Annotated in this window: 51 protein-coding genes (2 of these 51 only partly in view); 30 read left to right on the top strand and 21 right to left on the bottom strand. The window is 68.1% G+C overall.

Features of this window, described 5'->3' with window-relative positions:
* A protein-coding gene (glmU, locus tag HJG44_RS06535) for a bifunctional UDP-N-acetylglucosamine diphosphorylase/glucosamine-1-phosphate N-acetyltransferase GlmU (protein ID WP_171217553.1) crosses the window boundary here: on the bottom strand, positions 1-766 show its 5' portion. The gene continues 599 nt to the left of window position 1, outside the view; the window shows 766 of its 1,365 coding nt (coding positions 1-766); its start codon is at positions 764-766; its stop codon lies beyond the left edge, outside the window.
* Between the two features lie 102 nt (positions 767-868).
* On the opposite strand from glmU, the gene HJG44_RS06530 reads away from it, so the two are divergent.
* From HJG44_RS06530 to HJG44_RS06520, 3 genes are all read left to right on the top strand, one after another.
* Positions 869-2,440 (top strand): OpgD/OpgG family glucan biosynthesis protein, encoded by a 1,572-nt coding sequence (locus HJG44_RS06530; protein WP_171217552.1) that lies wholly within the window; start codon positions 869-871, stop codon positions 2,438-2,440.
* The gene (gene mdoH / locus HJG44_RS06525; RefSeq protein ID WP_171217551.1) at positions 2,416-4,584 is read left to right on the top strand and encodes a glucans biosynthesis glucosyltransferase MdoH; all 2,169 of its coding nucleotides are present in this window, start codon (positions 2,416-2,418) and stop codon (positions 4,582-4,584) included. The genes HJG44_RS06530 and mdoH overlap by 25 nt, the downstream gene beginning before the upstream one ends.
* A gap of 126 nt (positions 4,585-4,710) precedes the next feature.
* Complete coding sequence (locus HJG44_RS06520) at positions 4,711-5,802, top strand: TRAP transporter substrate-binding protein (protein ID WP_171217550.1); 1,092 nt, start codon at positions 4,711-4,713, stop codon at positions 5,800-5,802.
* A 52-nt stretch (positions 5,803-5,854) separates the two neighbouring features.
* Here HJG44_RS06520 and HJG44_RS06515 read toward each other — a convergent pair whose 3' ends face one another.
* A complete protein-coding gene (locus HJG44_RS06515) occupies positions 5,855-6,763 on the bottom strand; it encodes a LysR family transcriptional regulator (RefSeq protein ID WP_171218179.1) in 909 nt (302 codons plus the stop codon).
* Here HJG44_RS06515 and HJG44_RS06510 point away from each other — a divergent pair.
* Both HJG44_RS06510 and HJG44_RS06505 read left to right on the top strand, forming a co-directional pair.
* A complete protein-coding gene (locus HJG44_RS06510; RefSeq protein WP_171217549.1) occupies positions 6,753-7,364 on the top strand; it encodes a GNAT family N-acetyltransferase in 612 nt (203 codons plus the stop codon). The two genes, HJG44_RS06515 and HJG44_RS06510, sit on opposite strands and share 11 nt — an antisense overlap.
* On the top strand, positions 7,364-8,545 hold the full coding sequence (locus tag HJG44_RS06505; RefSeq protein WP_171217548.1) for an MFS transporter: 1,182 nt from the start codon (positions 7,364-7,366) through the stop codon (positions 8,543-8,545). The genes HJG44_RS06510 and HJG44_RS06505 overlap by 1 nt, the downstream gene beginning before the upstream one ends.
* A 3-nt stretch (positions 8,546-8,548) precedes the next feature.
* On the opposite strand, the gene thrS is transcribed toward HJG44_RS06505, so the two are convergent.
* Positions 8,549-10,501, bottom strand: a complete 1,953-nt coding sequence (gene thrS, locus HJG44_RS06500) for a threonine--tRNA ligase (RefSeq protein ID WP_171217547.1) — start codon at positions 10,499-10,501, stop codon at positions 8,549-8,551.
* Positions 10,502-10,708: 207 nt separating this feature from the next.
* On the opposite strand from thrS, the gene HJG44_RS06495 reads away from it, so the two are divergent.
* The 4 genes from HJG44_RS06495 to HJG44_RS06480 are packed head-to-tail and all read left to right on the top strand — an operon-like array spanning position 10,709 to position 15,432.
* Positions 10,709-12,253 carry an AMP-binding protein gene (locus HJG44_RS06495; RefSeq protein WP_171217546.1) on the top strand — a complete coding sequence of 515 codons (1,545 nt, stop codon included), beginning with the start codon at positions 10,709-10,711 and terminating at the stop codon, positions 12,251-12,253.
* A gap of 11 nt (positions 12,254-12,264) precedes the next feature.
* Entirely contained in the window at positions 12,265-13,422 is a 1,158-nt protein-coding gene (locus tag HJG44_RS06490; protein WP_171217545.1) for an acyl-CoA dehydrogenase family protein, read from the top strand.
* Between the two features lie 10 nt (positions 13,423-13,432).
* Positions 13,433-14,287 carry an HTD2 family dehydratase gene (locus HJG44_RS06485; RefSeq protein ID WP_171217544.1) on the top strand — a complete coding sequence of 285 codons (855 nt, stop codon included), beginning with the start codon at positions 13,433-13,435 and terminating at the stop codon, positions 14,285-14,287.
* 8 nt (positions 14,288-14,295) lie between these two features.
* Positions 14,296-15,432 (top strand): CaiB/BaiF CoA transferase family protein, encoded by a 1,137-nt coding sequence (locus tag HJG44_RS06480; RefSeq protein WP_171217543.1) that lies wholly within the window; start codon positions 14,296-14,298, stop codon positions 15,430-15,432.
* Positions 15,433-15,438: 6 nt separating this feature from the next.
* On the opposite strand, the gene HJG44_RS06475 is transcribed toward HJG44_RS06480, so the two are convergent.
* Positions 15,439-16,788 carry a sensor histidine kinase gene (locus HJG44_RS06475; RefSeq protein WP_210260979.1) on the bottom strand — a complete coding sequence of 450 codons (1,350 nt, stop codon included), beginning with the start codon at positions 16,786-16,788 and terminating at the stop codon, positions 15,439-15,441.
* Positions 16,789-17,038: 250 nt separating this feature from the next.
* Between HJG44_RS06475 and HJG44_RS06470 the strand changes: the two genes are divergently transcribed.
* On the top strand, positions 17,039-18,340 hold the full coding sequence (locus HJG44_RS06470; RefSeq protein WP_210260978.1) for an O-antigen ligase family protein: 1,302 nt from the start codon (positions 17,039-17,041) through the stop codon (positions 18,338-18,340).
* Between the two features lie 3 nt (positions 18,341-18,343).
* On the opposite strand, the gene HJG44_RS06465 is transcribed toward HJG44_RS06470, so the two are convergent.
* The 3 genes from HJG44_RS06465 to secG all read right to left on the bottom strand — a co-directional run bounded on the left by HJG44_RS06465 (position 18,344) and on the right by secG (position 20,967).
* Positions 18,344-18,742: a DUF350 domain-containing protein gene (locus tag HJG44_RS06465; RefSeq protein ID WP_171217541.1), complete on the bottom strand. Its 399-nt coding sequence runs from the start codon at positions 18,740-18,742 to the stop codon at positions 18,344-18,346.
* A 61-nt stretch (positions 18,743-18,803) separates the two neighbouring features.
* On the bottom strand, positions 18,804-20,432 hold the full coding sequence (gene pyrG / locus HJG44_RS06460; protein WP_171217540.1) for a CTP synthase: 1,629 nt from the start codon (positions 20,430-20,432) through the stop codon (positions 18,804-18,806).
* A gap of 130 nt (positions 20,433-20,562) precedes the next feature.
* Positions 20,563-20,967 carry a preprotein translocase subunit SecG gene (gene secG, locus HJG44_RS06455; RefSeq protein ID WP_171217539.1) on the bottom strand — a complete coding sequence of 135 codons (405 nt, stop codon included), beginning with the start codon at positions 20,965-20,967 and terminating at the stop codon, positions 20,563-20,565.
* A gap of 200 nt (positions 20,968-21,167) precedes the next feature.
* Here secG and HJG44_RS06450 point away from each other — a divergent pair, with 200 nt between their 5' ends.
* Positions 21,168-22,826 carry an alpha-amylase family glycosyl hydrolase gene (locus HJG44_RS06450; RefSeq protein WP_171218177.1) on the top strand — a complete coding sequence of 553 codons (1,659 nt, stop codon included), beginning with the start codon at positions 21,168-21,170 and terminating at the stop codon, positions 22,824-22,826.
* 88 nt (positions 22,827-22,914) lie between these two features.
* Here the strand turns inward: HJG44_RS06450 and HJG44_RS06445 are convergent, their stop codons facing one another.
* Positions 22,915-23,289 (bottom strand): gamma-butyrobetaine hydroxylase-like domain-containing protein, encoded by a 375-nt coding sequence (locus HJG44_RS06445; protein WP_171217538.1) that lies wholly within the window; start codon positions 23,287-23,289, stop codon positions 22,915-22,917.
* A gap of 131 nt (positions 23,290-23,420) precedes the next feature.
* On the opposite strand from HJG44_RS06445, the gene moaA reads away from it, so the two are divergent.
* The 5 genes from moaA to HJG44_RS06420 all read left to right on the top strand — a co-directional run bounded on the left by moaA (position 23,421) and on the right by HJG44_RS06420 (position 28,867).
* Complete coding sequence (gene moaA, locus HJG44_RS06440; protein ID WP_171217537.1) at positions 23,421-24,458, top strand: GTP 3',8-cyclase MoaA; 1,038 nt, start codon at positions 23,421-23,423, stop codon at positions 24,456-24,458.
* 148 nt (positions 24,459-24,606) lie between these two features.
* On the top strand, positions 24,607-25,221 hold the full coding sequence (locus HJG44_RS06435) for a TRAP transporter small permease subunit (protein ID WP_171217536.1): 615 nt from the start codon (positions 24,607-24,609) through the stop codon (positions 25,219-25,221).
* Between the two features lie 75 nt (positions 25,222-25,296).
* Positions 25,297-27,159, top strand: coding sequence for a TRAP transporter large permease (locus tag HJG44_RS06430; protein WP_171218176.1), 1,863 nt, complete (start codon positions 25,297-25,299; stop codon positions 27,157-27,159).
* Entirely contained in the window at positions 27,156-27,926 is a 771-nt protein-coding gene (locus HJG44_RS06425; RefSeq protein ID WP_171217535.1) for a transporter substrate-binding domain-containing protein, read from the top strand. Before HJG44_RS06430 ends, HJG44_RS06425 begins: the two co-directional genes overlap by 4 nt.
* Before the next feature lie 59 nt (positions 27,927-27,985).
* Entirely contained in the window at positions 27,986-28,867 is an 882-nt protein-coding gene (locus tag HJG44_RS06420) for an NAD(P)-dependent oxidoreductase (protein ID WP_171217534.1), read from the top strand.
* A 115-nt stretch (positions 28,868-28,982) separates the two neighbouring features.
* Here HJG44_RS06420 and HJG44_RS06415 read toward each other — a convergent pair whose 3' ends face one another.
* From HJG44_RS06415 to HJG44_RS06400, 4 genes are all read right to left on the bottom strand, one after another.
* Positions 28,983-29,870, bottom strand: a complete 888-nt coding sequence (locus tag HJG44_RS06415) for a class I SAM-dependent methyltransferase (RefSeq protein ID WP_171217533.1) — start codon at positions 29,868-29,870, stop codon at positions 28,983-28,985.
* 218 nt (positions 29,871-30,088) lie between these two features.
* Positions 30,089-30,730: a uracil-DNA glycosylase family protein gene (locus HJG44_RS06410; protein WP_171218175.1), complete on the bottom strand. Its 642-nt coding sequence runs from the start codon at positions 30,728-30,730 to the stop codon at positions 30,089-30,091.
* A 51-nt stretch (positions 30,731-30,781) separates the two neighbouring features.
* Positions 30,782-31,393 carry a glutathione S-transferase family protein gene (locus tag HJG44_RS06405; RefSeq protein ID WP_171217532.1) on the bottom strand — a complete coding sequence of 204 codons (612 nt, stop codon included), beginning with the start codon at positions 31,391-31,393 and terminating at the stop codon, positions 30,782-30,784.
* Between the two features lie 75 nt (positions 31,394-31,468).
* A complete protein-coding gene (locus HJG44_RS06400; protein WP_171217531.1) occupies positions 31,469-31,951 on the bottom strand; it encodes a thermonuclease family protein in 483 nt (160 codons plus the stop codon).
* A gap of 121 nt (positions 31,952-32,072) precedes the next feature.
* Between HJG44_RS06400 and HJG44_RS06395 the strand changes: the two genes are divergently transcribed.
* The 7 genes from HJG44_RS06395 (at position 32,073) to HJG44_RS06365 (ending at position 37,249) form a co-directional block, all read left to right on the top strand.
* Entirely contained in the window at positions 32,073-33,596 is a 1,524-nt protein-coding gene (locus HJG44_RS06395; protein WP_171217530.1) for a sensor histidine kinase, read from the top strand.
* 51 nt (positions 33,597-33,647) lie between these two features.
* Positions 33,648-33,848: a DUF1289 domain-containing protein gene (locus HJG44_RS06390; RefSeq protein ID WP_171217529.1), complete on the top strand. Its 201-nt coding sequence runs from the start codon at positions 33,648-33,650 to the stop codon at positions 33,846-33,848.
* Entirely contained in the window at positions 33,848-34,549 is a 702-nt protein-coding gene (locus tag HJG44_RS06385) for a retropepsin-like aspartic protease family protein (RefSeq protein ID WP_246736096.1), read from the top strand. Before HJG44_RS06390 ends, HJG44_RS06385 begins: the two co-directional genes overlap by 1 nt.
* A 50-nt stretch (positions 34,550-34,599) precedes the next feature.
* A complete protein-coding gene (locus HJG44_RS06380; protein ID WP_171218173.1) occupies positions 34,600-35,592 on the top strand; it encodes an NAD(P)H-quinone oxidoreductase in 993 nt (330 codons plus the stop codon).
* Entirely contained in the window at positions 35,589-35,954 is a 366-nt protein-coding gene (locus tag HJG44_RS06375) for a hypothetical protein (RefSeq protein WP_171217528.1), read from the top strand. The genes HJG44_RS06380 and HJG44_RS06375 overlap by 4 nt, the downstream gene beginning before the upstream one ends.
* Positions 35,955-36,050: 96 nt before the next feature.
* Complete coding sequence (locus HJG44_RS06370) at positions 36,051-36,755, top strand: GntR family transcriptional regulator (RefSeq protein ID WP_346767110.1); 705 nt, start codon at positions 36,051-36,053, stop codon at positions 36,753-36,755.
* Positions 36,756-36,928: 173 nt separating this feature from the next.
* Complete coding sequence (locus tag HJG44_RS06365; protein WP_171217527.1) at positions 36,929-37,249, top strand: hypothetical protein; 321 nt, start codon at positions 36,929-36,931, stop codon at positions 37,247-37,249.
* Between the two features lie 5 nt (positions 37,250-37,254).
* Here HJG44_RS06365 and HJG44_RS06360 read toward each other — a convergent pair whose 3' ends face one another.
* The 3 genes from HJG44_RS06360 to oxc form a co-directional block, all read right to left on the bottom strand.
* Entirely contained in the window at positions 37,255-37,599 is a 345-nt protein-coding gene (locus tag HJG44_RS06360) for an antibiotic biosynthesis monooxygenase family protein (protein WP_171217526.1), read from the bottom strand.
* 128 nt (positions 37,600-37,727) lie between these two features.
* Positions 37,728-39,008 (bottom strand): formyl-CoA transferase, encoded by a 1,281-nt coding sequence (gene frc, locus HJG44_RS06355; RefSeq protein WP_171217525.1) that lies wholly within the window; start codon positions 39,006-39,008, stop codon positions 37,728-37,730.
* A 99-nt stretch (positions 39,009-39,107) separates the two neighbouring features.
* Entirely contained in the window at positions 39,108-40,895 is a 1,788-nt protein-coding gene (gene oxc / locus HJG44_RS06350; RefSeq protein WP_171217524.1) for an oxalyl-CoA decarboxylase, read from the bottom strand.
* Between the two features lie 500 nt (positions 40,896-41,395).
* On the opposite strand from oxc, the gene HJG44_RS06345 reads away from it, so the two are divergent.
* From HJG44_RS06345 to HJG44_RS06330, 4 genes are all read left to right on the top strand, one after another.
* Positions 41,396-43,564 (top strand): acetate--CoA ligase family protein, encoded by a 2,169-nt coding sequence (locus tag HJG44_RS06345; RefSeq protein WP_171217523.1) that lies wholly within the window; start codon positions 41,396-41,398, stop codon positions 43,562-43,564.
* 42 nt (positions 43,565-43,606) lie between these two features.
* Entirely contained in the window at positions 43,607-45,385 is a 1,779-nt protein-coding gene (locus HJG44_RS06340) for an NADH-ubiquinone oxidoreductase-F iron-sulfur binding region domain-containing protein (protein WP_246736095.1), read from the top strand.
* A 171-nt stretch (positions 45,386-45,556) separates the two neighbouring features.
* On the top strand, positions 45,557-48,352 hold the full coding sequence (gene fdhF / locus HJG44_RS06335; protein ID WP_171217522.1) for a formate dehydrogenase subunit alpha: 2,796 nt from the start codon (positions 45,557-45,559) through the stop codon (positions 48,350-48,352).
* 166 nt (positions 48,353-48,518) lie between these two features.
* Positions 48,519-49,532 carry a 2-dehydropantoate 2-reductase gene (locus HJG44_RS06330; protein WP_171217521.1) on the top strand — a complete coding sequence of 338 codons (1,014 nt, stop codon included), beginning with the start codon at positions 48,519-48,521 and terminating at the stop codon, positions 49,530-49,532.
* A gap of 47 nt (positions 49,533-49,579) precedes the next feature.
* Here HJG44_RS06330 and HJG44_RS06325 read toward each other — a convergent pair whose 3' ends face one another.
* Complete coding sequence (locus HJG44_RS06325; protein WP_171217520.1) at positions 49,580-49,879, bottom strand: hypothetical protein; 300 nt, start codon at positions 49,877-49,879, stop codon at positions 49,580-49,582.
* A gap of 106 nt (positions 49,880-49,985) precedes the next feature.
* Positions 49,986-51,002: a tRNA dihydrouridine(20/20a) synthase DusA gene (dusA, locus tag HJG44_RS06320; protein ID WP_171217519.1), complete on the bottom strand. Its 1,017-nt coding sequence runs from the start codon at positions 51,000-51,002 to the stop codon at positions 49,986-49,988.
* A 238-nt stretch (positions 51,003-51,240) separates the two neighbouring features.
* On the opposite strand from dusA, the gene HJG44_RS23580 reads away from it, so the two are divergent.
* The 3 genes from HJG44_RS23580 to HJG44_RS06305 are packed head-to-tail and all read left to right on the top strand — an operon-like array spanning position 51,241 to position 53,016.
* Positions 51,241-51,555, top strand: coding sequence for a hydantoinase B/oxoprolinase family protein (locus HJG44_RS23580; RefSeq protein ID WP_246736094.1), 315 nt, complete (start codon positions 51,241-51,243; stop codon positions 51,553-51,555).
* On the top strand, positions 51,552-52,715 hold the full coding sequence (locus tag HJG44_RS06310) for a serine hydrolase domain-containing protein (protein WP_346767109.1): 1,164 nt from the start codon (positions 51,552-51,554) through the stop codon (positions 52,713-52,715). Before HJG44_RS23580 ends, HJG44_RS06310 begins: the two co-directional genes overlap by 4 nt.
* A gap of 16 nt (positions 52,716-52,731) precedes the next feature.
* Positions 52,732-53,016 carry a GNAT family N-acetyltransferase gene (locus tag HJG44_RS06305; protein WP_171217518.1) on the top strand — a complete coding sequence of 95 codons (285 nt, stop codon included), beginning with the start codon at positions 52,732-52,734 and terminating at the stop codon, positions 53,014-53,016.
* A 114-nt stretch (positions 53,017-53,130) separates the two neighbouring features.
* On the opposite strand, the gene HJG44_RS06300 is transcribed toward HJG44_RS06305, so the two are convergent.
* From HJG44_RS06300 to HJG44_RS06285, 4 genes are all read right to left on the bottom strand, one after another.
* Positions 53,131-54,816: a hemolysin gene (locus tag HJG44_RS06300; protein ID WP_430395035.1), complete on the bottom strand. Its 1,686-nt coding sequence runs from the start codon at positions 54,814-54,816 to the stop codon at positions 53,131-53,133.
* A 259-nt stretch (positions 54,817-55,075) separates the two neighbouring features.
* Positions 55,076-55,693, bottom strand: coding sequence for a 30S ribosomal protein S4 (rpsD, locus tag HJG44_RS06295; RefSeq protein WP_171217517.1), 618 nt, complete (start codon positions 55,691-55,693; stop codon positions 55,076-55,078).
* A 171-nt stretch (positions 55,694-55,864) separates the two neighbouring features.
* A complete protein-coding gene (gene murI, locus HJG44_RS06290) occupies positions 55,865-56,746 on the bottom strand; it encodes a glutamate racemase (protein WP_171217516.1) in 882 nt (293 codons plus the stop codon).
* 76 nt (positions 56,747-56,822) lie between these two features.
* Positions 56,823-57,164, bottom strand: the 3' portion of a protein-coding gene (locus HJG44_RS06285; protein ID WP_171217515.1) for an alpha/beta hydrolase family protein. The gene runs 855 nt beyond the window's last position; the window shows 342 of its 1,197 coding nt (coding positions 856-1,197); its start codon lies beyond the right edge, outside the window; its stop codon occupies positions 56,823-56,825.

The following is a 57,164-nucleotide window of genomic DNA, read 5'->3' as shown; positions in this document are numbered from 1 at the left end:
GCCGCCACTGCATGTCCGCCTCAGCGGCCGCGAGCTGGACGCGGTCGTTCACGCCTTGAACCTCCGCCTCGGGCGCGAGAACGACGGCGACCGCCGCGCCGGCCTTCGCCGCGAGTGCCACGGCGTCCGTCAGGTAATACTCGCCTTTCGCGTTGCTGTTGCCGATCGCTGAGAGGAGCGCGAGGGCGCGGGATCCCGCCATCGCCATGAGCCCGGCATTGCAGAGCCGGATCGAGCGTTCCTCGGGAGAGGCGTCGCGCTCCTCCCGAATTGCCTGGAGGCGCCCGCCTTCCTGGATCAGGCGTCCGTAGCCGGTTGGATCCTTCGCCTCGAAGCCAAGCACCGCGAGCGTCGCCCCCGCCCCGAGCGGCTCGCGCAGCCGGACGAATGTTTCCGGCGTGACGAGCGGCGTATCCGCGAAGGCGACGACGACATCGTCCATTCCTTCTTCCAGCGCCGCTCGGGCGGCGAGGACGGCGTGGGCCGTGCCGAGCCGCTCCGACTGCACGAACACGCGGGCCCCGGCCGCATTGGCATGCACCTCGGCCGCGACGTCGTCGCGATCCGGCCCGACCACGACGGCGATGCGGTCGGCCCCGGCGCGGCGCACGGCGTCGAGAACATGGGCGAGCATGGTCCTCCCCGCGATCCTGTGAAGAACCTTCGGGATGGAAGAGCGCATCCGGGTGCCCTCGCCAGCCGCCAGGATGATTGCTAAGCAGGATCGCTCCCGCTTCGCGGGTTCCTGGTGAGGTGTCTCGGTCATGGTGGTGTCGGCTCGACGGAACAGGAGTCGGTTCCGCGGGGAGGTACCCCACGTCGCGGCCGCGCCGCAAACCCGGGCCGCGTGCCGGTCCGGAGACCTCCGATGACCGAGGCGCTACCGTCACGCCCGACGCGGCGCGGCGCGGCCGCTCTGATCGGAGCCGGACTGGCCGCAGCGGCGATCGGGCGGCCGCGGGCGCAGACACCCGCTCCGGGAACGCCGGCAGCCCTGATCCAGGGGACGCTGGGCGAGGGCCAGCGGTTCAGCCCGGCCGCCGTTGTCGACATCGCCCGGGCGATGGCGCGCCGTCCCTTCACGCCGCCGCCGAACGATCTGCCGGAGGCATTCGCGGGACTCAACTACGAGCAGTACATCGCCATCAAGGCGCAACCCTCCGCCCGTATCTGGGAAGGTGAAGGACGCGGCTTCGTGGTGGAGCCGCTGCCGCGTGGCTTCGTGTTCACGGCGGGCGTGACGCTGTTCACGGTCGAGGACGGGATGGTGCGCCGCATCCTGTTCGACCGAAGCCGGTTCGATTTCGGCACGCTCAATCTTCCGGCGAATACCCCGGATCTCGGCTTCTCGGGATTCCGCCTCACCTCGACGGCGCTCGGCGGCGCCCCGTTCGACTTCGCCATCGTGCAGGGCGCCACCTTCTTCCGCGCGCTTGCACGCGGACAGAATTTCGGCGCCGTCGCGCGCGCCCTGACGCTCAAGCCGGCGGAGGCCCGAGGGGAGGAGTTCCCGAGCTTCCGCGCCTTCTGGCTCGAACGGCCCGTCGCGGGGACGAACGCGATCGTGACCCACGGGCTGATCGATTCCGAATCGGTGACCGGGGCCGTCCGGATGACCTTCCGGCCCGGCGAGGCGACCATCGTCGACGTCGAGACGACGCTCTTCCCGCGTGTGAACCTCGAGCATGTCGGGCTCGGCGGGATGGGTGCGACATTCCTGTTCGGACCCAACGTGCGGCGGACGACAGACGACGTCCGGCCGGCGGTCTACGACGCCTCGGGCCTGCAGATGCTGAACGGGCGCGGCGAGTGGCTCTGGCGGCCGCTAAACAACCCCGACACGCTGCAGGTCTCGGCCTTCGTGGACGAGAACCCGAAAGGGTTCGGGCTGGTGCAGCGGGAGCGGGACGCCGTCTTCTTCCAGGACGATGTGCAGCAGCCCGAGCGCCGGCCGACGGTCTGGATCGAGCCGATCGGCGAATGGGCGCAAGGGGCCGTCCAGCTCATCGAGATCCCATCCGACTCCGAGGTGAACGACAACATCCTCGCCTATTGGCGACCGCGGGCGGTGATGCAGGGCGGCTCCGAAGTCGCCTTCGCGTACCGGCAGTTCTGGTGCTGGACGCCGCCCGAGCGGCCGCAACTCGCCTCCGTATCGCTCACGCGGTCCGGACGCGGGGCGGGCGGCCGCCGCCGCCGTTTCCTGGTCGAGTTCGTGGGCGAGTCGCTCGCCGCGCCCGTGCCCGACCTGCGACCAGCCGTGTCGACGGCGAGCGGCGCAATCCAGAACGTGAGGTTCTGGACCTACCCGGACCGGAAGGTCGTGCGGGTGGTCTTCGATCTTGACCCCGGCGGCGAAAACGCGTGTGAGATGCGCCTCGTGCTGCAGGCCGGCCCCAGGCCGTTAAGCGAGACATGGCTTTATCGTTGGACGCCCTGACCCCCGAAACGGCGCGGTCGGTCGATCACCCTCGCAAGCACCAGCCTGCAACGCCGGTCGAGAGCCGGCTGTCCATGCCGACGCAATCGCTGTCGCGCTGGTCCGCCGCCGAGAAGCAGAGCTTCGCCTCCCCTGCCCCGCGCACGCCCTATCTCGCGCGCGCCTTCGTATTCGGGGGAGCGGCGCTGCTGACCGCCTACGGCGCGCGCGAGATGTACGAGGTGGTGTCGGTCAGCCGCACCACGCTTCTGCAGTACGGCCTGTTCGCGCTCTTCACCCTGAATTTCTCCTGGATCGCGCTTGCCTTCACCAGCGCTCTCCTCGGCTTCTTCGCGCTCCTGTTCGGTCTTGCGAAGCAGCCGCCGAAGGCGATTGAGCGGCTGTCCTCGCGGACGGCCATCGTGATGCCGGTCTACAATGAATCGACCGCCCGCACCTTCGCGGCGCTCGAAGCGATCCGCGAGTCCGTCGAGAAGACCGGCCACGGCGCCGTGTTCGACTATTTCGTCCTGTCCGACTCGACGAGTCCGGACGCCTGGATCGCGGAGGAGCGCGCATTCCTGCGTCTGCGCGAGAAGCTCGGGCCGGACGCACGCCTCTACTACCGCCACCGGGAGAAGAACCACCACCGTAAGGCCGGCAACATTGCCGACTTCGTGACCCGATGGGGTGGCGCCTACGAGCACATGATCGTGCTCGATGCCGACAGCCTCATGACGGGCGACTGCATCGTCCGGCTGACGGCGGCCATGGAGGCCGATCCGCGCGCCGGCATCATCCAGACGCTGCCGATCATCCTGAACCGCAACACGCTGTTGGCGCGCCTCCAGCAATTCGCGGCCCGGATGGCCGGCCCGGTGATCGCCACCGGCCTTGCCGTCTGGTCCGGCCGCGACGGCAATTACTGGGGGCACAATGCGATCATCCGAACCCGCGCCTTCGCGGCGCATTGCGGCCTGCCGGACCTGAAGGGCAAGCCGCCCTTCGGCGGGCACGTCCTCAGCCACGATTTCGTGGAAGCCGCCCTGATGCGCCGGGCCGGCTGGTCGGTCTATATGCTGCCGGAGCTCGAGGGCAGCTACGAGGAGAGCCCGCCCTCGCTCATCGACCTCTCCGTGCGCGACCGGCGCTGGTGCCAGGGCAACCTGCAGCATTCGCGGATCATCGGCGCCCGCGGATTGCGGCTCGCGACGCGGCAGCATTTCGCGACCGGGATCATGTCGTATCTCGCCTCGCCCCTGTGGCTGCTGCAACTCGTGGTCGGCATCGCGCTCGTCCTGCAGACGACCTATATCCGGCCGGAATATTTCAGCCGCGATTTCCGCCTCTTCCCGTCGTGGCCGCGCTTCGACCCCGAGCGCGCGCTCTGGCTCTTCGGGATCACGATGGCGGTTCTGCTCGCGCCGAAGATCCTGGGGCTCATCCTGATGCTGATGGATGGAGCCAAGCGGCGGGCATCCGGCGGAGCGATCCGGCTCACATTGTCGGCGCTGATCGAGATCGTGCTCTCGGCCCTGATCGCGCCGATCCTGATGCTCATCCAGTCGGGCTCCGTGTTCCAGATTCTCATCGGGGGCGACACCGGCTGGAACCCGCAGCGGCGCGACGACGGGTCGATCCCGCTGCGCGACATCGTCCGCCGCCATCGCTGGCACACCCTGCTCGGGATCGTCACGGGGCTTTCGGCCTTCCTCATCGCGACCTCGCTCTTCCTCTGGATGTCACCCACGATCCTTGGACTCGTGCTCGCGATCCCCCTCTCCTGGCTCTCGGGCTCGCTCGCGGCGGGGCTGGCGCTGAAGCGGCTCGGGCTCCTGCAGACACCCGACGAGTACCTGCCGCCCGCGATCGTCGAACGTGCGAACCAGCTCCAGCGCGAGAACGCGGCGCTCGGCTACGACGACGAGGAGGCGCTCGCCGTGCTGCATCGCGACCGCGAGTTCCGGGAACTGCACGAGGCGATGCTCCCGCACCGGCCGCACCGCCTGAGGGGGGAGTTCGACAGCGATCGCGTGATGGCCGAAGCCAAGATCATCGACGCAGAACGGCTCGATGAGGCGCTTGCCTGGCTCAAGCCGCGCGAGCGCATGGTGGTCCTCAACGACCGCGCGCTCCTGTCGCTCGCCATGAGACTAAAATCGTAATGATCGATAGTTCCGATCTGCCCCTCTCATGCTAGAGGGGCGCCAGACGAAGCTCACTTCGCCTGAACCGGCCGGCCGACTCTAAGCGGGCCGGCCTTGCCATTCGTCAACTCCTAGGGAGCGAACATGAAGAGACGGCAATTCCTCGCAGCAGGCGCCGCGACCGCGGCCGCTGGCGGCGTCGCCGCACCCGCAATCGCGCAATCCATGCCAGAGGTGAAATGGCGACTCACCTCCGGCTTCCCGAAGTCGCTCGACACGATCTACGGTGCTGCCGAGCTCTTCGCGAAATACGTCTCGGAGGCGACCGACGGCAAGTTCCAGGTTCAGCCCTTCGCAGCGGGCGAGATCGTAGGCACGCCGCAAGCGATCGATGCCGTCGCCAACAACACGGTCGAGATGGCGCACACCGCGTCCTACTACTATGTCGGCAAGGATCCGACCTACGGCATTCTTACCGCGGCGCCCTTCGGCCTGAACACCCGGCAGCAGAACTCCTGGTTCTACCAGAACGGCGGCAACGAGCTCGCCAACGAGTTCTACGGCAAGGCCGGGCTCTATGCGCTGCCGGGCGGCAATACCGGCACCCAGATGGGCGGCTGGTTCCGCAAGGAGATCAAGACGGTCGACGACCTGAAGGGCCTGAAGATGCGGATCGCCGGCATCGCCGGCCAAGTGATGCAGAAGCTCGGCGTGATCCCGCAGCAGATCCCGGGCGGCGACATCTACCCGGCGCTCGAGCGCGGCACCATCGACGCGACCGAATGGGTCGGCCCCTATGACGACGAGAAGCTCGGCTTCAACAAGGTGGCGCCGTTCTATTACTATCCCGGCTGGTGGGAAGGCGGGGCGACGATCCACTTCTGGTTCAACAAGGAGAAGTGGAACTCGCTGCCGAAGAGCTACAAGGCGATCGCCGAGGCGGCGGCCGCCTACGCCAATATCGACATGACGGCGAAGTACGACGCCAAGAACCCCGGCGCGCTCCGGCGGCTGGTCGGCGCCGGAGCGCAGCTTCGGCCGTTCAGCCAGGAGATCATGGAGGCCTGCTACAAGGCCGCGAACGAAATGTACGAGGAGACCTCGGCCAAGAACCCGGACTTCAAGAAGATCTGGGACAACATGCGCGCCTTCCGCGGCGAGGAATATCTTTGGTTCCAGGTCGCCGAGTACACCTACGACAACTTCATGATCCGCGCGCGCGCCCGCGGCGGCTAGGCGCCCGGCAGGACGAGGCAGATGAAGGGACGGCCCTGTGGCCGTCCCTTTTTCATTGAGCGCGCAGAAGGCGCAGCGCCTGGACCGCCTCGCGCAAGCCGCGGTCGAGGATCTTGTCGCGCCGCAGGACGATGCCCAGCGAGCGTTCGAGCGGTGGAACGAGCGGTCGGCTGCGCAGCCGCGTCTCGGCAGCGGGCCGTGTCAGGGCTGGCGCGGGCAGGATGGAGCAGCCGAGTCCGGCCCCGACGAGCTCCTTGATCGCCTCGACGCTGCCGAGCTGCATCAGCGGCCTCGGCGAGAGGCTTGCTGCGGCAAACCACGCATCGACGATGCCGCGCGTGTTGCCGCCCGGTTCGTAGAGGACCAGCGGTTCGCGTGCGAGGATCGCGGGCGGGGGGGACGGCAGGACGGGGGCATCCGCCGCCTCGACCAGAAGGAGAGGGTCCCGGCACACGGGTTCGACCGAGAATGCCCTGCCGCCGGCCGGCAGCGTGAGGAGACCCACGTCGAGCGCGTTCTCGCCGATCAACCTGAGAATGTCCGCGGTGTTCCCGGTCTGCACCACGATCGAGAGCCCGGGCATGGCTCGTCTCAGGGCCCGGAGCAGCGGCGGGAGAAGGTAGATGCAGGCCGTCGCGCCGGTGCCAATACGAACCCGGCCCGCGCCGCCGCTCTGGTGCGACGCGACGGCCGCTAGGCCCCGGCTCAGCTCGGCCTTGGCCGCGCGGAAATGGACGAGAAGCTCCTGACCTGCCGCCGTCGGCGTGACGCCGCGGCCGAGGCGTTCCAGCAGGCGCACCCCCAGCCGTCGCTCGAGCTGCCTGACCTGCATGCTCACCGCGGGCTGGCTCACTCCCCGCCGCCTTGCGGCGGCCGTGAAGCTCCCGAGCTCGACCACCTCGGCAAGAGTTTCAAGCGAGGGGAAATCCAGGCTCCCCAAGTCTCCACTTATGTCGCGCATCAGGGTCATAAGCCTACGCCGCCGAAGGCCGGTATGCCACAACGCCGTCGTACGACGGAGGACCAGCGTGCTCATTCGCCCCTGCGAGCCGGATGACGTTCCGCAGATCGCCAGCATCTATGGGCATGCCGTGCTGACGGGCACCGCCTCGTTCGAGCTGGAGGCGCCCGGTGCGGCCGAGATGGGGCGCCGGCGGGCCGCGCTGCTGGAGGGCGGCTACCCGTACCTGGTCGCAGAACGGGATGGGCGCGTCGCGGGCTATGCCTATGCGGGGCCGTACCGGGCGAGACCGGCCTACCGGAGTACCGTCGAGAATTCGGTCTATGTCGCGCCTGCTCGGCAAGGCCAGGGCATCGGGCGCGAGCTCCTGGGCGCACTTCTGCTCTCGGCCTCCGTCCGGGGCTTCCGGCAGATGATTGCGGTCATCGGCGATTCCGGGAACTTGTCCTCGATCCGGCTGCACAAGGCCGCGGGCTTCACGCATGTGGGCGTGCTGCGCTCGGTCGGCTGGAAGCACGGCCGATGGCTGGACACCGTCCTCATGCAGCGTCCTCTCGGACCTGGAGCCGAAATACCGAGCGATCTCGCCCCCGCCGCCTGATGGTCACGCGCGGGCTCGTCTGGCGGCTCGGCTTCTCCCAGCTCCTGTGCTGGGGCGTCTCGTATTATCTCGTGGCGATCTTCGGCGAGCGGATCGGAAACGAGACCGGCTGGTCCGGCGCGATCGTCTATGGCGGCTTTTCGGCCGCGCTCGTCACCATGGGCATGGCATCGCCCGCGGTGGGCCGGGCGATCGACCGTCATGGCGGCCGAACCGTGATGACCGCAGGTTCGGTGCTGATGGCGGCCTCCTGCCTGCTGCTCGCGGCCGCAACCAATCTCGTCGTGTTCTACGCCGCCTGGCTCCTGCTCGGGGTCGCGATGCGGATGTCGCTCTACGATGCCGCCTTCGCAACCCTCGTGCGGCTCGCGGGCCCGCAGGCCCGCCGCCCCATCTCGCAGATCACCCTCCTGGGCGGGCTGGCTTCCACGGCGCTATGGCCCGTCGGCGCGCGTCTGGCCGATCTCTTCGGCTGGCGGGGGGCGCTCGTCTGCTACGCCGCGATCGCGCTCGCGACCGTGCCTCTCCACCTCGCGATCCCGGCCGGCCGGTTCACGGCCGGGCAAGCGACCTCGCACCGCGCCTCCCCGCGACCGCTTGCAACGACGCCGCGGGAGAAGGCGCTGGCGGCCGGGTTGTTCGCCCTCTCGATCACCCTCGGGGCGATCCTCAACTCGGCCCTCTCTGCGCATATGATCGCGCTTCTCCACGGCCTTGGGATGGGCTTGTCCGCAGCCGTGTGGGCCTCCAGTCTTCGCGGGATCGGGCAATCGCTGGCTCGTCTCTGCGAGATCGCCACCGGCTCGCGCCTGAGCCCGCTCGCCCTGGGCGTGCTCGCGACCGCGATCATCCCGCTCGGCTTCGTCGCAGGGCTGTTCGCCGGCGTGTCGCCCGCCGCGGGCCTCGCCTTCGCATTCCTGTACGGCGCGGGATTCGGGCTCGTGACGATCACCCGCGGCACCCAGCCGCTCGTCCTCTTCGACCCGGCAAGCTACGGCACGATCTCCGGCCGGCTGCTCGCACCTAGCTTCTACCTGTCCGCGCTCTCGCCGACGGCCTTCGCCTGGATCATCGACCGGTTCGGACCGGAGATCGCCATGCAGACCGCGACGGCGCTCGCCATCGCGGTCCTCCTGTCCTCGGCTCTCCTTTGGTGGAGCTTCCGAGACCGGCGATCCTGAGCCTCAGCGCAGATCGGGCGGGGTCGCCTCCTTGGCGAGTTCCGTGAGCGCCTCGTCCAGGCTTGCGGTCACCTGATCCTTGGATCCAAGGCGCCGGATCGAGACCCGTCGCTCCTCGACCTCGCGCTTGCCGACGACCAGGATCACAGGAACCTTGGACAGCGAGTGTTCGCGCACCTTGTAGTTGATCTTCTCGTTGCGGATGTCGGCTTCGGCCCTGAGCCCCAGCCGCTGGGCAGCCTGAACCACCTCCTGCGCATAGGCCTCCGCCTCGGAGGTGATGTTCGCGACCACCACCTGCAGCGGCGCGAGCCAGAGCGGGAAATGGCCGGCGAAATGCTCGATGAGGATCCCGGTGAAGCGCTCCATCGACCCGCAGATCGCCCGGTGGATCATCACCGGCCGCCTCTTCTCGCCTTCGGGCGAGATGTAGGACGCGCCGAAGCGCTCCGGCAGGTTGAAGTCGACCTGCGTCGTGCCGCACTGCCAGTCCCGGCCGATGGCGTCGCGCAGCACGTACTCGAACTTGGGCCCGTAGAAGGCACCCTCGCCCGGATTGATCTCGGTCTTCACCCGTCCGCCGGACTCGCGCTCGATCCGCTCCAGCACCTCGGTCATGACCGCCTCGGCCCGATCCCAGAGCTCGTCGGAGCCGACGCGCTTTTCGGGCCGGGTCGAGAGCTTCACCACGATCTCCTCGAAGCCGAAATCGGCATAGGTCGAGAGGATCAGGTCGTTGATCTTCAGGCACTCCTCGGCCATCTGCGCGTCCGTGCAGAAGATGTGCGCGTCATCCTGCGTGAAGCCGCGCACCCGCATCAGCCCGTGCAGCGCGCCGGACGGCTCGTAGCGGTGAACAGCCCCGAATTCTGCATAACGTACAGGCAGATCTCGGTATGATTTCACACCTTGCTTGAAGATCTGCACGTGGCCGGGGCAGTTCATCGGCTTGAGTGCGAAGACGCGCTTGTCCTCGGTCTCCTCCCCGGCGGACATCGCCATGAACATGGCTTCGCGGTACCAGCCCCAATGCCCGGACATCTCCCATAGCGACGTGTCGAGGAGCTGGGGGGCGTTCACCTCCTGATAGCCTAATTTGCCCAGGCGCCGGCGCATATACGAGACGAGGTTCTGGAAGAGGGTCCAGCCCTTCGGGTGCCAGAACACGACCCCCGGCCCTTCCTCCTGGAAGTGGAAGAGATCCATCTCGCGCCCGAGCCGGCGATGGTCGCGCCGCTCCGCCTCCTCGAGCTGGTGGAGATAGGCCTTGAGGTCGGCCTCGCTCGCCCATGCCGTGCCGTAGATGCGCTGGAGCATCGGATTGTTGCTGTCGCCGCGCCAATAGGCGCCTGCGAGCTTGAGCAGCTTGAAGCCGTTGCCGATGCCGCCGGTGGACGCCCCGTGCGGGCCGCGGCAGAGATCGAGCCACTTGCCCTGCTTGTAGATCTTGAGCGGCTCGTCCGACTTTATGGCGTCGATGAGCTCGAGCTTGTAAGTCTCTCCCTTTTCGGAGAAAAATGCCTTCGCTTGATCGCGCGACCAGACCTCGCAGGTGATCGGCTCGTTGCGGGCGATGATCTCCCGCATCTTTGCCTCGATCCGCTCCAGGTCTTCCGGATGGAAGGGCTCGTCGCGCGCGAAATCGTAGTAGAATCCGTTCTCGATCACCGGCCCGATCGTGACCTGGGTGCCGGGGTAGAGCTCCTGCACGGCTTCCGCCATCACGTGCGCGGCGTCGTGCCGGATGAGCTCCAGCGCTTCCGGCGCCTCGCGGGTGAGGATCTCGATCGTCGCGCCGTCCGGAACAGGCGCGTAAAGATCGCGCACCGTCCCGTCCACCTTGACGGCATAGGCGCGCTTGGCGAGCGACTTCGAGATTGCCGCGGCGACATCTGCACCGGTGGCGCCGTCCGGGAACTCACGGCGGGCGCCGTCGGGAAAGCTGAGGTTGATCATCGGGCTAAGTTGGTTTCGGCCGGCCGCGCGAAGCTCGCACGGGGCGGCTCGTCCTGACCCAATCCGCCCGGGAGCACAAGCTTCGACGCGGAACCAGGATCAAAGGATGACGGGATCGCCCGATCATCGGATCCGGCGTTCCGGGGATCAAGGCCATTCCGTCCAGCGGCCCGCGGTGATAGGCGGCTCGGAGCCCCGAGCCCGAGCGTGCCGAACCAGCCCGATCCTCCCCCCGAGCGCTTCAACGCAGCGCGCCACCTCCTGGCCGGAAACACGGCCCGGAGGGGCGAAAAGCCGGCCCTGATCCTCGTCGGCGAAGGAGGACGCGAGACACGCTACAGCTTCGCGGAGATCGATCGTTCGGTCCGGTCGCTCGCGGCGGGGTTGCTCGATCTCGGGCTCGCACCCGGGTCGCGGGTCATGATCCGGATGGGCAACGAGCCGGCCTATCTCCTGGTCTATTTCGCCGCGCTGGCGGCGGGGCTCATCGCGATGCCGTCTTCGCCGCAGCTCACGCCGGCGGAGGCGTCGTTCCTGATGGAGGACTCGGGGGCCGCGGCCGTCGCGCTCGGGGCCGGGCAGGCGGTCGAGCCGGACCACGCCGCCGGCCGGGTGGTCCTGCGCCCGGACGACATCGCCCGCATGCTGCGGACCGAACCGCTCCCGGACTATGCGGACACCGCGGCAGCGGATCCCGCCTACCTGATCTACACCTCCGGGACGACTAGCCGACCCAAGGGCGTCCTCCACGCCCATCGCGCGATCTGGGGGCGGCGGCCGATGCATGATCATTGGCTGGGGCTGACCGAAGGCGACATCGTCCTCCATGCCGGGACGATGAACTGGACCTACACGCTCGGGGTCGGGATCATGGATCCTTGGGCGCGCGGCGCGACGGCGGTCCTCTATAACGGCCCACGCGATCCGGGCGTCTGGCCGCGCCTGATCGAGACGCAGCGCGCGACGCTCTTCGCGGCGGTCCCGAGCGTCTTCCGCCAGCTTCTGAAATACGCCGATCTCGGCCGGCAAGACCTATCGAGCCTTCGCCACGGCGTCACGGCGGGCGAGGCGCTCTCCGCCACCCTGCTCGAGGAATGGCAGGAGGCGACGGGCAAGCCGCTCTACGAGGCGCTCGGGATGAGCGAGATCTCGACCTATATCTCCTCCGGTCCGACCGTCCCGGTGAAGCCTGGCTCGCCTGGGAAGCCCCAGCCCGGGCGGCATGTCGCCATCCTGCCGGTCGAGGGCGATCCGGCGCCGCTTCCGGCGGGCGAGACGGGGCTGCTCGCGGTTCACCGTTCGGATCCCGGCCTGATGCTCGGCTACTGGAACCGGCCGGAGGAGGAGGCGGCCATCTTCAGGGGCGAGTGGTTCGTCGGCGGCGATCTCGCCGAGTTCGACGACGACGGCTATCTGTGGTTCCACGGCCGGGCGGACGACGTGATGAACGCGTTCGGCTACCGCGTGTCCCCGGGCGAGGTGGAAAGCGTGCTGATCCAGCACCCGGCCGTCCACGAGGTCGCGGTTGCCGAGATCGCGGTCCGCGACGACATCCGGGTGATCGCGGCCTTCATCGTGCCGGAGCCGGGCACGAACCCGAGCAAGACCGAGCTCGATTCCCATTGCGCCGGCCGGCTCGCGCCCTACAAGCAGCCGCGCGAGTACCGGATCGTCGAGGCGCTCCCACGGACGCCGAACGGCAAGGTGCAGCGCAAGCGCCTCGCCGCCGCCTCAGGTCGCCCGGCTGGATGAACGAGAACAGGATGCACGAGGACGGAAACTATCCGGAAATCCGCGAGGCGGTGCGCAAGCTCTGCGAGCGCTTCCCCGGCGAATACTGGCGGGCGCTCGACCGCGAGATGGCCTATCCGGCCGAATTCGTCGACGCGCTGACGCAGGACGGATACCTCGCCGTCCTCATCCCCGAGGAATATGGCGGTTCGGGCCTGCCGCTCTCGGCCGCAGCCGCGATCCTCGAGGAGGTTCAGCGGGCCGGCTGCAACGGCGGCGCCTGCCATGCCCAGATGTACACGATGGGCACGGTCCTGCGCCACGGCTCCGAGGAGCAGAAGCGGAAGTACCTGCCGGAGATCGCGGCCGGCCGGCTCCGGCTGCAGGCCTTCGGCGTGACCGAGCCGACGAGCGGGACCGACACGTCGTCGCTGAAGACGGTGGCCCGCCGCGACGGCGACCATTACGTCGTCAACGGCCAGAAGATCTGGACGAGCCGGGCGGAGCATTCCGACCTGATGCTCCTCCTCGCGCGGACCACTCCGCTCGACCAGGTGGCCAAGCGGACGGACGGGCTCTCCGTCCTCCTCGTCGACATGCGGGAGGCGCGCGGCCGCGGGCTCACCATCCGGCCCATCCGGACCATGATGAACCACGCCACGACGGAGGTGTTCTTCGACGACCTGTGGGTGCCGGCCGAGAACCTGATCGGGGAGGAAGGCCGCGGCTTCCGCTACATCCTGTCGGGCATGAACGCCGAGCGCATCCTGATCGCGGCCGAATGCGTGGGCGATGCGAAGTGGTTCATCGAGAAGGCGGTCGGCTATGCGCGCGAGCGCGTCGTGTTCGGCCGGCCGATCGGCCAGAACCAGGGCATCCAGTTCCCCATCGCGAAGGCCTACGCCAACATGCGGGCGGCCGAGCTGATGGTGCGCGAGGCCCTGCGCCTCTACGAAGCCGGGCAGAACCCGGGCGCGGAGGCGAACATGGCCAAGATGCTGGCCGCCGACGCCTCCTTCGAGGCCGCGAACGCCGCGATTCAGACGCATGGCGGCTTCGGCTTCGCCGAGGAATACGATGTCGAGCGCAAGTTCCGTGAAACGCGGCTCTATCAGGTGGCGCCGATCTCGACGAACCTGATCCTGGCCTATCTCGCCGAGCATGTGCTCGGCCTTCCCCGCTCGTACTGAAACGGAGCCGATGGCCCTCGATATCGACCACCTCCGCGCCTGGGTCGGGCGGACCGAGACCGCCGAGGACGTCGTGACGCCAAGGCTCGTCGCCGAGTACCGGGCGACGCTGGCGCCGCATCTCGCGCCCGTGCCCGAGGGCGATGCCCCGCTCGCCCTGCACTGGTGCCTGACGCCGCCGATCGCGCCGCAGGACCAGCTCGGCCCGGACGGTCATCCGGCCCGGGGCGGCTTCCTGCCGCCGGTCCCCCTCCCGCGCCGCATGTGGGCGGGCGGCCGGATCGAGACCAAGGCGCCGCTCAAGGTGGGCGAGACCGTGATCCGCGCCTCGGCAATCGAGGATGTCACGCTCAAGGAGGGCCGCTCCGGCGCGCTCTGCTTCGTGACGGTGCGCCACGGCTATGCGGGCGGGGACGGGATCGTCATCACGGAGCGGCACGACATTGTCTACCGCGATCCGCCGCCGCACTCCGCAGGGGGCCAGGCTGCACCCGCGACGGCCGACGCCGGGCCGGCGGAGGCCGACCTCGTCTGGGAGATCGAGGCCACGCCGACCCTGCTTTTCCGGTACTCGGCCATGACCTTCAACGGCCACCGGATCCATTACGACGAGCCCTACGTGACGCAGGTGGAGGGCTATCCGGGCCTGATCGTCCACGGCCCGCTGCAGGCGACACTGCTGTTCAACCTCGCAGCGATGCTGGGCGGGGCGACGCCGAAGGTCTTCGAGTACCGCGGCCTCTCGCCGATGTTCTGCCCGACGACGTTCCGGGTGCTCGGTCGGCGGCAGGCGGACGGCTCGATCCGGTGCTGGACCGAAGATGCGGGGGGGCGGACCTGCATGGAGGCGAGGGCAGCGGACTGAGCAGACCGATGTCGGAACATCCAAGCCACCGGCCGCTGGACGGACTTCTCGTCGTCGCGCTGGAACAGGCGGTCGCCGCGCCCTTTTGCTCGTCCCGCCTGGCCGATGCCGGCGCGCGCGTGATCAAGATCGAGCGCCCGGAAGGGGATTTCGCGCGCGGCTACGACAGGGCCGTCAACGGGCTCGCCACCTATTTCGTGTGGCTGAACCGCGGCAAGGAAAGCCTGGTGGCGGACATCAAGGACCCGGCGGACGCCGCCCTTCTCCATCGCATTCTCTCTCGGGCCGACCTGTTCATCCAGAACCTCGCGCCCGGCGCCGCAGCCCGGGCCGGCTTCGGGTCCGACGAGTTGCGCGCCCGCTATCCGCGCCTGATCACCGTCGACATTTCGGGCTACGGGACCGGCCACTCCTATTCCGACATGAAGGCCTACGACCTCCTCGTGCAGGCCGAGAGCGGGCTTGCCGCGATCACGGGCCATCCGGCCGGGCCGGGCCGCGTCGGCGTCTCGGTCTGCGACATCGCCTGCGGGATGGCGGCGCATTCGGCGATCCTGGAGGCGCTCATCGGCCGTTTCCGGAGCGGCCAAGGCGCGAAGCTCGAGGTCAGTCTGTTCGACGGCATGGCCGACTGGATGAATGTGCCGCTGCTGTATTTCGAAGGCACCGGCCAGGCCCCGAAGCGGGTCGGGCTCGCCCATCCATCCATCTGCCCCTACGGGGCCTTCGAGACGGCGGACGGCAGCCTCGTCCTGATCTCGATCCAGAACGAGCGCGAGTGGCGCCTCTTCTGCAACGAGGTGCTGGGCGACCCCGACCTGCCGTCCCGCCCGGGGTTCGAGAGCAACAACGCGCGCGTGGCGAACCGGGGGGAGGTCGATGCGGTGGTCGGCTCCGCCTTCCGGGCCATGATGCGAGAGGAGGCTGCGCAGCGCCTGAACACGGCGCGCACGGCATTCGGCTTCGTCAACGAGGTGGCCGATCTCGTCAGGCATCCGGCTCTGCGCCGGGCGGAGGTCGCGACCCCGGCGGGGCCAGCCTCCATCGTCGCGCCCCCTGCCCTGATCGACGGCGCCGCCCGCCCTCTGGGCCCGGTGCCGGAGATCGGCGAGCACGGCGCCGCGATCAGGGCCGAGTTCGCCTGAACGTTCTCACGCGAACGCGCCGGACCGCTCGTCCCCGAGCCGCGCGTCGACCGTGCAGACGACCCCGCCCGGATCGAAGATGAGCCGCACGTCGCCGTCGAGATCCGCCGCGAGGCTTCGCTCGATGAGGCGGGATCCGAAGCCGCGGCGCTCCGGCGGCCGGACGGCCGGGCCGCCACTCTCGGCCCAGCGCAGATGGAGCGTACGGGGCGGGCCGGAGCCCAAAGTCCAGGAAACCTCGACCGTGCCTGAGGGTGTCGAGAGCGCGCCGTACTTGACGGCGTTCGTAGCGAGTTCCTGCAGCGCCATGGCCAGCGCCAGCGCGGTCTGCGGCTTGAGCCGGATGTTCCGGCCCTCGATCCGGAAGCGACCGGGCGGGGCGTCATAAGGGGTTGCCGCACCTTCCACGAGTTCGCGGAGATTCGCGCCCGCCCAGTTCTCGCGGGTGAGCACATTGTGCGCCCGCGACAAGGCCATCAGCCGCTCTTCGAACGCGGCCGCGGCCTCCTCGGTCGTGCGCACGCCCCGCAGCGACTGCGAGGCGATCGACTGCACGGTCGCGAGGGTGTTCTTCACGCGATGGTTCAGCTCGTTGATGAGGAGCCTCTGCCGCTCCTGCGCGAGGGCCCGCTCCGTCACGTCGCGGTGCGCTCCGATGAGCCGGATGGCCTTGCCACGCGCGTCCCGTTCGATCTCGGCCGCGGCCGCTATCCAGCGGACCTGTCCGTCAGACGGCCGGATGATGCGGTACTCTGCCTCGTAGCGGCGAGCGTCACCTTCGAGGGCCGCCCGGAAATCGCGCTCGGCCCGGACGCGATCGTCCGGATGGATGCGTCCGACCCACGCCTCGTGGCTCTCGTTCGCCGCGTCCGGGGGGAGCCCGTGAAGCCGGAGATATTCCGGCGAGCGCCGGTTCGAGAAGCCGTCGCGCAGGTCCACCTCGAGTCCGCCGACCCCGGCGATGCGCTGAACGTGAGCAAGCTCGGCCTCGCGACGCTTCAGCTCGCTCTCGGCTCGTCTGCGGTCGGTGACGTCGCGGACCGCCACCCCAAGCCCTTCCGGGAGGGGGAAGACCCGGCCCTCGATGAACCGGCCGGGCCGGACGAGCGATGCCGTCTCGACCAGGAGCGGCTCTCGGTCGTCCATCACCCGGCGGAGCTGCCGGGCCACCTCGTGCTCAGGACCGATGCCGAGCAGGTCCCACAGGCTCCTGCCGACGGCCTCCTCCCTGGGCAAGCCGATATGCTCCTCGGCGCCGCGGTTGAAGACGGTGATGCGCCACTCGGCGTCGACGGCGTAGAAGCACTCGTCGATGCCGTCGAGGATCGCCGCCATCAGCCGCTTGCTGACCGTCACGGGCGTGAGAGCCTGAGCTTGGCCGTCATGCCTTGGGCTTAGACGGAAATGGCACGATAGCAAGACAATGCCGCTCGGGCAGGTGCGATAAGCCGAAGAGGGCTTCTTTCGAACAATTGCGACTCGCCTTCTTCACCCTAATGCCGCCTTGCAGCGGACCGGGGCATTCGCGCGTGCTACGCAGCGGGGCCCGAAGCCGGGCACGACCGTCCGCAGGTCGCCCGTTCCGCATGAGTCCGTCACGATCGCCATGAGGGAAAGACCACCGCAGGAGGATCGCTTCCCGCTCGGCGTCCAGGGATCGCCGGCACGGACGGCCGCAGCGGAACCATTGGGAAGACGGGCGGCGAATGCCTGCTATCTGCTCGCCGTGGTCGCGATCAACTTCACGCTGTTCCGCCCATCGCCCGTCGACATCTTGTTCGTTACCGCACTTCTCCTGTCGATCAGCTCGCGTCAGATCGTGACGCGCAACATGTTCATCTTCCTGACGCTGATCGGGGTCTGGGTCTTCTCGCTCTACACCTCCTCGATCTCGCTCGTGGCCAATCCGGAGGTCGCCTATTACCTTCTGAAGATCAGCTTCGCCGTGTCGATCGGGGTCTGTTCGAGCCTGATCGCCGCCCATTGGGACGCAGCCGACCTGCGCCGCTTCCTGCAGGTCTTCGTGCTTGCGACCTCCGCAGCCGCGACCCTCGGCATCGCCGGCTACATTCTCGGCATCGAGGAGCTGATGTGGGACGGCCGCGCCAAGGGCTTTCTGGACGACCCGAACATGTACGGCGCATTCCTGCTCCCGGGGATCCTCGCCTGCATGTACATGCTGTCGAAGGGCGAACGGCGGGGGCTCTACGGCCCGGCCCTCGCCTGGATCGCCTTCGGGCTGATCGTGTCCTTCTCCCGCGCGGCGATCGTGTCCGGCCTTCTCTGGGGCGGCGTGTATTACGTCTTCCTCAACCGCCGGAACCTGGCGCGCGCCTCGCTCTATGCCGGCCTCGGGGTCGCGGCCCTGTGCCTTCTCGTCCTCCTGGGCGTGCTTTTCGTCGACGGATTGGGCGAGCGCCTGGCGGAGCGCTCCACCATCGCCAAGGAATACGATCTCGGCCATGGCGGGCGCTACAGCCGCTACGCGCTGAGCATCCCCTTCATCCTCGACAACCCGTTCAGCATGGGACTGCTCGAATGGGAGCGCTTCTTCGAGGAGCCCATCCACAACATCTGGGTGAGCTCGTTCCTGAACTACGGCTGGCTCGCCGGCATCGCCTTCACGCTGCTCCTGATGTTCAGCGTGTCCATCTCGGCAAGGAACTTCCGCCAGACCGGGAACGAGGCGCTGCTCGCGGTGACGGTCGCCTGGGTGGCGGTGATCTCCTGCGCCTTCCTCCACGAGGCGGAGCGGTGGCGGCATCTCTGGATGTTCACCGGCCTCGTCTGGGGCCTGAACGCCCGCAACTTCATGCCAGCCGGACAAGCCAGCCGCGAAGAGTTCCGCGCCGAGGTCGGCCGCGGGCATGCCCCTTCCGGCCTTGTCCCCTCTCCTGCCCGGGCCTGATCCTCAGGTCATGGAGGCGGCGTTGATGACCCCCGCGGCGAGCGAGGCAGCGCCGAGGAAGAGCGCGGCTGACAGCTCTCCGGCAGCGATGCGTTCCGACAGCCGCGGTACGGCAAGCCGGACGAGCCAATAGACCAGGACCTGGACGGCGATCGCGACGACGCCCCAGATGAAGCAGTCGAGCACGGATTGCGCCCGGGTGATTGCGGTCGAGAGCGGCAGCGCGAAGCCGATCAGCGAAAGCCCGAGCGCCAGGGCGGCGGAGACGACGTTCTGCCGGATCAGGGCGAACTCGTTATGCGCGGTCGCGACCGAGTAGACCACCAGGTAGAGCCCGACGAGCCCGAGCGCAGTCCCGAAATAGACGAAGAAGCTCTGCAATCCCGCCAGTGCCGCGCTCACGATCCACTCCGCCCCAGTCGGCGAAGCTTAGCGATTCTCCGCCTGAGTCGATATCGCGCCCCTACACCAGGCGCGATTTCTCCAAGGCCGCTCCGATGAAGCTCGTGAACAAGGGGTGCGGCTCGAGCGGGCGCGACTTCAGCTCCGGGTGGAACTGCACGCCGATGAACCAAGGGTGGTCCTCGTATTCGACGATCTCCGGCAGCAGCCCGTCGGGCGAGAGGCCGGAGAAGATCAGCCCCTTGTCCTCCAGGCGGTCACGGTAGGCCATGTTGACCTCGTAGCGGTGGCGATGCCGCTCTGAGATCTCCGTCGCGCCGTAGATCTCCGCGACCCTGCTGCCCTGGCGCAGGCGCGCCGGATAGGCGCCGAGCCGCATCGACCCGCCGAGATCGCCGTTCGCCTGGCGCTTCTCGAGCTCGTTGCCACGCAGCCATTCGGTCAGCAGGCCCACGACAGGCTCCGGCGTCGGCCCGAACTCGGTCGAGCTCGCATCCGGCACTCCGGCGAGGGAACGGGTCGCCTCGACGACCGCCATCTGCATGCCGAAGCAGATGCCGAAATACGGGACCTTGCGCTCGCGGGCGAAGCGGGCGGCACGGATCTTCCCCTCGCTGCCGCGCGCGCCGAAGCCGCCGGGCACGAGGATGCCGCCGACGCCCTCGAGGAACGGCGCGGGATCCTCGCGCTCGAAGATCTCGCTTTCGATCCAGTCGAGATTGACCTTCACGCGGTTGGCGATGGCGCCGTGGTTCAGCGCCTCGATCAGCGACTTGTAGGCGTCCTTGAGCCCCGTGTACTTGCCGACGACGGCGATCTTCACCTCGCCTTCCGGGTTCTTCACCGTCCTGGCGATGGCGGCCCAGGGCGCGAGATTCGGCTCGCGGGCGCTCCGGACGCCGAAGATGCGCAGGACCTCGTCGTCGAGCCCGGCCGCATGGTAGGCGAGCGGCACGTCGTAGATCGAGGCGACGTCCCGCGCCTCGATCACGGCGCTCTCTCGCACGTTGCAGAACAGGCCGAGCTTGCGCCGCTCCTCGCGCGGGATCTCGCGGTCGCAGCGGCAGAGAAGCACGTCGGGCTGGATCCCGATGGAGCGCAGCTCCGCCACCGAATGCTGGGTCGGCTTCGTCTTGAGCTCGCCAGCCGATGGGATGTAGGGCAGCAGCGTCAGGTGCAGGTAGAGCGCCTGGCCGCGGTCGAGCTCCTGGCCGAGCTGGCGGATGGCCTCGAAGAAGGGCAGGCCCTCGATGTCGCCGACGGTGCCACCGATCTCCACGAGCACGAAGTCGAAGCCCTCGTTCCCGGAGAGGACGAATTCCTTGATGGCATTGGTGACGTGCGGGATCACCTGCACGGTCGCGCCGAGATAGTCGCCGCGCCGCTCCTTGGTGATGATGTCCTGGTAGATGCGGCCCGTGGTGATGTTGTCGTCCCGCTTGCAGGGACGCCCGGTGAAGCGCTCGTAATGCCCGAGGTCGAGATCGGTCTCGGCGCCGTCGTCGGTGACGAAGACCTCGCCGTGCTGGTAGGGGCTCATCGTCCCTGGATCGACGTTGAGATAGGGGTCGAGCTTGCGGAGCCGAACCTTGAAGCCCCGCGCCTGGAGGAGCGCGCCGAGCGCTGCCGAGGCGAGACCCTTGCCGAGGGAGGAGACCACGCCGCCGGTGATGAAGACATACCGCGTCATGGGAGGCCACCCTTAAGCGCTCGAAACGGCCTTGAACAGGCCCGGGCCCGCGCCGGGCCCTGCGATCAACAACGGAAGAGGAGCGCCCGGGCGAGCCCGGGCGGCGGGACAGCGGCGGAGCCCGGCCCGTCTAGCGGGACTGGGGCACCTGCGGCTGGGCGGGCGCGGTCGGCGAGATCGGCGTCGCAGGCTGCTGCATGCGCTGGAGCTGGTCCAGTACCCCGCCGCCCTGGCTCCCGGCCGGCTGGTTCTGGGCCGGCGCCCCGGAGACGGGACCGTTCTGGTCGAAGATGGAGCGCGGGGCCGAGCCGCGATGCGCCAGGATGCCGAGCCCGAGGCTCGTCATGAAGAACAGCGTGGCCAGGATGGCCGTCGCCCGGGACAGCGCATTGGCCTGGCCCCGCCCCGTCATGAAGCCGCCGGCCGAACTCGACCCGCCGCCGAGCCCGAGCCCGCCCTCGGAGCGCTGGAGGAGCACCACGCCGATAAGCGCGAGCACGATGAGCAGGTGGATGACGATCAGAACGGTCTGCATGGGGAGCCTGAGGCGCGAGCCGGCGCGCGTTGCGCGTGCCTGTAGCACGCGCGATGTGGCGTTTGGAAGGCGCGCCCGCCAGCCCGGGCCGGCCGTCCGGCCAGGGGAGTGTTCGGAACGTACCGAAAGGCGTGGCGTTCTCGGCCTCGTATGCGAGGCGGCCCGGGCCGAGTTCGCACCCGGCCATGGACGCCGCCGCCGTGATCAACGACCTCTGGTACAAGAACGCCGTCATCTACAGCCTGAACGTCGGCACGTTCATGGATTCGAACGGCGACGGGATCGGCGATTTCGTCGGCCTGACCAGGCGCCTCGACTACCTGCACGGCATCGGCATCGACGCGGTCTGGCTGCAGCCCTTCCAGCCCTCGCCGTTCAGGGATGACGGCTACGACGTCGTCGACCATTACGGCGTCGATCCGAGGCATGGCAGCCTGGGCGACTTCGTGGAGTTCACGCATGCCGCCAAGAGCCGCGGCATCCGCGTCCTGATCGACCTGGTGGTCAATCACACATCCGACGAGCATCCCTGGTTCCAGTCTGCCCGCAGGGACCCGGATTCGCCCTACCGGGACTGGTATGTCTGGTCGGAGAAGAAGCCGAAAAACGCCAACGAAGGCATGGTCTTCCCGGGCGTCCAGGAGACCACCTGGACCTGGGACGACAGGGCCGGCGCCTACTACTTCCACCGCTTCTACGAGTTCCAGCCCGACCTCAACACCTCGAATCCGCGCGTCCAGGCCGAGATCCTCAAGATCATGGGCTTCTGGCTCCAGCTCGGCGTGTCGGGCTTCCGCATGGATGCGGTGCCCTTCATCATCGGCACGAAGGGCCCGGATGTGGTCAAGCCCGTCGAGCAGTTCGACATGCTGCGCACCTTCCGCGAGTTCATCCAGTGGCGGCAGGGCGACGCCGTGATGCTGGCCGAGGCCAATATCCTGCCGGAGGACGACCTCGACTATTTCGGGACGGACGGCGACCGCTCCCACATGATGTTCAACTTCCAGGTCAACCAGAACCTGTTCTACGCGCTCGCCTCCGCGGAGACGAAGCCGCTCGTCCAGGCGCTGAAGGCCACCAAGGCTCGCCCCGCCTCGGGTCAATGGGGCCAGTTCCTGCGCAACCACGACGAGCTCGACCTCGGCCGGCTCACGGAGGAGCAGCGCAACCGCGTCTTCGCGGCTTTCGGGCCCGAAGAGCATATGCAGCTCTACCATCGCGGGATCAGGCGGCGCCTCGCGCCCATGCTCGGCGGCGATCGCCGCCGGCTCGAACTCGCCTACAGCCTCATGTTCACGCTCCCGGGCACGCCCGTGCTGCGCTACGGCGACGAGATCGGCATGGGAGACGACCTGTCGCTGCCCGAACGGAACTGCGCCCGCACACCCATGCAGTGGTCGACGGAGCCGCAGGGCGGCTTCACGAAGGGCGACAAGCCGGTCCTGCCCGTCGTCACGGGCGGGCCCTGGGGGTTCGAGACGATCAACGTCGCCGCCCAGCGCCGGGACCCGAACTCGCTTCTCAACTGGACCGAGCGGATGATCCGGGCCCGGCACGAGGCTCCGGAGATCGGGTGGGGCGACTACGCCCTGGTCGCGACCCGCGATCCCGGCGTGATCGCGCTCCGCTACGACTGGCGCGGCAACTCCGTCCTGGTCGTCCACAACCTGCACGACGCGCCTCGCGAGGTCCGCCTGCGTGCGGGCACGCCGGAGGGCGACCGCCTCATCGATCTGCTCGGCGACGGCCACAGCCGCGCCGAAACCGATGGCCGGCATCGCCTGGTGCTGGAGCCCTACGGCTATCGCTGGTTCCGGGTCGGCGGGCTCGACTACATCCTGAACCGGCAAGAGATCTGAGAAGCGAGAAGCGGGAGGCTGATGCGGCTGCCGTTTAGGTCCGTGTCCATTCGGGACGGCTTTACCGCCGCGGGTGAGGCCAGCCCTCCTAAGCCATCCCGGGCCGGTCGCGGTCGAGGCCCTTCTGCAAAAGGCGAGCCTCGTAGTCGCGCATGATCTCCGCCTGGCGCTCGCCCATGTCGAGGAGGAAGGGCCAGCTATAGATCCCGCTCGAATGGCCGTCGTCGAAGGCGAGGCGGACCGCGTAGTTGCCGACCGGGTCGACGCGCAGGATTCGGACGTCGCGCTTGCCCGCGATCAGCCTGCGCTCGCTCGGGCCGTGACCCTGCACCTCCGCGGAAGGACTTTCCACGCGAAGCAGTTCGGCCGGGATCTCGACCCGGCGGCCGTCGTCGAATGCGATGGCGAGCACGCGCTTGTCGGCGAGAAGACGGATCTCGGTCGGCCAGATGTCCCGGGTCACGGCTTTGTCCTGCCTCAACGGACGGGCCTGCGTCAAAGGGCTGGCGCCTTTGGCGGTCCTGACGATTTACCCGCGCCCTGCGACACCTTAGATTGGCTACGAACTTCCTCGTCGCGAGAACCGCCCCGAGCATGTCAACGATCAACCTTCCGCCGCCCGGGCCGGTCGGCGGCCGAGCGAACCTGATCGACCCTTTCGGCCGGCATGTCACCTATCTGCGGGTGTCGGTGACGGATCGCTGCGACCTCCGCTGCGTCTATTGCATGGCGGAGGAGATGACCTTCCTGCCCAAGCGCGACCTGCTGACGCTGGAGGAGCTCGACCGCGTCTGCACGGCCTTCGTGCGCAAGGGCGTGAGGAAGCTCCGCATCACGGGCGGCGAGCCGCTCGTGCGGCGCGACATCATGAGCCTGTTCCGCTCGCTCTCGCGCCACCTGAGGTCCGGCGAGCTTTCGGAGCTGACGCTCACGACCAACGGCACGCTCCTGTCCCGCTACGCGGACGAACTCGCGGCCTGCGGCGTCCGCCGCATCAACGTCTCCGTCGATTCGCTCGACCCGGAGCGCTTCCGGCGCATCACGCGCCGCGGCGACCTCGCCCAGGTGATGCGCGGCATCGAGGCGGCGCAATCCGCCGGCATCAAGGTGAAGATCAACGCGGTGGCGCTGAAGGGCGTGAACGAGGACGAGATCGAATCCATGGTGGCCTGGGCGCATGGCCGCGGCATGGACGTCACCTTCATCGAGGTGATGCCGCTCGGCGATATCGAGCCCGAGCGGATCGACCAGTTCATGCCGCTCTCGGTGGTCCGCGACCGCCTGGCGCAGCGCTACACGCTGACCGACACGAGCGAGCGCACGGGCGGGCCGGCGCGCTATGTCCGCGTCGCCGAGACCGGCGGGCGCATCGGCTTCATCACGCCGCTCACGCATAATTTCTGCGAGAGCTGCAACCGCGTCCGCCTCACCTGCACGGGCCAGCTCTTCATGTGCCTCGGCCAGGAGGATGCGGCCGACCTCAGGGCCGCGATGCGCGGCTCGGAGGGGGATGCGCGGCTCGAGGCCGCGATCGACGAGGCGATCTCGCGCAAGCCCAAGGGCCACGACTTCGTCATCGAGCGCCAGGCGCGGCCGGCGGTGCCGCGGCATATGAGCGTCACCGGCGGCTGAGGGCCGCGATCCACAAGGCCGGCCCTGCAAGAAGGCCGGGATTTTAAGCAATCGTCAACTTGCCGGCTTGACGCTCGCCTCCGCCTGTCCTTGAGGTTGCTGCGCATCGACGGACGCTGCCCAGCGAAGCGGCGCCAGAGGAAAACGCGTGACCTCCCTGCTCCAACTCAGCCGCGGGATCGACGGCCTTACCCGCGCGATCGGACGCATCTCGGCCTGGGCGATCCTGGTCGCAATCCTCGTCTCGGCCGTGAACGCGATCGTCCGCAAGGCCTTCGGCATCTCGTCGAATGCCTGGCTCGAACTGCAATGGTACCTGTTCGGCGCGGTCTTCATGTTCTGCGCGCCCTGGACGCTGGCCGCCAACGAGCACATCCGCATCGACATCCTCTCGGCGAAGCTGTCGCAGCGCGGGCGCAATATCATCGAGTTCATCGGGCATTTCCTCTTTCTCCTGCCCTTCGCGCTCGTGATGACGGTGCTCTCCGTGCCGTTCTTCCTGACCTCGTACCGGAGCGGCGAGGTGTCGAGCAGCGCCGGCGGGCTCACGATCTGGCCGGCCAAGGCGCTGATCCTGATCGGCTTCGCGCTCCTCCTGCTGCAATGGGTGAGCGAGGTGATCAAGCGGGTCGCCATCGCCCGCGGGCTCATGGAAGACACGCAGGGGGTGGGTCACCAGGCCGCCGCGGAAGCCGAGGCCGAGCGGCTCCTTGCCCAGAGCGGGGACGATCCCGCCGTGAAGCCGCCCGCCCTGCAGGGCTGACCCGGCGCTCCGACGACGCAACGCAATCCAGAGGGTCACGTGGCTGAACTGATCGCCCACAACCTCGCGCCGATCATGTTCGCCGCGCTGGTCGTGTTCCTGCTGCTCGGATACCCGGTGGCCTTCGCGCTGGCCGCGAACGGGCTCCTCTTCTTCGTCATCGCGGTCGAGCTCGCGCCCTACGCGCCGCAGGAGATCTCGCTGAGCTGGCCGCTGCTCCAGGCGCTGCCGGAGCGCGTCTTCCAGGTGATGTCGAACGAGGTCCTGCTCGCGGTCCCGTTCTTCACCTTCATGGGGTTGATCCTCGAGCGCTCCGGCATGGCGGAGGACCTGCTCGACACGATCGGCCAGCTCTTCGGCACGATCCGCGGCGGGCTCGCCTATGCGGTGATCTTCGTGGGCGCGCTGCTGGCCGCGACGACGGGCGTGGTGGCCGCCTCCGTGATCTCCATGGGCCTGATCTCGCTGCCGATCATGCTGCGCTACGGCTACGACCGGCGCCTCGCCTCGGGTGTGATCGCGGCCTCCGGCACGCTCGCCCAGATCATCCCGCCCTCCCTCGTCCTCATCGTCATGGCCGACCAGCTCGGCCGCTCCGTCGGCGACATGTACGAGGGCGCCTTCCTGCCCGGCCTGATCCTGTCCGGCCTCTATGCCGGCTACGTCTTCCTGATGACGCAGCTCTACCCGAAATCGGCGCCGGGCCTGCCGGTGGAGGCGATCGGCTATCGTGAGCCGAACGGTGCCCGCGGCGTATGGCAGCTCGGCGTGCTCGTGCTCTTCTCGGGCCTCGTCGGCTACTACGTGATGGGCCAGACCGGCATCAAGGCGGGCGCCGACTTCGTCATCCTGACGATCTGCGTCTCGACGGTCGTCGCCCTGATCTGCGCCGTGATGCATCGCTTCCTCGGCCCGGCCCGCGTGGCGCTGTCGGCCGCGATCGTGGTGGCGCTCGGGGCGGCGTATCTCGCGCTGCACCGCTCCTATCCGAGCTACGAGGTCACGGCGATCGTCCTGGAAATGGTGGCTGCCGCGGCCCTCTACGCCTTGATCGTCGGCCTCGCGGAGCGCATCGGCGGCCTCACGCTGATGTCGAAGATGGCGACGCAGGTCACCTTCGTGATGGTGCCGCCCCTGCTCCTGATCTTCCTCGTGCTGGGCACGATCTTCATCGGCGTCGCAACCCCGACGGAGGGCGGCGCCATGGGCGCGCTCGGGTCCATCATCCTCGCCGCCTTCAAGCGTCGGCTCGACCGCAACCCGGCCCGCTTCAACTGGACCCTGCTCCAGCAGGCCACGGAGGCGACCGCGAAGCTCTCGGCCTTCGTGATTTTCATCCTGCTCGGCGCCCGCGTCTTCTCGCTCACCTTCTATGGCGTGAACGGACACCTCTGGGTCGAGCACCTGATGACCTCGCTCCCGGGCGGCCAGATCGGCTTCCTGGTCGTCGTGAACGCGCTCGTCTTCGTGCTGGCGTTCTTCCTCGACTATTTCGAGCTCGCCTTCATCATCATCCCGCTGCTCGGGCCGGTGGCCGACAAGCTCGGGATCGACCTCATCTGGTTCGGCGTGATGCTGGCGGTGAACATGCAGACGAGCTTCATGCATCCGCCCTTCGGCTTCGCGCTGTTCTTCCTGCGCTCGGTCGCCCCGAAGGTGCCCTATCTCGACCGCGTCACGGGCAGGCAGATGGCGCCCGTGACCACCGGCCAGATCTATATGGGGGCGATCCCCTTCGTGGTGATCCAGCTCATCATGGTCGCGATCGTGATCTTCTATCCGCAGATCGTGATGCACTATAAGTCGGCGGCCCCGGTGGTCGATCCGGCCGCCGTCCAGCGCAGCCTCGACAACCTCATGGTGCCCGGACTGGACGGCCCGGGCGGCCCGGCCGGGCTGCCGCCGATCGATCTCGGCGCGCCGCCAAGGATCCAGTGACGCTCCGCGCGCTCATCGTCGGCCTGGTCTCGCTCCTGGGCACCGCCGGCGCCTGGGCGCAGTCCGCGTCGCCGCAGACGACGATCCGGATCGCCACGGAGGGCGCCTATCCGCCTTTCAACTATGTCGAGAACAACGAGCCGGCCGGCTTCGAGATCGAGCTCGGCCGCGCCATGTGCGAGGCGATGGGGGCCTCCTGCAGCTTCGTCCTGCAGGACTGGGACGGGATGATCGGCGGGCTCAAGGAGCGCCGCTACGACGCCATCATGTCCTCGCTCGAGATCACCAAGGAGCGGCGCAAGCGGGTCTCGTTCTCCAGACCCTATTACCGCATCCCCGCCGCCCTGATCGCCCAGAAGGCGACCGCTGCCAGCGCCTCCGGCGGGGTGCCCGACCTGGTCGGCAAGTCCGTCGGCGTGATCGCGGAGAGCGAGTTCGCTGGCTTCCTGGAGAGCAACTACCCGAGCACGGAGCTCCGCCCCTTCGCCAAGCAGGAGGAGGCCAATCTCGACCTGCTGACGGGCCGGCTCGACTACGTGCTCGGCGACAAGCTCGTGCTGTTCAGGTTCCTGCAGAGCCGCGAAGGCAAGACGTGCTGCCGCTTCGTGGCGGATCTGCCGGTCGATCGCGGCGAGGGAATCGGCGTGGGCGTCCGCCGGGGCGATGCCGCGCTCGTCGCCTTCTTCGATGCGGCGATCGGGCGGGTGATCGCGAGCGGCGCCTACGACCGCATCCGGGCGAAGTTCATCCCGTTCGATATCAAGTGAGCCGGTTTGACCCGCCCGCGCGGGCTCCCTAAGAGCGGCCGGCATTGCAGGGGGAAACGATGGCGAGAGTGGCGTTCCTGGGCCTCGGCGTGATGGGCTATCCCATGGCCCGGCACCTCGGCCAGAAGGGGCACGAGGTCACGGTGTACAATCGCACCTTCGCCAAGGCCGAGAAATGGGTCTCCGAGAACGGCGGCCGGGCCGCCAGGACGCCGGCCGAAGCGGCGGAAGGGCAGGAGATCGTCTTCGCCTGCGTCGGCAACGACGACGACCTCCGCTCGGTCACGACGGCCAGCGGCGGCGCCTTCGAGACGATGGCCAAAGGCGCTGCCTTCGTCGACCACACCACCGCCTCGGCGCTCGTGGCGCGCGAGCTCGAGGCGGTCGCGACCGAGCGCGGCTTCGGCTTCGTCGACGCGCCGGTCTCCGGCGGCCAGGCCGGCGCGGAGAACGGGGTCCTCACGGTCATGTGCGGCGGCGAGGCGGAAACCTACGCGCGCGTCGAGCCGGTCATCATGAGCTACGCGCGGTCGTGCCGCCTCCTCGGACCGGCGGGCTCCGGGCAGCTCGCCAAGATGATGAACCAGATCTGCATTGCGGGCCTCGTCCAGGGCCTCGCCGAGGCGATCCATTTCGGCAAGCATGCCGGGCTCGACATCGAGGCCGTGCTCGACGTGATCTCGAAGGGCGCCGCCGGCTCCTGGCAGATGGAGAACCGCGGCAAGACCATGAACGAGGGCAAGTACGAGTTCGGCTTCGCGGTCGACTGGATGCGCAAGGACCTGTCGATCTGCCTGGACGAGGCGCGCCGCAACGGCGCGACGCTGCCCGTCACCGCGATCGTCGACCAGTTCTACGGCGAGGTGCAGCGCATGGGCGGGAACCGCTGGGACACGTCCAGCCTCCTCGCCCGCCTGCAGCAGAGCGCGAAGAAGGGCTAGTCCGAGCTCGACGAACTCGGCCGCCGAGGGCCTGCCGCGAGCGGGAGAGGCGGTCCGAAAGTACCGCCTCTTCGGTCCACAAACCGCCCGACGGAGCGACCCGCAGCCCTGCCCCTCAGATCGCCTTCAGCGACGGCCGCGTCGTGATCCTCGACGGATTGCCCGGCTCCGTCCAACGGTCCGCACCCTCGTGGTACTTCGTGCGGGAGAAGCGCCAGAAACGCCTGTTTCGCCATCCGCCGAGATTGCCGTCGTTCTTGTGCTCCCAGTCGTAGACGAACAGCCTGTCCACGTTCAGGTCGGACGTGAAATGCCGGGCGACCAAAAAGCCGTTCTCTTCCGCGATACGCTCCACGTAAGATGGAGACGGCCTGCTTCCCGTTCCGTGCAGGCATTCCTCGATGACGTTGGAATTTCCCTCTACGAGGACGATCTTTTCAGGGTTGGTGGAGTCGCACACGACGCTTTCCAGGACGATTTCGTCGGCCATCGCGAAGCATCGACTGAGATGTCCATCGACGTCGGGAATGTGGTACAGCAGACCGAAGTGAATAAGCAGGTCGAATCTGCCGAAACGAGAGAAATCCTGCTCGAGGTCGTGCTGCTCGATCCTGAGGCGATCGACCTTGCGGTGCTTCAGCCTTGCCAGGCGAACCGTCTCTTGTCGCCCTTCGAGACATAGCACCTCGGCGCCGAGATCCGCAAAGAAAGCGCCGATATCGGACAGGCCTGAGCCTAGCTCGAGGATGCGCTTCCCCCGGAAAAAATCCTCGCCGTAGATCTCAAGGATCTTGTTGATCCGCTTGATCCGCCAGTAGGCGTAGCTGACCTCGAATATCGCATCGTTTCGCATCGCTATATTGAGCGCGACATACTGGTCAATGGGTGATAGCGCCGCCGTAAAGACGAGCTTCTCGAAGCGATCGAAGTTCCAGGGCAATCTCTTCAGGCCCCAGAACGTGTCGGATGCTGCCCTTTTGGCGTTCAGAAAGGTGGCAAGCATCGAGAGGTCCCCTCTCTGACCGCGGGCGAGGGTTTCGTCGCAAGGGCGCCACCCGTTGGATAGGCTTCGACGACGGCACCGGCAACCCGAGAAGAGGGAGTAACTCCGGAGTTACAGGGCGCTTGGCTGGACGGACCTCGTCTGTATGCTTGGGCGATCTCGTTGGGGCGCGGCCTGCCGCTGCGGCGCCGTCGGGGCCAAGCCGATCGAACGAGACGCTAGCCTCCGACCAGTCGTGCGACCTCCGCCCGCAGCACGGGCAGGAGCTCGGCCTCGAACCAGGGATGGCGCTTCAGCCATCCCGAGTTGCGCCACGACGGATGGGGTAGCGGCAGCAGGCGCGGCCGGCGCTCCTCGGCGAAGATCTCCCGCCAGCGCCGGACGGTCTCGGTGAGGCCGGACCGGCCCCGCCCGAGATGCCAGCCCTGGGCATAGAGCCCGATCACCAGGACCAGCTCGAGGCGCGGCAGGGCGGCGAAGACCGGCTCGCGCCAGGCCTCCGCGCATTCGCGCCGCGGGGGCATGTCGCCGCCATGCCTGTCATAGCCCGGGAAGCAGTGCCCCATCGGCACGATAGCCAGGCGTGCGGGGTCGTAGAAGCGCGCCTCGTCGAGCCCGAGCCAGCTCCGCAGCCGCACGCCCGACGGGTCGTCGAACGGCCGGCCGCTGATATTCGCGCGATTGCCGGGCGCCTGGCTCGCGATGCAGAGCCGGGCCCCGGCCGAGCCCTGCAGGATGGGCCGCGGCTCGTGCGGCAGCCTCTCGCCATACCGGGGGCTATCCCGGCAGACCCGGCACGCACGCAAGCGCGCCGCGATCGTCTCGAATTCCTCCGCCTCGTCCCACAGCTCGGCGCCCATTGCGGGCAGAAAGCCCGGCCCGCCCTCCCCGTCCATGCGGCCGGATGCGCGTCAGGCCTTCGCGCTCGGCCGGGCCGACAGCGCCTCGTGCCAGCGTCGCACATGGGTGAACTCGTCCGGGACGGCGAGCTTCGCCGGCTTCATGAAATCGAGCCCGACGAGGCCGGTGATGTCGGCCACCGTGAAGCTCGGCCCGCAGATGAATCTCTGCCCGACCAGCTCCTTGTCGAGAACGGCGAGGAAGCGGTTGACGCGCTCCTTGTTGGCCTCGCCCCAGGCCGGCACCTGCGGCACCTCCATCTGCGCCATGGCGGGGTGAAGGTGGCGGAACACCGCCGCGACCGGCACGAGGAGGCCGAACTCGATCCTCCGCTGCCACATCTCGACGAGCGCGCGCGAGAACGCGTCCGTGCCGAAGAGCGGCGGTTCCGGCTGCAGCTCCTCGAAGTAGCGGCAGATCGCGATGGTCTCGGTGAGCACGAAATCGTCGTCCAGGACGAGCGCCGGCACCTGCTGGACGGGGTTGAGGGCCGAATAGGCCTCTCCCTTGTGCTCGAGTCTCGTCAGGTCGATCTGCTCCGTCGGGATCGTGATCCCTTTCTCTGCGAGGAAGATCTTCACCCGCCGCGGATTGGGCGCGCGGCCGGAATCGTACAGCTTCATGATGTTCCTCCCGCTCCGCATCGGCAGTCCCGGCCCGCTTGTCGCGGAGCCGGCAGTCTCGGGCAAGACAAGATCTCAGCGCGGATGCGCCTCGCGCCATTCCGCCGGCCGCTGGAAGGTGCCTGCCCAGAGACCAAGGCGGCGCCGGCGGGCCTCCCGCTCCTCGGCCTCGTACCGGCCATAGGCGGTCGCGAGGCCGGCCGAGACCAGCGCCGCGCCGACGTCCCGGCCGCCCGCCTCGCAGACCGCGAGGTCGCGGGCATAGCGGTCGCGCCCCGCGACACGGCAGGTGAGGCCGGGTCCGGCGAGCCGGCGCAGCTCCTCCCGGGCCGTCTCGCCGCAGCGATAGAGTTCCCCTCCCCGCTCGCAGGTCTGACGGAGCTCCGGCGCATCGATCCCGGCGATGCGGAGCCGCCGTCCGCCGAGCTCGATCGTGTCGCCGTCGACGACCCGCACGTCGCCGGCGAGGCGTTCCGGTTCGCGCCGGACAGACACGGCCCCGATCGCGAGCGCGACCAGGACCAGGGTCGCGATAAGACCGTCCAGGCGACGAAGCATGGGGCGCCAAAGAGGCCCGCCCGGTGAACGTCGACTTTACGGATATCGTCAGGAGGAGGTTAACGTTTCCGAAGCATGATGCTCGAACCGGCGCGTAACCCCGGCGAGTGTGCGTGCGTAAATGGGCGAGTTGACGGCTCAGATCGTTCAGCAGGGGCGTGGCCCCGCGCTGCAGGGCGCCGTGCAACGCCGCAAGCTCGCCAAGGAGATGCGGAGCGCACGCGAGAAGCTGACCTCCTCCGTCGGCCTCGAGCGCTCCTACGAATACGAGCTCGTCCGCCTCTTCGCACAGTATCATAGCGGCAGCTCGATCCTGCTGCTGGTCTTCGCGACCGTCATCGCGCTTGTCTCGTCGCTATGGGTGCCGATCGGCCAGACCACCAGCTGGCTCTGCATCGCGGTCGTGGTGATCGGCACGATGCTACTCCTCGCGCAGCGCTTTCTCGCCACGCCGGCCGAGGAGGTCCGGCTCGCCGAATGGCGGCGCCGCTTCATTCTGCTCGAGCTCATCACCGGCCTGACTTGGGGCCTCGCGGTCCAGACGCTCGCGCATGTGGAAGCCGGGACGAACGGCTTTGCGCTGTTCGTCGTCCTGATGGTGACGGCCGTCACGACGAGCCTGTCGGCCACGATCCCGCTGGCGGTCTATCTCGGGCTCGCGCCGCTCGCCGCGATCGCGCTCTCGATCGCGGCCAACCAGCGCGATTTCGACGCGATCATGCTGCTCGCGATGACGTCCAGCGCGATCCTGTTCTTCGTGATCCTGGCGAACCGGCTCTATTCGAGCGCGCTCTCGACCATCCAGTCCCGGTCGGAGAAGGACGCGATGTTCGCCGAGCTCGAGCAGGCGAAGGCGAACTCGGACGAGGCACGCCGTCGGGCCGAGGAGGCGAACCTCGCCAAGTCGCGCTTCCTCGCCACGATGAGCCACGAGCTGCGCACGCCGCTGAACGCCATCCTGGGCTTCTCGGAGGTGATGCAGAACGAGGTGTTCGGCACGCACGCGACGCCGGCCTACAAGGACTATTCGGCCGACATCCATGCGTCGGGCCAGCACCTCCTGACCCTCATCAACGAGATCCTCGACCTCTCCCGCATCGAGGCGGGACGCTACGAGCTCAAGGAGGAGGCCGTCCAGCTCGCCCATATCGTGGCCGATTGCCGCCACATGCTGGCGCTGAAGGCCAAGGCCAAGAACCAGACCTTCCGGGAGTTCCTGGACCCCTCCCTCCCCCGCCTGTGGGCGGACGAGCGGGCCGTCCGCCAGATCGTGCTCAACATCCTGTCCAACGCGGTCAAGTTCACCCCGCAGGGCGGCGAGATCACGATCAAGGTCGGCTGGACCTCGTCCGGCGGGCAATATGTCAGCGTAAAGGACACCGGGCCCGGCATCCCGGAGGAGGAGATCCCGGTCGTCATGTCGTCCTTCGGCCGCGGCTCGCTCGCCATCAAGACGGCCGAGCAGGGCTCCGGCCTCGGCCTGCCCATCGTGAAGGGCCTGATCGACCTCCATGGCGGCGGGTTCCAGCTCAGGTCGAAGCCGCGCGAGGGAACGGAGGTCATCGTGACCTTCCCGGCGGCGCGGGTCATCGACGCGCTCCCGGCGGTCGATGTCGAGCGTCGCAAGAAGACGCAGGCGGCGTGACCGCGCCCGGCCCCAGGTGACGAACGGGCGCGGGCACGCCACATAGGGCGCATGGCGCCCGTCTCCACGCCCTGCCTGCGCGTCTGCATCCTCGATCCCGAGACCGGGCTCTGCGAAGGCTGCGGCCGCACGCGCGAGGAGATCGCGCGCTGGGGCAGCATGAGCGAGGAGGAGCGCCTCGCCATCATGGCGGGGCTTCCGGAGCGGATGGAGCGGCTTCTGCTGCCTGCCGCCTCGGAGGAGAGCGCCTGATGGGCGCAGCCGGCTGGGGCTGGATCCTCGCCATCTTCGCCTGGGTGGTCGCCGTCGCCGGACGGGGCCCGATCCTCGGTTTCGCTCCGGGCGAGATCGCGGCGGCGCTCGGCCTGCTCGCCGTCGCGCTGATGCTGACCGGCTGGGCGACCGAGCGGGCGCGCGGCGGCTGGCGCAACGCTCTCGGGGCGGTTTTCGTCTGGGCGCTGCTCCTGAGCGGGATCGGAGCGGTCTATCTCCACCGCGCCGAGCTGTCGGAGGTCGCGCGTGCGGTGCGCGACGATATGGGGCTCGGCTTGCCCGAGACGGTGGTCGGCGAAGGCGGCGAGGTCGCGGTGACGCGCCGCTACGACGGCACCTTCCTCGTCCCGGCCAAGGTCAACGACCGCGAGGTCCGCTTCCTGTTCGATACGGGGGCGAGTTCGGTCGTGCTCTCCGCCGAGACGGCCGAGGCCCTCGGCTTCAAGCTCGAGACCCTGAGCTTCCGCATCCCGGTCTCGACCGCGAACGGGCGCGGTCTCGCGGCGCCGATCACGCTCGAGCGCCTTGCCGTGGGACCGATCCAGGTCCGGCGCCTTCCCGCGCTCGTCGCCCGTCCGGGCATGCTGGAGGGCAACCTGCTCGGCCAGACCTTCCTGGAGCGCCTCGATTCCTACGAGGTGCGTGGCAAGCGTCTCGTCATGCGGGCCGCGAGGTCCTAAAGCCTTCCGGAAAATCCAGCCTCAGAGAGGAGCCGTCCTTGCCCGAGACCATGACCGCGATCGAGATCACGAGCCCGGGCGGCCCGGAGGTGCTGAAGCCATGCACCCGCCCGGTGCCGCAGCCGAAGGACGGCGAGGTGCTGATCGAGGTCCATGCGGCCGGCGTCAACCGCCCGGACGTCTTCCAGCGGAAGGGCCATTACGATCCGCCGCCGGGCGCGCCGGACATCCCCGGCCTCGAGGTCGCCGGCCGGATCGTCGCGGTCGGCCCGGGCGTTTCGGACTGGAAGGCGGGCGACGCGGTCTGCGCGCTCGTCGCCGGCGGCGGCTATGCCGAGTTCTGCACGGCGCCTGCCCAGCAATGCCTGCCGGTTCCGGACGGCCTCGGCATGGTGGAGGCGGCGGGCCTTCCCGAGACCTTCTTCACCGTCTGGAGCAACGTGTTCGACCGCGGGCAGCTGAAGGCGGGCGAGAGCCTGCTCGTGCATGGCGGCTCCTCGGGCATCGGAACGACCGCGATCCAGCTCGCGAAGGCGGCGGGGGCGCGCGTGTTCACGACGGCGGGCAGCGCCGAGAAATGTGAGGCCTGCCTCAAGCTCGGCGCGGACCGCGCCATCAACTATCGCGAGGAGGATTTCGCCGCCGTCGTCAAGGAGGCGACCGCCGGCAAGGGCGTCGACGTGGTGCTGGACATGGTGGGCGGCGACTACATCGCGCGCTCGATCTCCTGCATGGCGGCCGACGGCCGGCACGTCTCGATCGCGTTTCTTCGCGGCTCCAAGGCGGAGATCGACTTCAATCGCGTGATGCGGAACCGCCTCACGCTGACGGGCTCGACGCTCCGGCCCCGCCCGGTCGCCGAGAAGGGCGCGATCGCGGCGAAGCTCAAGCAGCATGTCTGGCCGAAGCTGGCCGAGGGCACGATCCGCCCCCTCGTGCACGCGACCTTTCCGCTCGCCGAAGCCGCAAAGGCGCATGCACTCATGGAATCGAGCCAGCATATCGGCAAGATCGTACTCGTGGTGCGGGGAGCAGCGGAATGACGCCGATTGCGAACGTCAACGATCGGGCGAGCATCGAACGGATCTATCCGCTCGACCGCTTCCGCCAGGACGCGAACCGCAACAGCATCCCGAACAGCCGGGTCGTCTACGGTCTGACCGTCGTGTCGCCCCCCGACGAGAACGGCGCCTTCCACCTGCAGCAGGCGGAGCGGCAAAGCGGCGAGCGCGACCGCGATCCTGTCGGCTATGCGGTCTTTCTCCCGGCGACGGGCTGCTCCGGCGACCTCGAGGCGGACAAGGCCGATTACGCGGCCTTCATCGGGCGCGTCATCGAGGCGGCGCGACGCGTGCGCGAGGTGGAGCCAGCGGATGACCGCCTGAGCGGCTTTCACGGCGGCTGACACGAGGGCCGGGTGAGTTGACCTTCTTGGGAAAAAGCGGGCCGGCGCAAAGCTTTACTCTGGTATTCCAGAGCTGATTCCGGCTAGAGTTCGCCCGTGCAGAAGGTAGCCACCCGTCCTCGCCTGAATGTCGCCCCGCTCGATGCGAGCGTGAGCCTGCGTGCGCTCGCCTACGACGCGCTGAAGCGCGCCATCACCGACATGGACATCTACGGGGCCGACGAGGAAATCCGACTCGACGAGCGTCAGCTCTCCCAGGATCTCGGGGTAAGCCGCACGCCGATCCGCGAGGCCCTGACGGTGCTCGAACAGGAAGGCTTCGTCCGCTCCGTGCCGCGGCGCGGCATCTTCGTCATCCGCAAGTCGAAGCGCGAGATCATCGAGCTGATCCAGGTCTGGGCAGCGCTGGAGAGCATGGCCGCGCGGCTCGCCGCCGAACGCGCCACGGACGAGGAGCTCGCCGGGCTCAAGACCATCTTCTCCGAATTCGAGCAGGACGCGCCCGGCGAGCACATGCACGAATATTCGGACGCGAATATCCGCTTCCACCAGACCATCATCCGGCTCGGGCGCTGCACCCTGATCCAGGAGATGACGGAGAACCTGTTCCTGCACATGCGGGCGATCCGGGCGGTCTCGGTGCGCCAGGGCAACCGCGCCGCGCAGTCCAAGGCCGATCACGAGCGCATCATCGCCGCCCTGCAGCGCCGGGAGGCGGCGGCGGCCGAGGCGGCCGTCCGGGACCACACGCTCGGCCTCGCCGAACACGTGGCGAAGCACGGCGTCTTCCACGAGGAGTGAGGCGGCCTTTCCCGAACGAAGGGCGGGCGATCGCTCAAAGTTGACGAAAGAACTTCCTCCGGCGCTCATCGGCGGCGGTGCATGCTGCGCACGGAACCGGGACCCTCGCCATGCACAGACTTACCTGCGCCCTCGCCTTGGCGGCTTTCGTGACTTCCGCCTCGGCTCAGACGGTGAACATCATGCCAAGAATGCCTCAGCAAGCGGCCCAGGCAGTCACGCGCGTCCAGGTACAGGTCCAGCTGTCCGCCAGGCTGGGATCCGCCGCGACAGCCGAAGAGCAGCTGGAGACCCAGGAAGGGCTTCGCCGTGCGCTCTACGCATATGCGGCGAAGGAATGCGCGCTCATCACCGAGGTATTCAAGTCGGAGTGCCGCCTAGCGGCCCTGAATCTGTCGAGCCATGCAATGCCGCGGGGCGCTCCGGGCAATGACAGCACGACCGTTGGGGCGAACGCCACATATGAGCTGACGCCCAAGCCGACCGCGAACTGATCGGATCAGGTCCCGCCCGTCTTGCCGTGGCTCGTGACGAGCCGCAGGATCTGCACCGTCTCGGGCAGTTCGAGCAGGAACTCGGCGTCGCGCGGGAGATGGTGGATGGCGGTCGGATCTCTGCCCGTGAACGCAGCCATCGCCTCGACGCTCTCCCAGTACGAGATCGTCACGAACTCCGTCTCCGTCTCGCGGTCCTCGCGCATCGTCTGCACGCCGATCGCCTTCTCGATCAGGGGCTTGATGCCGACCTCGTAGTTGTAGGCCTCGTATGCGTCGGCGCGATCGCGGCGCGTCCGGCCGCGCCAGATGCGCGCGACAGTCGGTCCCCTTCCACCGTTCTCAGCCATGTTCACTCCCGCAGCTCAGACCTGCCGAGAGATCGTGCGTATCCCTCGCCCGCATCAAGCTCTGCTCGGTGCAACAAAAAAGCCGCGGGGGCTCGCCCGCGGCTCAAGTGGGTGGGAAGCTGAACGCCCTATTCGGCAGCTATCCTGTCCGGCACCCCGCCGATCGCGCCGGACTGCCGGATCTGGTCGACCTGGTTGTCGTTGAAGCCGAGCACGTCGCGGAGGATCTCGTCCGTATGCTCGCCGAGCAGCGGCGAGCGCACCACCTCGGAAGGTGAGTCCGAGAGTTTGATCGGGTTGCCGACCGTGATGTACTTGCCCCGGACCGGATGGTCGACCTCGACCAGCGTGCCCGTCGCATAAAGCGATTTCTCCTCCGCGATCTCCTTCATGGAGAGAATCGGCCCGCACGGGATGTCGTACTTGTTGAGGATCTCCATCGCCTCGAACTTGTCGTGCTGCATCGTCCACTGCTCGATGCGCCCGAATATCTCGTTGAGGCGCGGCAGCCGGGCGGCGGGCTTTGCGTAATCCGGGTGGGTCTTCCACTCCGGCTCGCCGATCACGTCGCAGATCGCCTCCCAGACCGGGGCCTGGGTGATGAAATAGATGTAGGCGTTCGGATCCGTCTCCCAGCCCTTGCACTTGAGGATGCGGCCGGGCTGGCCACCGCCCGAATCGTTGCCCGCACGCGGCACGGTATCGCCGAACGGGATGCCCTCGCCGTACTGCGAGTACTCCGTGAGCGGCCCATGCGCGAGGCGCTGCTGGTCGCGCAGCTTCACGCGGCAGAGGTTGAGCACGCCGTCCTGCATGGCGCAGGTGACCCTCTGGCCGCGGCCCGTCTTCTCGCGCTGGAACAGCGCCGTGACGATGCCGAGCGCGAGATGCAGCCCGGTCCCGGAATCGCCGATCTGGGCGCCCGTCACGAGCGGGATGCCGTCGCGGAACCCGGTCGTGGAGGCGGAGCCTCCGGCGCATTGCGCGACGTTCTCGTAGACCTTGCAATCCTCGTAGGGGCCCGGGCCGAAGCCCTTGATGGAGGCCACGATCATGCGCGGATTCAGGCTCTGGATGTGCTCCCAGGTGAGGCCCATCCGGTCGAGCGCGCCCGGCGCGAAGTTCTCCACGAGCACGTCGCAGCTCTTGATGAGCGCCTCGAGCACCTCCTTGCCCTTCGGATTCTTCGAATCGATCGTGATGGACCGCTTGTTGTGGTTCAGCATCGTGAAATAGAGGCTGTCGGCATCCTTCACGTCGCGGAGCTGGCCGCGCGTGATGTCGCCGACGCCCGGCCGCTCCACCTTGATCACGTCCGCGCCGAACCAGGCGAGAAGCTGCGTGCAGGTCGGGCCCGACTGCACATGCGTGAAATCAAGGATGCGGACGCCGTCCAATGCCTTGGTCATCTGATCCCTCCGATCGGTCAGCGGGACGGATCGCCCGCTCGGTGCTTAGCGATGATGTTGGGCGGCACGCCCATGTCCGGGCGAGGCCGCGGGGTCTCGTCAGGCCACCCCGGGAGCGCGCGTCTCGGCCCCTTCCGGGGTCGGCTGCTTCTTCTTGAGGACGCTCTGCGGATTGAGGTTGCCGATGCGGCCGCTCTCGCTGCCGGCAGCCGGGTCGATCACGGCGTTGATGAGCGTCGGCTTGCCGGAATCCATCGCGGCATCCACCGCGCGCTTCAGCTCGTCCGGGGTCGTCGCGTTCACGCCGACGCCGCCGAAGGCCTGCATCATCACGTCGTAGCGGGAATTGGCGACGAACACCGTCGTGGCGGGATCGGTGCCGGCCGGGTTGGTGTCGGTGCCGCGATAGATCCCGTTGTTGTTGAAGACGACGATGCAGACCGGCAGGTTGTACCGGCAGATCGTCTCGATCTCCATGCCCGAGAAGCCGAAGGCGCTGTCGCCTTCGACGGCGAGCACGGGCTTGCCGGTCTCGATCGCGGCCGCGATGGCGAAGCCCATGCCGATCCCCATCACGCCCCAGGTGCCGACGTCGAGGCGCTTCCTCGGCTGGTACATGTCGATGATGCCGCGCGCGAGGTCGAGCGTATTGGCGCCCTCGTTGACCAGGATCGCGTCTGGCCGCTCCTTGATGACGGTCCGCAGCGCGCCGAGCGCGCCGTGGAAATCCATGGGTGAGCGGTTGTTCATGAGCCGCGGCGCCATCTTGGCGACGTTCTCGTCCCGCTTCGCCTTCACGGCATCCGTCCAGGCGGAGGGCGGCGCCGTCCAGCCGCGCTCGATCTCGCCGAGGAAGGCAGAGACGCAGGAGCCGATATCGCCCACCACGGGGGCGGCGATCTCGACGTTGGAATCCATCTCCTTGGGCTCGATGTCGATCTGGATGAACTTCTTCGGGGCCTCGCCCCAGGCCTTCCCCTTGCCGTGCGAGAGCAGCCAGTTCAGCCGCGCCCCGATCAGCATGACGGTATCGGCCTCCTTCAGGACGAGGGAGCGGGCCGCGCCCGCGCATTGCGGGTGCGTGTCCGGCAGGATGCCCTTCGCCATGCTCATCGGCAGGAACGGGATGCCGCTCTTCTCGATGAGCGCGCGGATCGCGTCGTCCGCCTGCGCATAGGCCGCGCCCTTGCCGAGGATGATGAGCGGGCGCTTGGCGGCCTTGAGCACGTCCATCGCGCGTTTCACGGCCGAGGGCGCCGGGATCTGCGCCGGCGCCGGGTCGATCACCTTCACGAGGGACTTCCGGCCCGCCTCGGCATCCATCACCTGGCTGAAGAGCTTCGCGGGAAGGTCGAGATAGACGCCGCCCGGCCGGCCTGAAACCGCCGCCCGGATGGCGCGCGCCACGCCGATGGCGATGTCCTGCGCGTGGAGCACGCGGAAGGCCGCCTTGCAGAGGGGCTTGGCGATGGCGAGCTGGTCCATCTCCTCGTAGTCGCCCTGCTGCAGGTCGACGATCTCGCGCTCGGAGGAGCCGGAGATGAGGATCATCGGGAAGCAGTTCGTGGTCGCGTTCGCCAGCGCGGTCAGGCCGTTGAGGAAGCCTGGCGCCGAGACCGTGAGGCAGACGCCCGGCTTCTGGGTCAGGAAGCCCGCGATGGCGGCGGCGTTGCCGGCGTTCTGCTCGTGACGGAAGGAGATCACCCGCATCCCCTCGGCTTGCATCATCCGGCCGAGATCGGTGATCGGGATGCCGGGGACGTTGTAGACGTTGGTGATGCCGTTCAGCTTCAGTGCGTCGATGACGAGATGAAAGCCGTCCGTCAGCTCCGGCTCGGCCCGGACCTCCGTTACATTCGACTCGATACTGCGCACTGCCGCTGACATTCTGTTCCTCCAGGTGACTTTCTTCTGCCTGCGCCGGCTCGGCTGATCTCGGGACGCTGCGGGCCGGCTAGGCGGAAGCCGGCGCGGCCGCCGAACTCGGCCCACGGGAATGTCGTACAGGCGCCGCGTCGCCCACGGCGCCGGATCGCAGCGCAGCGGTGCGATCAGCGGCGAGCTCGCCGCGTCCCTGAAGCGCGGGCCGGGCCATAGGCCCCCTCCTTGATCTCCCTGCCGTCACGTACCGGCTGGAACCATGTCCCTGGTCCCTTGCCATCCGCGCAAGCGTTTTCTCCCGGGGCATCGTTGGCATGCCAAATACCAGAGGTCAATCTGGCACCGGCATCACACCGGGCATCACACCTTCCGCCGCTTGACATCGCAAGGCCTTGGCATGCCAAATACCAGCAATGGAGGGCGTGCTCCGGCTCGCCCGATCCGCCAAGTTCCGGCAAGATCGGACCAAAGGCACGCGACGACGTGCAGCGTTCAGGAGGAAGACGATGGCCGAGGCAGCACTCAAGCGCGCTCCCGAGGATTACGCAGCGGCCGCCCGGGACGAGGTGCGCCGCGTTCTCGACCGGGTGAAGGCGGAAGGGCGGACGAGCCTCACCGCGCCCGAGGGCAAGCTGGTTTGCGACGCCTACGGCATCCCGGTCCCGAAGGAGGGCGTGGCGGGCTCCGCGTCCGAGGCGACCCGGCTCGCCGATTCGATGGGCTACCCCGTCGTGCTGAAGATCGTCTCGCCCGACATCCTGCACAAGACGGAGGCGGGCGGCGTCCTCGTCGGCCTCAGGAGCGCCGAGGAGGTCGCGAAGGGCTACGACACGATCCTCGCGAACGCGAAGAACTACAACGCCGGCGCCAGGATCGAGGGCGTCCAGGTCCAGCAAATGCTGAAGGGCGGGACGGAGGTGATCGTCGGCGCGATCACCGACGGGTCCTTCGGGAAGCTCGTCGCCTTCGGCCTCGGCGGCGTGCTGGTCGAGGTGCTCAAGGACATCACCTTCCGGATGGCGCCGGCGACGCGCCAGGACGCCATGTCGATGCTCGACGGCATTCAGGCCCATGAGATGCTGAAGGGCGTGCGCGGCGGCGATCCGGTCGACCGAGAGGCCCTGGCCGACGTCATCGTCAAGGTGAGCCAGCTCGTCTCCGACTTCCCCGAGATCTCCGAGCTGGATCTGAACCCGGTCTTCGCCACCAAGGCGGACGCGATCGCGGCCGACGTCCGCATCGTGCTCGACTTCGACGCCAAGCCACGCCCGGCGGTCCGCTCCAACGAGGAGATCGTGACCGCCATGAACCGCATCATGCGGCCGAAGGCGGTCGCGGTGATCGGCGCCTCCGCCGAGGCGGGCAAGATCGGCAACTCCGTGATGAAGAACCTCATCAACGGCGGCTACAAGGGCCAGATCTACCCGATCCATCCGAAGGCGGACGAGATCCTCGGCTACAAGGCCTACAAGAGCGTCAAGGACGTGCCCGGCGTGATCGACACGGCGGTGTTCGCGATCCCGGCCAAGTTCGTCGCGGCGGCGCTGACGGAATGCGGCGAGAAGCAGATCCCCGGCGCCGTGCTCATCCCGTCGGGCTTCGCGGAAGCGGGCGAGCCGCAGCTCCAGGACGAGATCGTCGAGATCGGCAAGAAGTACAACATCCGGCTCATGGGGCCGAACATCTACGGCTTCTACTACACGCCGGAGAATCTCTGCGCGACCTTCTGCACGGCCTACGACGTGAAGGGCTCGGCCGCCCTCTCCTCCCAGTCGGGCGGCATCGGCATGGCCATCATCGGCTTCTCGCGTTCGGCCAAGATGGGCGTCTCGGCGATCGTCGGGCTCGGCAACAAGTCGGACATCGACGAGGACGATCTGCTCGCCTTCTTCGAGCAGGACGACAACACCAAGGTCATCGCGCAGCATTGCGAGGACCTGAAGGACGGGCGCGCCTTCGCGGAAGCCGCCAAGCGCGTCTCGAAGAAGAAGCCGGTCATCGTGCTCAAGGCCGGCCGCACCTCGGCCGGCGCCCGGGCGGCCGCCTCGCATACCGGTGCGCTCGCGGGCAACGACAAGATCTACGAGGACGTGTTCAAGCAGGCGGGCGTCGTTCGCGCCCGCTCGCTGCGCCAGCTTCTCGAATTCGCCAGGGGCGTGCCGATCCTGCCGACCCCGAAGGGCGAGAACGTCCTCATCATCACGGGCGCAGGGGGTTCGGGCGTCCTCCTGTCCGACTCCGTGGTCGATAACGGCCTGTCGCTGATGCAGATGCCGCCGGACCTCGACGAGGCCTTCAAGAAGTTCATCCCGCCCTTCGGCGCGTCGGGCAACCCGGTCGACATCACGGGCGGGGAGCCGCCCCGGACCTACCAGAACACGGTCCGGCTCGGGCTCGAGGACGATCGCATCCATGCGCTCATCCTCGGCTACTGGCACACCATCGTGACGCCGCCGATGGTCTTCGCCAGGCTGATGGTCGAGGTGGTCGAGGAGATGAAGGCGAAGGGCAAGGTGAAGCCCGTCGTGGCCTCGCTCGCCGGCGACATCGAGGTCGAGGAGGCGTCGCAATACCTCTACGACCACGGCATTCCGGCCTATGCCTATTCGACCGAGCTGCCGGTCGAGGTGCTCGGCGCCAAGTACAAATGGGCCCGCGGCGCGGGTCTGCTGTAACCTCTGCCCTCCCCCTCGACGGGGAGGGGAACGCGGTAGCCCATGAACATCCACAATCCAGGCGTGATGGCCGGCACCGCCGCTTCGCGGTCCGTCCATCCGGGCTCCGGCCGGCGCAAGACACGCGACACGCCCAAGGGCCGGCAGGTCGAGCCGCAGGCTCTCGCCGAGGTCGAGGCGCTGCTCGGGGATCGCCCGCGCCGCGCGGATCTCCTGATCGAGCATCTGCATCTGCTGCAGGACCATTTCGGCTGCCTGCATGTGCGCCACCTGACTGCGCTCGCCAACCTGATGCGGCTCGCGCTCGTGGAGGTCTACGAGGTCGCGTCCTTCTACGCCCATTTCGACATCGTCATGGACGGCGAGCCCGCCCCGCCCGCCGTGACGATCCGCGTCTGCGACTCGCTGTCCTGCGCGCTGGCCGGCGCCGACAAGCTTCTCGGCGCCCTGAAATCCTCGCTCGAACCCGGAATCCGCGTCGTGCGGGCGCCCTGCATGGGCGGCTGCCACCAGGCCCCGATGGCCGCGATCGGCCACGCGCTCCATCCGCATGCGACGGTCGAGAGCGTCGCGGCCGAAGCGCTGGCCGGCCACACGCACCCGCATGTTCCGGCCTATCCGGATCTCGACGCCTATCGTGCGGGCGGCGGCTACGAGCTCCTGTCCGAGCTTCTCGATGGGAGGCGCTCCATCGAGGACGTCATCAAGACGATGGAGGATTCGGGCCTGCGCGGCCTCGGCGGGGCCGGATTCCCGACGGGCCGCAAGTGGCGCTTCGTACGCGCCGAACCTGCACCGCGCCTCATGGCGGTCAACGGCGACGAGGGCGAGCCCGGCACATTCAAGGACCGGCACTATCTCGAGACCGACCCCCACCGCTTCCTGGAAGGCATGCTGATCGGCGCGCTCGCGGTGGAGGCGGAGGAGGTCTACATCTACCTGCGGGACGAGTATCCGCAGTGCCGCGAGATCCTCCTGCGGGAGATCCCCAAGGTCGAGGCGGCGGGCCTGGCCAGGCGCACGCGCATCCATCTCCGCCGCGGTGCCGGCGCCTATATCTGCGGCGAGGAGAGCGCGATGCTCGAATCGATCGAGGGCAAGCGCGGATTGCCTCGGCACAAACCACCCTTCCCCAGCCAGGTGGGCCTCTTCGGCCGCCCGACGCTGATCAACAATGTCGAGACGCTCTTCTGGGTACGGGAGATCGTCGAGAAGGGGCCGGAGTGGTTCGGCTCGCATGGGCGGAACGGCCGCAAGGGCCTTCGGACCTTTTCGGTTTCCGGCCGCGTCCACGAGCCAGGCGTGAAACTCGCGCCCGCCGGCATCACGGTCCGCGAACTGATCGACGAATATTGCGGGGGCATGGAAGAGGGCCACACGTTCAAGGGCTACCTTCCGGGCGGCGCCTCGGGCGGCATCCTGCCGGCCTCCATGGCCGACATCCCGCTCGATTTCGGCACGCTGGAGTCGCATGGCTCCTTCATCGGGTCCGCAGCCGTGGTCGTCCTGTCCGACAAGGACAACATGCGCGACGTCGCGCTGAACCTGATGAAGTTCTTCGAGGACGAATCCTGCGGGCAATGCACGCCTTGCCGGATCGGCACCGAGAAGGCGGTCATGATCATGGAGCGCCCGACCTGGGACGAGGAGCTCCTGAACGAGCTCACCAGGGTCATGACGGACGCCTCGATCTGCGGCCTCGGCCAGGCCGCCATGAACCCGGTCAAGCAGGTCATGAAGCATTTCCGCGAGGATTTTGCCGGCCTGGCGCCCGCGGTGGCCGCGGAAGAGCCGACGCCCGGCAAGCCGGCGCGGTATTGAGCGTCATGGCCCGCGATACTCACGTCGGGTGGGGCGCGGGTCCCCTCTCCCAGGGGGAGAGGGACAGGGTGAGGGGCGTGCCCCGTCCGGAAAAGCCGCTCCCCTCACCCCAACCCTCTCCCTCTGGGAGAGGGAGCGCGTCGGCGCTTCCCGAGCCAGATGGTGACCACCATGTCTGACGGACTCCCGGTCTTCGACGAAATCCGTTTCACGCTCGACGGCAAGGACGTGACCGCCCGCCCTGGCGAGACCATCTGGCAGGTCGCGAGCCGGCACGGTACGGATATCCCGCATCTCTGCTACTCGACCAAGCCGGGCTACCGACCCGACGGCAATTGCCGCGCCTGCATGGTCGAGATCGAGGGCGAGCGCGTGCTTGCGGCCTCCTGCATCCGCAAGCCCACCCCCGGCATGAAGGTGAGGAGCGCCTCCGAGCGCGCCGAGGCCTCGCGCAAGCTCGTCTTCGAGCTGCTCCTGGCCGACCAGCCCGCGCGCGACTGCGCGCACGACCCGCACTCCGCCTTCTGGACCTGGTCCGACCGCATCCAGCTCGCAGACAGCCGCTTTCCGGCGATCGACCGGCCGAACAAGGCCGACGACTTCTCGCATCCGGCCATGGCCGTGCAGCTCGACGCCTGCATCCATTGCGGGCTCTGCGTGCGCGCCTGCCGCGAGGTCCAGGTCAACGACGTGATCGGCATGGCCTATCGCGGCCACATGGAGAAGATCGTCTTCGACTTCGACGATCCGATGGGCGGCTCGACCTGCGTCTCCTGCGGCGAATGCGTCCAGGCCTGCCCGACCGGCGCGCTGATGGAGAAGGCGCTCGTCGACGAGCAGGGCGTCTTCACGAACGCGCCGGAGCGCGAGGTGGATTCGGTCTGCCCCTATTGCGGCGTCGGCTGCCAGCTCACCTACCAGATCAAGGAGGACAGGATCGTCGCCGTCCAGGGCCGCGACGGTCCCTCGAACCAGGAGCGTCTCTGCGTCAAGGGGCGGTTCGGCTTCGACTACGTCCACCATCCCGACAGACTCACCGTGCCGCTCATCCGCAAGGAGGGCGTCCCGAAGCACGACGTCGATATCGATCCCATGAACCCCTGGACGCATTTCCGCGAGGCGACCTGGGAGGAGGCGATGGAGCGCGCCGCCGGCGGCCTCGCGACGATCCGGGACACGTTCGGGGGCGGCGCCCTCGCCGGGTTCGGTTCGGCCAAGGGCTCCAACGAGGAAGCATATCTCTTCCAGAAGCTCGTCCGCGCCGGCTTCGGCACCAACAACGTCGACCATTGCACCCGGCTCTGCCACGCTTCCTCGGTCGCGGGTCTGCTCGAGGGCGTCGGCTCGGGCGCGGTCTCGGCACCCTTCATGGCCGCCAAGGACGCGGACGTGATCGTGGTGATCGGCGCGAACCCGATCGAGAACCACCCGGTCGCCGCGACCTTCTTCAAGAACGCGGTCGAGCGCGGGGCGAAGCTCATCGTCATGGACCCGCGCGGCGTCGCGCTGAAGCGCTTCGCGACGCACATGCTGCAGTTCAAGCCGGGCCGCGACGTCGCCATGCTGAACGCGATCCTGCACACGATCGTCGCGGAGAAGCTGTACGATCAGCAATACGTGCAGGCGAACGCGGACGATTTCGACAAGCTCGTCGAGAACGTGAAGGACTACCCGCCGGAGGAGATGGAGAAGATCTGCGGCATCCCGGCCGAGACCCTGCGCGAGGTCGCGCGCGTCTATGCCCGGGCGGAGGCTGCGATCATCTTCTGGGGGATGGGCGTCAGCCAGCACATCCACGGGACCGACAACACGCGCTGCCTGATCGCCTTGGCGCTCTCGACCGGCCAGATCGGCCGTCCGGGCACCGGGCTGCACCCCCTCCGCGGCCAGAACAACGTGCAGGGCGCCTCGGATGCGGGGCTGATCCCGATGTTCTTCCCGGACTACAAGTCGGTGGAGGACCCGGACATCCGCGCCCGCTACGAGGAACTCTGGGGCAGGAAGCTCGACCCGAAGCGCGGCCTGACCGTCGTCGAGATCATGGATGCGATCCATGCCGGCCAGATCCGCGGCATGTACATCATGGGCGAGAACCCGGCGATGTCCGACCCGGACGTGAGCCATGCCCGCGAGGCCCTGGCCAAGCTCGACCACCTCGTCGTGCAGGACATCTTCCTGACCGAGACGGCGAAATATGCCGACGTCGTGCTCCCGGCCTCCGCCTGGCCTGAGAAGAACGGCACCGTCTCCAACACGAACCGCCAGGTGCAGATGGGGCGGGCCGCCCTCCCCCTCCCCGGCCAGGCGCGGCAGGATCTCGACATCATCATCGATCTCGCGAACCGGCTCGGGCTCGACTGGCGCTACGGCCACGTGAGCGAGGTCTTCGCCGAGATGGCCTCCGTGATGCCGTCGCTCGCCAACATCACCTGGGAGAGGGTCGAGCGCGAGAACTCGGTCACCTATCCGTGCGATGCGCCCGACCAGCCGGGCCAGGACATCGTCTTCGGCAACGGCTTCCCGACCAGGACCGGCCGGGCGAAATTCGTGCCCGCGAAGCTCGTCTCGCCAGCCGAGGAGCCGGATGCCGAATATCCGTTCGTGCTGACGACGGGCCGGCAGCTCGAGCACTGGCATACCGGCTCGATGACGCGGCGCAGCCAGGTGCTCGACGAGCTCGAGCCCGAGGCGGTCGCCTATGTCTCGGCCCGGGACATGGAGCGCCTCGGCGCCCATACGGGCGAGTTCATCCAGGTGTCGACCCGCCGCGGCTCGATCCGCCTGAAGGCGCGCATCGACGGGATGATCCCGCCGGGGCTGATCTTCATCCCCTTTGCCTATGCGGAAGCTGCCGCGAACATCCTCACCAATCCGCAGCTCGATCCGTTCGGGAAGATCCCCGAATTCAAGTACTGCGCGGCCAGGATGGAGCGGGTGCCGGAGCCGGCGCTGCAGGCGGCGGAATAATCCCTGAGACGAGTTGTGGGCGCCCCTTCTCCCCTTGCGGGAGAAGGTGGCCTTCGCGTCAGCGAAGGTCGGATGAGGGGTGACCCACGAGCGATAGACCCCTCATCCGTCACGGCTGCGCCGTGACACCTTCTCCGCAAGGGGAGAAGAAACGCGGAGCGCTCGCATGAAAATCTGCATCTACGGTGCCGGCGCCATCGGCGGCTTCATGGCGGTCGGCCTGGCCCAGAGCGGCGCGGAGGTCTCCCTCATCGCCCGCGGCGCCCACCTCAAGGCGATCCAGGAGAACGGGCTCACGGTCCGCGGCAAGGACGGCGAGCGAAACGCGAAGCTCCGCGCCTCCTCCGATCCGGCCGAGCTCGGCCCGCAGGATTACGTCATCGTCGCGCTGAAGGCCCATCAGGCCTGGGAAGCGGCGGAGGCGATGAAGCCGCTGCTCGGGCCGGACACGGCCGTCGTAACGGCGCAGAACGGCATTCCCTGGTGGTACTTCTACGGCTTCGAGGGCCAGTTCGCGAACCTGCAGCTCCAGAGCGTCGATCCTGACGGGCGACAGTGGCGCACGATCGGGCCGGAGCGCGCCATCGCCTGCACCGTCTACCCGGCGACCGAGATCACGGAACCGGGCGTGATCAAGCACATCTACGGCGACCGCTTCGGGCTCGGGGAGCCGACGGGCCAGATCACGGAGCGGCTGACCCGACTTGCAGAGGCGTTCGAGAAGGGCGGGCTCAAGCCGAAGATCGACCCGAAGATCCGCGACGACATCTGGCTCAAGCTCTGGGGCAATCTCTGCTTCAACCCGATCTCGGCGCTGACCCGCGCGACCCTCGATATCGTCGCGACGGACCCGGGCACGCGGGCGGTGGCGCGCGGCATGATGGCGGAGGCGGAGAAGATCGCGCGCCGCATCGGCACGCATTTCCGGGTCGGGATCGAACGGCGGATCGACGGGGCGGCGAGCGTGGGCGCGCACCGGACCTCGATGCTGCAGGACCTCGACAAGGGCCGGCCGATCGAGCTCGATGCGCTCCTCACGGTCGTTCAGGAGATGGGCCGCCTCGTCGATGTCGACACGCCGACCATCGACATCGTCCTGGCGCTCACCCAGCAGATGGGCCGGGTTGCGGGAGTGTATCCCGTGTTCCCGGAGCAGACCGAGCCGGTCCGGCTCGACTGATGCGGAGGTGCTCCGGGCGGAAGCCGCCCGGAGCCGAGTTCAGCCGCTCAGCGGCAGACGCGCCGCGTCTCGATGATCACGCGGCCGCCCGGCCGGCGCACGCGCTCCTGAACGGTGCGGCAGTGTCTCCCGGGGCGAACGTCCGGCCGGCAGGTGCGCACCATGCGCCACTCGACCCGGCCGCCCGGCCGCCGGACGCGCTCGCGCCGCACGACGCAGGCCACATCCTCGATCAGGGAGCCCGCCCTCGCGAGGCCCGGATCCTGGAACTTCGCCGCCTGCGACGGCGTCCCGGCGAGGATCGCTCCAGCCGCAAGTGCGGCCATTCCGACGATCAGACGCTTCATCCGCATTTCTCCTTTGTGCGGGGGGTGGCTCGGATCGAACCGCCGCGGCGGGCCGATGTTCCTGCGCGCCTTAGACCGGCGGGGGTTAACAAGCCTGCACGGGCGGTCAGGCCGCCTCGAGTGCCGGCTCGCGCGATACGAGGGCGACGGCTGCGCGCAAGGTGGCGAGATCCGCGTCGGGCCGCGTGCCGGCGGTCGCGAGGTGCCGCCGATAGGCCCGCGCCCCCGGCCGCCCGTTGAAGAGGCCGAGCATGTGGCGCGTCATGGCGTGGAGGCGCAGCCCTTCCGCAAGCCGGGCCGCCACATACGGCTCGTACAGCGCGACCGCCTCGAACGGATCGGCCGCGGGCGGCTCCTCGCCGAAGAGTTCGCGATCGACCTCCAGGAGGATTGCCGGGTCCTGGTAGGCGGCGCGGCCGAGCATCGCCCCGTCCACGTGATCGAGATGCGCCCTCGCCTCCCCCACGGTCCTGATGCCGCCGTTGATGGCGACCGGTTTCTCCGGCCAGGCCCGCTTCAGCTCGTAGACGCGCGGATAATCGAGAGGCGGGATGTCTCGGTTCTCCTTCGGCGAGAGCCCCTGGAGCCATGCCTTCCGGGCATGAACGACGAGCGCGTCCGCTCCCGCCCCGAAGACCGCGCGCGCCATCTCGTCGAGGGCCGGCCCGGTATCCTGGTCGTCGACGCCGAGGCGGCATTTCACCGTGACCGGCACGGCCACCGCGGCCTTCATGGCCGCGACGCATTCCCCGACGAGCGCCGGCTCCCGCATGAGGCAGGCGCCGAAGCGGCCATCCTGGACCCGGTCGGACGGGCAGCCGACATTGAGGTTGACCTCGTCATAGCCGAAGCCTTCCGCGATGCGGGCGGCCTCGGCAAGTTCCCTCGGGTCAGACCCGCCGAGCTGGACGGCGACTGGACGCTCCGCCACCGAGAAGCCGAGCAGCCGCTCGCGCGGGCCGTGGAGGACCGCGCCGGTGGTCACCATCTCGGTATAGAGCCGCGCCCGCCGCGTGAGGACGCGGTGGAAGGCCCGGCAATGCCGGTCCGTCCAGTCCATCATCGGCGCGACCGAGAAGCGGAAGCCGGCGAGCCGGCCGGGCTGCTCCCCAAGCGAAATCATCAACCTACCTCTGCCGGGCCACAGCAGGCCGTCAACCCGAGGCCGATGACATAGAGGCCGACCCGCGGCGGCGCCAGCGGGGCCGATCATGGCGGGCCCTGAAGACGCTTTCCCGGCTGCCGCCCTGCATCATTGCGCCCGGTCGAGCTCGACATGGCGGTCGAGCGGCTGGACGAGGCGGTAAATCGCGCCGTCCGCCGTGACTGGCGTCCAGGCCGCGGACAGGCCACAAGGCGCCATGCCCGCAATCGATCCGATCACCCGCTCCGTGGTCCAGCACCGCCTCTCCTCCATCGCCGCCGAGATGGGCGAGGCGATGCTCAGGACGTCCTATTCGCAGATCCTCAATTCCAGCCGCGACTTCTCCATCGCGATCACGGACACCGAGGGCCGGCTCGTGGCCCAGGATGACCACCTTCCGGTCCATGTCGGCGCCCTGACCGGCCCCGCCTTCCTTGAGACGGAGACGACGACGGTGGTGGTGAACGAGAGCGACCGCCTCAAGATGAATGGTCTCGGCTGGCTGGACATCCGCCTTGGAGGTGCCGCGTGAACAATCCCGTGCTCGATGCGCCCCACCCGCCCCGGTCGGAGCTCTATGTGCCGGACCGATCCGGCTTTTGGGAGCGGACCGAGCCAGGCCCGGCTGGGTTCGATCCTGCCGGCCTGGCGGCAGCGGTGGTGTTTGCGCAGGGTCACGAAAGCCCCTGGCCGCGCAGCCTCTTCTACCCAGACGGGCGCTATGTCGGGAACGTGGAGTGGAACGAGACCGGGCCGTGGAGCGAGGTCGTCGGCCCCGTGCGCGAGCGCGGCGGACCGGCCGGTCTCGTCCTGAAGGGCGGGCGCATCGTCGCCGAATGGGGCGACACCGCCCGCCCGGACATGACCTTCTCGATCGCGAAGAGCTATCTCGCCGTGCTCGCGGGACTCGCCTCCGACGACGGCCTGATCCGAGATGTCGACGAGCCGGTACGCGCGACGGTGGACGATCCGCTGCTTGGTGGCCCACGTAACGGGCGGATCACCTGGCGCCACCTCCTGCAGCAATCGAGCGAGTGGGAGGGCGAGCTCTTCGGGAAGTCCGACCAGGTGGACCATTTCCGGCAGATCGGGCCGGGCGCCGACAACAGCCGGAAGGGCGAGCTCCGCGAGCGGCGGGAGCCCGGCACCTATTACGAATACAACGACGTCCGGGTGAACCTGCTCGCCTATTGCCTGCTCCGGCTCTTCGGCCGGCCCCTCCCGGAGGTCCTGCGCGAGCGGGTCATGGATCCGATCGGCGCCTCCGGGACCTGGGAGTGGAACGGCTACTCCACCTCATGGGTCGAGCTGGGAGGCAGGCGCGTGCAGTCCGTCCCGGGCGGCTCCCATTGGGGCGGTGGGCTGGTCATCAGCACGCTCGACCATGCGCGGTTCGGGCTCCTCATCGGACGCGGGGGACGATGGGGCGGCCGCCGGGTCCTGTCCGAGACCTGGATCGAGCGCATGGTGCAGCCTTCGCCCACGCTCGCGAATTACGGCTTTCTCTGGTGGCTGAACACCGGACCGGGCGCCAACCCGGCCCTGCCGGCCTCCTCCTTCTCGGCGACGGGCGCAGGCTCGAACGTCATCTGGATCGATCCGGAGCGCGACGTCGTTGTCGTCGTGCGCTGGATCGACAAGGCCGCCGTGGACCCTTTCCTCACCCGCGTCGCGCAGTCGCTCCGGCCTTGAGTCCGGAGCAGGATCGATGGACGAAGAGCCAGGATTTCGGGACGCCGCAGAGAGGCGCCGCTTCGAGCTGGATGTCGGCGGGGAGACCGTCTTCGCCGATTACCGCCGCGAGCCGGGCACGCTCGTGATCCGCTACGTGTTCGCGCCGCCAGCCCTGCGCGGCACGGGCGCGGCGGACCGGCTGATGAGCGCGGTTGCAGCCAGGGCCCGACAGGAAGGGGCCCGCATCGTGGCGACCTGTCATTACGCGCATTCCTGGCTCCGCAGCCACAAGGCCCATCGCGACCTTCTGGCCAACTGAGCCGTCCGCGTGCGTGGGGCCGTCCCGAGGGACGGGCCTCACGGCCGACCTGAGGCGCAGGCGCGGAGTTCGGGGCGCCTCTCCCGACGGGAAGGCGCCCCGGGACCGGCTGGCTCAGACGAACAGGAAGTCGCCGGAGCTGAGGTGGGACGTGTGGACGCCCTCGAGGACGAGCTGATCGGCGCCGATCTGGATCACGACGTTGCCGTCGACGTTCTTCGCAGCGGCCATCAGGGCCTTGAAGTTGGCGAACAGGTCGTTGTCGACCTCGATCCGATCCTGTTCCCGGCCGCGGGCGGCGAAGTCTTCGATCCAGTCGACCCCGTTTCCGGCTTTGAAGACGAAGGTGTCCGAACCGCGGCCGCCCCAGATGTGATCCGTGCCGGCGCCGCCATCGATCCTGTCGCTGCCGGTTCCGCCCCAGATCGAGTCGTTCCCGGCGAGACCGAACAGCTTGTCGTTCCCGCCTCCCCCGTCGATCTTCTCGCCCGCGGAGGTCCCGGTCAGCGTGTTCGCGCGCGAGTTGCCGTTGAGATCCGAACCGGTCGTGCTGGCCGGAGGCCGCGGCTGTGGTGCGGCGGGCGCCGACGGTACCGACGGCGTGCTCGGCACTCCGGGCGTGCTCGGGAGTTCGGGCGTCGCCGGCGCTGCGGGCGTCGTCGGAGCCGGCTGGGCCGGGGCCCCGCCGACGGGCGCGCCCGTCGTGCTCGACACGTAGATGGCCGAAGCGTCGCCCGTTTCCGTCCAGTCGAACACGTTCTGGATATGGGGTCCTGGCGTCGCGCCGCGCGCCTCCGTGATCTGCATCGAATCGCCGCTCTCGTCCCAGGCGATGTTCTGGGGGTTGCCGGGGTTGGTGTAGGTCGCGTTCACGTACGTGACGTTCTCACCGGCCGAATTGAAGATCAGAGCGTTCGACAGGCTTTCTCCGCGACCGCCCTGACTGGCATCGATGTTGTCGAAGGAACGGACGTTGGTGAAGGTCACGTCGTTCGAATAGGAGCTGAACGCTCCGTTGCCCATGTGGATGGTCGTGACGTCCGTGACCCGGCCGCCTTCGGAATTCCCCTCGAACATTACGCCGGCACCGCTCGGGGAATTGTTGCCGTCGATCACCCCGCGCGCGATCGTCACATTGGCGCTGTTGATGACCGAGATGTTGTCCTCGGGGTGGGACTTGTTCGGGTCGTTGTAGTTGTAGAAATCCGTCAGCGAGCTGTTCGGAGAATTGAAGAACTGGACGAGCTGGCCCGCAGGGTAAGGCCCCTGCATGTTGTAGCCCTCGATGAACGAAAGCTGGGCGCCCGGCGAGTTGCCGACATAGATGCCGACCTCGCTGTTCTCAAGCCGCACGTGGTCGATCCGGAGCCCCGTCACGTCGACGGCGTTGATGCCGGTCGTCTCCTGCTGCTCGCCGCCCGAACCGGTGGGCGGGCTGGTATTGATGATCTGGCTGTCGGAGATGGTGAGATTCCTGACGTCGTCGGCCTCGATGGCATTTCCGTTCGCGTGATGAACTATCACGTTCCGGATGACGACATTGTCATGATTGACGGTGATCGGAACTCCGGACTCCACCCATATGTCAAGATTTTCGATGATTTGACCATCGTGGGTCGTGGCTATCGGCGCGGTCGTGTACGTTAGTCCGGCGGGAGTTACTGCCATCAAATCCGTCCTTTGTTGATGATCATCGCCCCAGAGCGACAGGGTGGGCGTTTGATTCACCAATCGTGGCCAGAATACGGCAGAAAACGTGCTTTTTATGTCCCCACATTGGTTGATCTTGCCGTTAATCAAGACTACCAGCAGATGATTCGCGCTGTGCAGTTAGATAATTCGGATTATATCGTCTACACCTAAAGAACAGCGTTTTTCCCAAGCCAGTTGTACGACCCCTGGGGTACCCCCAAATTTCCTTAGCGGTCAATAATGGATGAACGACGACGGCGTAATGCGATCCGATTCGTACGTCGGCCTGATCTGCGCTCCCCTCCGGGCCCAAATAAAAAGGCCGCCCCGAGAGGCGGCCCTGAAACGTCTCGGTTCGCTGGCTGAATCAGCGCGAGTAGAACTCGATGACCAGGTTGGGCTCCATCTGCACCGGGTACGGCACCTCGGACAGCCCCGGAACGCGCGTCAGGCGCGCCGTCATCTTCGCGTGGTCGACCTCGATGTAGTCCGGCACGTCGCGCTCGGCGAGCTGGCTCGCTACCACGACGACCTCGAGCTGCTTGGAGCTGTCCTTCAGCTCCACCACGTCTCCGGGCTTCACGAGATAGCTCGGGATGTTCACGCGCCGTCCGTTCACCTTCACGTGGCCATGGTTCACGAACTGACGGGCTGCGAAGGGCGTGGCGACGAACTTGGCGCGGTAGACGATCGCGTCGAGACGGCGCTCCAGCAGGCCGATCAGGTTCTCGCCTGAATCGCCCTTCATCCGGATCGCCTCGCCGTAATAGCGGCGGAACTGCTTCTCGGTGATGTTGGCGTAGTAGCCCTTCAGCTTCTGCTTGGCGCGCAGCTGCGTGCCGAAGTCGGACATCTTGCCCTTGCGGCGCTGTCCGTGCTGACCGGGTCCGTATTCGCGGCGGTTGACGGGGCTCTTCGGGCGGCCCCAGATGTTCTGGCCCATGCGGCGATCGAGCTTGTGCTTCGCCGTAATCCGCTTCGACATTCCTTGTCCTTCAGTTCGCGTTCGTCGATGTGAACGCGCCCTCCTCTTCCCGGGCCGGCCAGGGGCCGGAGGGACGACAGACCCGGAGATCCGGGTCACGGGTGCGCGAGAAAGCACGCGCGACCCGATGGACCGCGCGGACGGCCTTATCTAGCCGCTCGGGAGCTCAAGTCAATGGCCGGTCGCATCCAGCGGAAAGGGATCGATCACGGTCTTCGGCAGCCCCCGCGCGGCGAGTGCGGCGCGAAGTGCGTCGTCCAGGCCCTCGCCTCCCGTGAACACGGCCAGCCGCCCGCCCTCCTGACGGAGGCCGTCGTATTGCATCGGCGCCTGAAGAACCTCCGTCATGCGACGCGCGATGGCCGGCGCGGGGTCGATCCATGTCACGGGCCAGGGTGCCAGGCCGCGCAGGCGAGACAGCAGAAGCGGGTAATGCGTGCAGGCGAGAACGACGACATCCGTCCGCCCGTCCTCATCCTCGACGAAGCAGGGCGCGATCTCGGCCGCGAGTTGGTCCTCCGCGACCGGCGCTCCGCGGAGTTCCGCCTCCGCGAAGGCGGCGAGCCGGTGCGAGCCGACGAGCTCGACGCGGCACCCGCCGGCATAGGCCTCGATCAATCCGCGGGTGTAGTCGCGAGCGACGGTTCCCGGCGTGGCCAGGATCGAGATCCGTCGCGTCCGGGAGGCGGCCGCGGCAGGCTTGATCGCGGGCACCGTGCCGATGAAGGGGAGATCGAAATGGCTGCGCAGATGCGGAAGCACGAGCGTCGACGCCGTGTTGCACGCCACCACGACGAGATCGGGCGAATGGACCTCGACGAGGCGCCTCATCACGCCGAGCACGCGCGCGACCAGCCCGGACTCGGTCAGGCGGCCATAGGGAAAGCCCGCATCGTCCGCGACGTAGATGAAATCGGCGTCGGGGCGCGCCGTCAGGAGCTCGGAGAAGACCGTCAAGCCGCCGAGCCCGGAATCGAAGGCCAGGATGCAGGGGCTGCGGCTCGGGATGACCACGGGAGCCTGCGAGATTCCGGCGAGAAGGTCGGCGAACATTGAGTACGGGCCGGGATGGACCCGCGAAGCCTAGGCCCGACCCGTTAACAGGATGCAACGCATTCGCGCGGTCTCGTCAGCGGCGCTGCCGCTTGGTCTGGCGGGTCACCGGCATCTTGGTCGGGGCGGGAGCCGCGCGGACCGCCGGCGCCGTGGCGGTGGCGTCCACCGGGCGCGGGTTCTCCGCATGGAGGCGACGGATCGGCCAAGTGTCGCTCCAGCGCTGCATGTCCAGGAAGTTCGGATCGCTGCGGAGAGCCGCCAGGTCGCCGGAGCCGTTGAAGGCGGCATCCGCCGCCATGTCGAAGGTCTTCCAGAAGGCCAGGTAGTCCAGCGCGTCGATCGGATTGCGGCCAAGCTGCGCCAGGAGCACGTGCTGCTCGCCGGACAGCACCATGTCGGGCGACCATTTCGGCTG

Origin of the sequence: Enterovirga aerilata (assembly GCF_013044135.1) — a bacterium.
Classification (GTDB): domain Bacteria; phylum Pseudomonadota; class Alphaproteobacteria; order Rhizobiales; family Beijerinckiaceae; genus Enterovirga; species Enterovirga aerilata.
The sequence above is the reverse complement of the archived record's forward strand: the minus strand, read 5'-3'. Positions and strand labels throughout refer to the sequence as shown.

Bases quoted from the DNA above. Each gene is read 5' to 3' on its own strand.
- murI (WP_171217516.1), bottom strand. From the start codon at position 56,746: ATGTTCGCCGACCTTCTCGCCGGAATCTCGCAGGCTCCCGTGGTCATC.
- HJG44_RS06400 (WP_171217531.1), bottom strand. From the start codon at position 31,951: ATGCTTCGTCGCCTGGACGGTCTTATCGCGACCCTGGTCCTGGTCGCG.
- HJG44_RS06390 (WP_171217529.1), top strand. From the start codon at position 33,648: ATGGCGCCCGTCTCCACGCCCTGCCTGCGCGTCTGCATCCTCGATCCC.
- HJG44_RS06415 (WP_171217533.1), bottom strand. From the start codon at position 29,870: ATGCTTGCCACCTTTCTGAACGCCAAAAGGGCAGCATCCGACACGTTC.
- HJG44_RS06330 (WP_171217521.1), top strand. From the start codon at position 48,519: ATGAAAATCTGCATCTACGGTGCCGGCGCCATCGGCGGCTTCATGGCG.
- oxc (WP_171217524.1), bottom strand. From the start codon at position 40,895: ATGTCAGCGGCAGTGCGCAGTATCGAGTCGAATGTAACGGAGGTCCGG.
- pyrG (WP_171217540.1), bottom strand. From the start codon at position 20,432: ATGACGCGGTATGTCTTCATCACCGGCGGCGTGGTCTCCTCCCTCGGC.
- HJG44_RS06340 (WP_246736095.1), top strand. From the start codon at position 43,607: ATGAACATCCACAATCCAGGCGTGATGGCCGGCACCGCCGCTTCGCGG.
- mdoH (WP_171217551.1), top strand. From the start codon at position 2,416: ATGGCTTTATCGTTGGACGCCCTGACCCCCGAAACGGCGCGGTCGGTC.
- HJG44_RS06420 (WP_171217534.1), top strand. From the start codon at position 27,986: ATGGCGAGAGTGGCGTTCCTGGGCCTCGGCGTGATGGGCTATCCCATG.
- HJG44_RS06325 (WP_171217520.1), bottom strand. From the start codon at position 49,879: ATGAAGCGTCTGATCGTCGGAATGGCCGCACTTGCGGCTGGAGCGATC.
- HJG44_RS06520 (WP_171217550.1), top strand. From the start codon at position 4,711: ATGAAGAGACGGCAATTCCTCGCAGCAGGCGCCGCGACCGCGGCCGCT.
- HJG44_RS06360 (WP_171217526.1), bottom strand. From the start codon at position 37,599: ATGGCTGAGAACGGTGGAAGGGGACCGACTGTCGCGCGCATCTGGCGC.
- HJG44_RS06380 (WP_171218173.1), top strand. From the start codon at position 34,600: ATGACCGCGATCGAGATCACGAGCCCGGGCGGCCCGGAGGTGCTGAAG.
- HJG44_RS06490 (WP_171217545.1), top strand. From the start codon at position 12,265: ATGCACGAGGACGGAAACTATCCGGAAATCCGCGAGGCGGTGCGCAAG.
- HJG44_RS06480 (WP_171217543.1), top strand. From the start codon at position 14,296: ATGTCGGAACATCCAAGCCACCGGCCGCTGGACGGACTTCTCGTCGTC.
- HJG44_RS06345 (WP_171217523.1), top strand. From the start codon at position 41,396: ATGGCCGAGGCAGCACTCAAGCGCGCTCCCGAGGATTACGCAGCGGCC.
- HJG44_RS06485 (WP_171217544.1), top strand. From the start codon at position 13,433: ATGGCCCTCGATATCGACCACCTCCGCGCCTGGGTCGGGCGGACCGAG.
- HJG44_RS06505 (WP_171217548.1), top strand. From the start codon at position 7,364: ATGGTCACGCGCGGGCTCGTCTGGCGGCTCGGCTTCTCCCAGCTCCTG.
- moaA (WP_171217537.1), top strand. From the start codon at position 23,421: ATGTCAACGATCAACCTTCCGCCGCCCGGGCCGGTCGGCGGCCGAGCG.
- HJG44_RS06470 (WP_210260978.1), top strand. From the start codon at position 17,039: ATGAGGGAAAGACCACCGCAGGAGGATCGCTTCCCGCTCGGCGTCCAG.
- HJG44_RS06405 (WP_171217532.1), bottom strand. From the start codon at position 31,393: ATGAAGCTGTACGATTCCGGCCGCGCGCCCAATCCGCGGCGGGTGAAG.
- rpsD (WP_171217517.1), bottom strand. From the start codon at position 55,693: ATGTCGAAGCGGATTACGGCGAAGCACAAGCTCGATCGCCGCATGGGC.
- HJG44_RS06530 (WP_171217552.1), top strand. From the start codon at position 869: ATGACCGAGGCGCTACCGTCACGCCCGACGCGGCGCGGCGCGGCCGCT.
- HJG44_RS06395 (WP_171217530.1), top strand. From the start codon at position 32,073: ATGGGCGAGTTGACGGCTCAGATCGTTCAGCAGGGGCGTGGCCCCGCG.
- HJG44_RS06305 (WP_171217518.1), top strand. From the start codon at position 52,732: ATGGACGAAGAGCCAGGATTTCGGGACGCCGCAGAGAGGCGCCGCTTC.
- fdhF (WP_171217522.1), top strand. From the start codon at position 45,557: ATGTCTGACGGACTCCCGGTCTTCGACGAAATCCGTTTCACGCTCGAC.
- HJG44_RS06385 (WP_246736096.1), top strand. From the start codon at position 33,848: ATGGGCGCAGCCGGCTGGGGCTGGATCCTCGCCATCTTCGCCTGGGTG.
- frc (WP_171217525.1), bottom strand. From the start codon at position 39,008: ATGACCAAGGCATTGGACGGCGTCCGCATCCTTGATTTCACGCATGTG.
- HJG44_RS06410 (WP_171218175.1), bottom strand. From the start codon at position 30,730: ATGGGCGCCGAGCTGTGGGACGAGGCGGAGGAATTCGAGACGATCGCG.
- HJG44_RS06510 (WP_171217549.1), top strand. From the start codon at position 6,753: ATGTCGCGCATCAGGGTCATAAGCCTACGCCGCCGAAGGCCGGTATGC.
- HJG44_RS23580 (WP_246736094.1), top strand. From the start codon at position 51,241: ATGCCCGCAATCGATCCGATCACCCGCTCCGTGGTCCAGCACCGCCTC.
- thrS (WP_171217547.1), bottom strand. From the start codon at position 10,501: ATGATCAACCTCAGCTTTCCCGACGGCGCCCGCCGTGAGTTCCCGGAC.
- HJG44_RS06430 (WP_171218176.1), top strand. From the start codon at position 25,297: ATGTTCGCCGCGCTGGTCGTGTTCCTGCTGCTCGGATACCCGGTGGCC.
- dusA (WP_171217519.1), bottom strand. From the start codon at position 51,002: ATGATTTCGCTTGGGGAGCAGCCCGGCCGGCTCGCCGGCTTCCGCTTC.
- HJG44_RS06515 (WP_171218179.1), bottom strand. From the start codon at position 6,763: ATGCGCGACATAAGTGGAGACTTGGGGAGCCTGGATTTCCCCTCGCTT.
- secG (WP_171217539.1), bottom strand. From the start codon at position 20,967: ATGCAGACCGTTCTGATCGTCATCCACCTGCTCATCGTGCTCGCGCTT.
- HJG44_RS06375 (WP_171217528.1), top strand. From the start codon at position 35,589: ATGACGCCGATTGCGAACGTCAACGATCGGGCGAGCATCGAACGGATC.